Source organism: Pandoraea terrae (genome assembly GCF_902459695.1).
Lineage (GTDB): Bacteria > Pseudomonadota > Gammaproteobacteria > Burkholderiales > Burkholderiaceae > Pandoraea > Pandoraea terrae.
This window is the reverse complement of sequence record NZ_CABPRZ010000001.1, coordinates 402417-456896: the sequence shown is the minus strand read 5'-3', so window position 1 is coordinate 456896 and position 54480 is coordinate 402417. Positions and strand designations below refer to the sequence as shown.

General features: G+C 64.7%; 50 protein-coding genes and 2 pseudogenes (1 of these 52 cut by a window edge). 20 read left to right on the top strand and 32 right to left on the bottom strand.

Annotated elements, in window-relative coordinates:
- Positions 1-364 precede the first annotated feature (364 nt).
- A complete protein-coding gene (locus tag PTE30175_RS02055) occupies positions 365-1210 on the bottom strand; it encodes an EamA family transporter (RefSeq protein ID WP_150695370.1) in 846 nt (281 codons plus the stop codon).
- A 563-nt stretch (positions 1211-1773) separates the two neighbouring features.
- Here PTE30175_RS02055 and PTE30175_RS02050 point away from each other — a divergent pair.
- Entirely contained in the window at positions 1774-2919 is a 1146-nt protein-coding gene (locus tag PTE30175_RS02050) for a helix-turn-helix transcriptional regulator (protein WP_150695369.1), read from the top strand.
- Position 2920: 1 nt separating this feature from the next.
- Here the strand turns inward: PTE30175_RS02050 and PTE30175_RS02045 are convergent, their stop codons facing one another.
- Both PTE30175_RS02045 and PTE30175_RS28115 read right to left on the bottom strand, forming a co-directional pair.
- Positions 2921-3373, bottom strand: a complete 453-nt coding sequence (locus PTE30175_RS02045; RefSeq protein ID WP_150695368.1) for a hypothetical protein — start codon at positions 3371-3373, stop codon at positions 2921-2923.
- A gap of 152 nt (positions 3374-3525) precedes the next feature.
- Complete coding sequence (locus PTE30175_RS28115) at positions 3526-5058, bottom strand: ShlB/FhaC/HecB family hemolysin secretion/activation protein (protein ID WP_191628771.1); 1533 nt, start codon at positions 5056-5058, stop codon at positions 3526-3528.
- A 328-nt stretch (positions 5059-5386) separates the two neighbouring features.
- On the opposite strand from PTE30175_RS28115, the gene PTE30175_RS02030 reads away from it, so the two are divergent.
- On the top strand, positions 5387-6727 hold the full coding sequence (locus tag PTE30175_RS02030) for an MATE family efflux transporter (protein WP_150695366.1): 1341 nt from the start codon (positions 5387-5389) through the stop codon (positions 6725-6727).
- A gap of 10 nt (positions 6728-6737) precedes the next feature.
- On the opposite strand, the gene hisN is transcribed toward PTE30175_RS02030, so the two are convergent.
- A complete protein-coding gene (gene hisN / locus PTE30175_RS02025) occupies positions 6738-7565 on the bottom strand; it encodes a histidinol-phosphatase (RefSeq protein ID WP_150695365.1) in 828 nt (275 codons plus the stop codon).
- 142 nt (positions 7566-7707) lie between these two features.
- Between hisN and rarD the strand changes: the two genes are divergently transcribed.
- From rarD to PTE30175_RS02010, 3 genes are all read left to right on the top strand, one after another.
- A complete protein-coding gene (rarD, locus tag PTE30175_RS02020; protein WP_150695364.1) occupies positions 7708-8601 on the top strand; it encodes an EamA family transporter RarD in 894 nt (297 codons plus the stop codon).
- A 151-nt stretch (positions 8602-8752) separates the two neighbouring features.
- On the top strand, positions 8753-9007 hold the full coding sequence (locus PTE30175_RS02015; protein ID WP_150695363.1) for a hypothetical protein: 255 nt from the start codon (positions 8753-8755) through the stop codon (positions 9005-9007).
- 131 nt (positions 9008-9138) lie between these two features.
- A complete protein-coding gene (locus tag PTE30175_RS02010; RefSeq protein WP_191628769.1) occupies positions 9139-9600 on the top strand; it encodes a universal stress protein in 462 nt (153 codons plus the stop codon).
- A gap of 72 nt (positions 9601-9672) precedes the next feature.
- On the opposite strand, the gene PTE30175_RS02005 is transcribed toward PTE30175_RS02010, so the two are convergent.
- The 11 genes from PTE30175_RS02005 to PTE30175_RS01955 form a co-directional block, all read right to left on the bottom strand.
- Positions 9673-10539, bottom strand: a complete 867-nt coding sequence (locus PTE30175_RS02005) for an alpha/beta hydrolase (RefSeq protein WP_150695361.1) — start codon at positions 10537-10539, stop codon at positions 9673-9675.
- 9 nt (positions 10540-10548) lie between these two features.
- Positions 10549-11412, bottom strand: a complete 864-nt coding sequence (locus PTE30175_RS02000) for a DUF4118 domain-containing protein (protein ID WP_191628767.1) — start codon at positions 11410-11412, stop codon at positions 10549-10551.
- A gap of 173 nt (positions 11413-11585) precedes the next feature.
- Positions 11586-12404 carry a M55 family metallopeptidase gene (locus PTE30175_RS01995; protein WP_150695359.1) on the bottom strand — a complete coding sequence of 273 codons (819 nt, stop codon included), beginning with the start codon at positions 12402-12404 and terminating at the stop codon, positions 11586-11588.
- 58 nt (positions 12405-12462) lie between these two features.
- Positions 12463-13509, bottom strand: coding sequence for a DmpA family aminopeptidase (locus tag PTE30175_RS01990; protein ID WP_150695358.1), 1047 nt, complete (start codon positions 13507-13509; stop codon positions 12463-12465).
- Entirely contained in the window at positions 13506-14420 is a 915-nt protein-coding gene (gene gsiD / locus PTE30175_RS01985; protein ID WP_150695357.1) for a glutathione ABC transporter permease GsiD, read from the bottom strand. Before gsiD ends, PTE30175_RS01990 begins: the two co-directional genes overlap by 4 nt.
- 10 nt (positions 14421-14430) lie before the next feature.
- Positions 14431-15351 carry a glutathione ABC transporter permease GsiC gene (gene gsiC, locus PTE30175_RS01980; protein WP_150695356.1) on the bottom strand — a complete coding sequence of 307 codons (921 nt, stop codon included), beginning with the start codon at positions 15349-15351 and terminating at the stop codon, positions 14431-14433.
- A 124-nt stretch (positions 15352-15475) separates the two neighbouring features.
- Positions 15476-17035, bottom strand: coding sequence for a glutathione ABC transporter substrate-binding protein GsiB (gsiB, locus tag PTE30175_RS01975; RefSeq protein WP_150695355.1), 1560 nt, complete (start codon positions 17033-17035; stop codon positions 15476-15478).
- Positions 17036-17103: 68 nt separating this feature from the next.
- Positions 17104-18990, bottom strand: a complete 1887-nt coding sequence (locus PTE30175_RS01970; protein ID WP_150695354.1) for a dipeptide ABC transporter ATP-binding protein — start codon at positions 18988-18990, stop codon at positions 17104-17106.
- 110 nt (positions 18991-19100) lie between these two features.
- The gene (locus tag PTE30175_RS01965; protein ID WP_150695353.1) at positions 19101-20072 is read right to left on the bottom strand and encodes an isoaspartyl peptidase/L-asparaginase family protein; all 972 of its coding nucleotides are present in this window, start codon (positions 20070-20072) and stop codon (positions 19101-19103) included.
- Positions 20069-21043: a MurR/RpiR family transcriptional regulator gene (locus PTE30175_RS01960; protein WP_150695352.1), complete on the bottom strand. Its 975-nt coding sequence runs from the start codon at positions 21041-21043 to the stop codon at positions 20069-20071. Before PTE30175_RS01960 ends, PTE30175_RS01965 begins: the two co-directional genes overlap by 4 nt.
- A 690-nt stretch (positions 21044-21733) precedes the next feature.
- Positions 21734-22810, bottom strand: coding sequence for a GGDEF domain-containing protein (locus tag PTE30175_RS01955; protein WP_150695351.1), 1077 nt, complete (start codon positions 22808-22810; stop codon positions 21734-21736).
- A 432-nt stretch (positions 22811-23242) separates the two neighbouring features.
- Here PTE30175_RS01955 and PTE30175_RS01950 point away from each other — a divergent pair, with 432 nt between their 5' ends.
- Positions 23243-23536: a hypothetical protein gene (locus tag PTE30175_RS01950; protein WP_150695350.1), complete on the top strand. Its 294-nt coding sequence runs from the start codon at positions 23243-23245 to the stop codon at positions 23534-23536.
- Here the strand turns inward: PTE30175_RS01950 and PTE30175_RS01945 are convergent.
- The 6 genes from PTE30175_RS01945 to PTE30175_RS01920 are packed head-to-tail and all read right to left on the bottom strand — an operon-like array spanning position 23510 to position 29695.
- Positions 23510-24067 (bottom strand): YggT family protein, encoded by a 558-nt coding sequence (locus PTE30175_RS01945; RefSeq protein WP_150695349.1) that lies wholly within the window; start codon positions 24065-24067, stop codon positions 23510-23512. The two genes, PTE30175_RS01950 and PTE30175_RS01945, sit on opposite strands and share 27 nt — an antisense overlap.
- 58 nt (positions 24068-24125) lie before the next feature.
- Entirely contained in the window at positions 24126-25253 is a 1128-nt protein-coding gene (locus PTE30175_RS01940; RefSeq protein WP_150695348.1) for an enoyl-CoA hydratase/isomerase family protein, read from the bottom strand.
- 20 nt (positions 25254-25273) lie between these two features.
- The gene (locus PTE30175_RS01935) at positions 25274-26044 is read right to left on the bottom strand and encodes an enoyl-CoA hydratase (RefSeq protein WP_150695347.1); all 771 of its coding nucleotides are present in this window, start codon (positions 26042-26044) and stop codon (positions 25274-25276) included.
- Positions 26045-26056: 12 nt separating this feature from the next.
- Complete coding sequence (gene mmsB / locus PTE30175_RS01930; protein ID WP_150695346.1) at positions 26057-26959, bottom strand: 3-hydroxyisobutyrate dehydrogenase; 903 nt, start codon at positions 26957-26959, stop codon at positions 26057-26059.
- Positions 26960-26972: 13 nt separating this feature from the next.
- Positions 26973-28502, bottom strand: coding sequence for a CoA-acylating methylmalonate-semialdehyde dehydrogenase (locus PTE30175_RS01925; protein ID WP_150695345.1), 1530 nt, complete (start codon positions 28500-28502; stop codon positions 26973-26975).
- Positions 28503-28561: 59 nt separating this feature from the next.
- The gene (locus PTE30175_RS01920) at positions 28562-29695 is read right to left on the bottom strand and encodes an acyl-CoA dehydrogenase family protein (RefSeq protein ID WP_263596270.1); all 1134 of its coding nucleotides are present in this window, start codon (positions 29693-29695) and stop codon (positions 28562-28564) included.
- A 255-nt stretch (positions 29696-29950) separates the two neighbouring features.
- On the opposite strand from PTE30175_RS01920, the gene PTE30175_RS01915 reads away from it, so the two are divergent.
- The 3 genes from PTE30175_RS01915 to PTE30175_RS01905 all read left to right on the top strand — a co-directional run bounded on the left by PTE30175_RS01915 (position 29951) and on the right by PTE30175_RS01905 (position 33493).
- Positions 29951-31615, top strand: coding sequence for an AMP-binding protein (locus PTE30175_RS01915; RefSeq protein ID WP_150695344.1), 1665 nt, complete (start codon positions 29951-29953; stop codon positions 31613-31615).
- 32 nt (positions 31616-31647) lie between these two features.
- The gene (locus PTE30175_RS01910; RefSeq protein WP_150695343.1) at positions 31648-32415 is read left to right on the top strand and encodes a 3-hydroxyacyl-CoA dehydrogenase; all 768 of its coding nucleotides are present in this window, start codon (positions 31648-31650) and stop codon (positions 32413-32415) included.
- Between the two features lie 67 nt (positions 32416-32482).
- Positions 32483-33493: an AraC family transcriptional regulator gene (locus PTE30175_RS01905; RefSeq protein ID WP_150695342.1), complete on the top strand. Its 1011-nt coding sequence runs from the start codon at positions 32483-32485 to the stop codon at positions 33491-33493.
- A 50-nt stretch (positions 33494-33543) separates the two neighbouring features.
- Here PTE30175_RS01905 and PTE30175_RS01900 read toward each other — a convergent pair whose 3' ends face one another.
- Positions 33544-34371 carry an IclR family transcriptional regulator gene (locus PTE30175_RS01900; protein WP_150695341.1) on the bottom strand — a complete coding sequence of 276 codons (828 nt, stop codon included), beginning with the start codon at positions 34369-34371 and terminating at the stop codon, positions 33544-33546.
- 727 nt (positions 34372-35098) lie between these two features.
- Here PTE30175_RS01900 and PTE30175_RS01895 point away from each other — a divergent pair.
- Together PTE30175_RS01895 and PTE30175_RS29080 are read left to right on the top strand one after the other, a co-directional pair.
- Positions 35099-35494 (top strand): transposase, encoded by a 396-nt coding sequence (locus tag PTE30175_RS01895; protein WP_150695340.1) that lies wholly within the window; start codon positions 35099-35101, stop codon positions 35492-35494.
- 951 nt (positions 35495-36445) lie between these two features.
- A pseudogene (locus PTE30175_RS29080) lies at positions 36446-36535 on the top strand (RidA family protein); the annotation flags it as partial.
- A 53-nt stretch (positions 36536-36588) separates the two neighbouring features.
- Here the strand turns inward: PTE30175_RS29080 and PTE30175_RS01885 are convergent.
- On the bottom strand, positions 36589-37818 hold the full coding sequence (locus PTE30175_RS01885; RefSeq protein ID WP_150695339.1) for an RNA-guided endonuclease InsQ/TnpB family protein: 1230 nt from the start codon (positions 37816-37818) through the stop codon (positions 36589-36591).
- A 75-nt stretch (positions 37819-37893) separates the two neighbouring features.
- On the opposite strand from PTE30175_RS01885, the pseudogene PTE30175_RS01880 reads away from it, so the two are divergent.
- Positions 37894-37989, top strand: a pseudogene (locus PTE30175_RS01880) (IS200/IS605 family transposase); the annotation flags it as partial.
- 266 nt (positions 37990-38255) lie between these two features.
- Here PTE30175_RS01880 and PTE30175_RS01875 read toward each other — a convergent pair.
- The 5 genes from PTE30175_RS01875 to PTE30175_RS01855 form a co-directional block, all read right to left on the bottom strand.
- Positions 38256-39359 (bottom strand): NAD(P)/FAD-dependent oxidoreductase, encoded by a 1104-nt coding sequence (locus PTE30175_RS01875; protein ID WP_150695338.1) that lies wholly within the window; start codon positions 39357-39359, stop codon positions 38256-38258.
- A gap of 75 nt (positions 39360-39434) precedes the next feature.
- On the bottom strand, positions 39435-40664 hold the full coding sequence (locus PTE30175_RS01870; protein WP_150695337.1) for an MFS transporter: 1230 nt from the start codon (positions 40662-40664) through the stop codon (positions 39435-39437).
- A gap of 33 nt (positions 40665-40697) precedes the next feature.
- On the bottom strand, positions 40698-42110 hold the full coding sequence (locus tag PTE30175_RS01865) for an FAD-binding oxidoreductase (protein ID WP_150695336.1): 1413 nt from the start codon (positions 42108-42110) through the stop codon (positions 40698-40700).
- Entirely contained in the window at positions 42107-42844 is a 738-nt protein-coding gene (locus PTE30175_RS01860) for a FadR/GntR family transcriptional regulator (protein ID WP_150695335.1), read from the bottom strand. The genes PTE30175_RS01865 and PTE30175_RS01860 overlap by 4 nt, the downstream gene beginning before the upstream one ends.
- Positions 42845-43056: 212 nt before the next feature.
- Positions 43057-43356, bottom strand: a complete 300-nt coding sequence (locus PTE30175_RS01855; protein WP_150695334.1) for an antibiotic biosynthesis monooxygenase family protein — start codon at positions 43354-43356, stop codon at positions 43057-43059.
- A gap of 301 nt (positions 43357-43657) precedes the next feature.
- Between PTE30175_RS01855 and PTE30175_RS01850 the strand changes: the two genes are divergently transcribed.
- Positions 43658-44860 (top strand): ammonium transporter, encoded by a 1203-nt coding sequence (locus tag PTE30175_RS01850; protein WP_150695333.1) that lies wholly within the window; start codon positions 43658-43660, stop codon positions 44858-44860.
- 75 nt (positions 44861-44935) lie between these two features.
- Here the strand turns inward: PTE30175_RS01850 and PTE30175_RS01845 are convergent, their stop codons facing one another.
- A complete protein-coding gene (locus tag PTE30175_RS01845; RefSeq protein WP_191628765.1) occupies positions 44936-46345 on the bottom strand; it encodes a hypothetical protein in 1410 nt (469 codons plus the stop codon).
- A gap of 136 nt (positions 46346-46481) precedes the next feature.
- On the opposite strand from PTE30175_RS01845, the gene PTE30175_RS28110 reads away from it, so the two are divergent.
- From PTE30175_RS28110 to PTE30175_RS01835, 3 genes are all read left to right on the top strand, one after another.
- Positions 46482-46826 (top strand): hypothetical protein, encoded by a 345-nt coding sequence (locus tag PTE30175_RS28110; protein WP_191628763.1) that lies wholly within the window; start codon positions 46482-46484, stop codon positions 46824-46826.
- A gap of 35 nt (positions 46827-46861) precedes the next feature.
- Positions 46862-47848: a flagellar brake protein gene (locus PTE30175_RS01840; protein WP_191628761.1), complete on the top strand. Its 987-nt coding sequence runs from the start codon at positions 46862-46864 to the stop codon at positions 47846-47848.
- Between the two features lie 108 nt (positions 47849-47956).
- Complete coding sequence (locus PTE30175_RS01835; protein WP_150695330.1) at positions 47957-48742, top strand: IclR family transcriptional regulator; 786 nt, start codon at positions 47957-47959, stop codon at positions 48740-48742.
- 16 nt (positions 48743-48758) lie between these two features.
- Here the strand turns inward: PTE30175_RS01835 and dmpG are convergent, their stop codons facing one another.
- Positions 48759-49778 (bottom strand): 4-hydroxy-2-oxovalerate aldolase, encoded by a 1020-nt coding sequence (dmpG, locus tag PTE30175_RS01830; RefSeq protein ID WP_150695329.1) that lies wholly within the window; start codon positions 49776-49778, stop codon positions 48759-48761.
- A 22-nt stretch (positions 49779-49800) separates the two neighbouring features.
- Complete coding sequence (locus PTE30175_RS01825) at positions 49801-50772, bottom strand: acetaldehyde dehydrogenase (acetylating) (protein WP_150695328.1); 972 nt, start codon at positions 50770-50772, stop codon at positions 49801-49803.
- Positions 50773-51422: 650 nt separating this feature from the next.
- Here PTE30175_RS01825 and pagP point away from each other — a divergent pair.
- Positions 51423-52091: a lipid IV(A) palmitoyltransferase PagP gene (gene pagP / locus PTE30175_RS01820; protein ID WP_150695327.1), complete on the top strand. Its 669-nt coding sequence runs from the start codon at positions 51423-51425 to the stop codon at positions 52089-52091.
- Between the two features lie 13 nt (positions 52092-52104).
- Here the strand turns inward: pagP and PTE30175_RS01815 are convergent, their stop codons facing one another.
- On the bottom strand, positions 52105-52458 hold the full coding sequence (locus PTE30175_RS01815) for a winged helix-turn-helix domain-containing protein (protein WP_150695326.1): 354 nt from the start codon (positions 52456-52458) through the stop codon (positions 52105-52107).
- Between the two features lie 118 nt (positions 52459-52576).
- On the opposite strand from PTE30175_RS01815, the gene PTE30175_RS01810 reads away from it, so the two are divergent.
- The 3 genes from PTE30175_RS01810 to PTE30175_RS01800 form a co-directional block, all read left to right on the top strand.
- Positions 52577-53149, top strand: a complete 573-nt coding sequence (locus PTE30175_RS01810; RefSeq protein ID WP_150695325.1) for a hypothetical protein — start codon at positions 52577-52579, stop codon at positions 53147-53149.
- A 229-nt stretch (positions 53150-53378) separates the two neighbouring features.
- Positions 53379-53798, top strand: a complete 420-nt coding sequence (locus tag PTE30175_RS01805) for an HU family DNA-binding protein (protein ID WP_150695324.1) — start codon at positions 53379-53381, stop codon at positions 53796-53798.
- 289 nt (positions 53799-54087) lie between these two features.
- Positions 54088-54480, top strand: the beginning of a protein-coding gene (locus tag PTE30175_RS01800; protein WP_150695403.1) for a LacI family DNA-binding transcriptional regulator. The gene runs 714 nt beyond the window's last position; the window shows 393 of its 1107 coding nt (coding positions 1-393); its start codon is at positions 54088-54090; its stop codon lies off the right edge, out of view.

The window sequence follows — 54480 nt, the reverse complement described above, 5'->3', positions numbered from 1 at the left end:
CGAGCGTTCATGCCGATCTCGGTTCATGGCGCGGCTGCTACATGTCAGAGCCAACCGCGCGGGGAAACGGACGGCCGTCGGGGGGCACGGCTGCAGGAAAATGGGGGTATCAAACGGTGCGTGCACGATCACGCCAGGCCATCAGAATGTGGCTACGAACCGAATGGAAAACGGCGGGGATTGTGACAGAACGCGCAAGCGTTGTTAGCCGGTAATTCGGTCAACGCCAGATATTTCGGAATTATCTGTATCGAAAACGGAATTTTCCTATTGGAAACGAACACGCGTCCGTTAAGAGTCCGTTCGGTTCATGGCATCTCCGCGCGTTGCGGATGACAAGTCGATAGGGGAACTGCCAAGCGCGTCAGCCACCTAGCTTAATGAGCATGGCGCCCGCCACGACCAGCAGTCCGGACACCACGCGTCGCGGCGTCAACGGCTCGCGCAGGAACAGCCAGCCGAGCACTACGGCGAAGATGGCGCTCGATTCGCGCAGCGCCGAAACGACGCCCATCGGCAGGAATTGCAGCGCGAATACGACCATGCCGTAGGCCGTCAGCGCCACGATGCCCGCGCCGATGGCCTCGGCCACGCGTCGCGGCGGTGCGAGGAACATGCCGCGCAGGCCGCCGCGACGCAGGTACACCGTACCCACCAGCGGCACGCTGGCGGCAAGATAGACCCACGCAATGTAAGCGAAGCCATTGCCGGAGGTCCGTACGCCGAAGCCGTCGATGATCGTATACGCGGCGATGAACACGCCGGTCATCAGCGCCGCCGGGACGCTGTCGACGGAAAAATGCCGGCCGCGCAGCGCCAGCGACAGGATGCCCACACAGATGAGCACAATCGCCGCAGCTGCCAGCCACCCCGGGCGCTCCCCGGCCAGGACGAGCGCCGCCAGCGCGATCAGCGCCGGCGAAATGCCGCGTGCAATGGGATAGATCTGACCGAAATCGCCCGCTCGGTACGCGCGGATGAGCGACGCCGTGTAACCGACCTGTGCAATCGCCGACAGGATCACGAGCGGCCATGCCGATGGCGCCGGCAATGGCAGCCAACACGCCGCCACCGCCGCCACGACGAGTTGCGGCACCGCCATCATGCCGACCTGCCACAGCCGGTCCGGACTCGCATGCAGAAAGGCATTCCACGTCGCATGCATGAGCGCGGAGAACAACACGAGCAGGACAATCGAGGTCTGGGTCATGAAAACGGTCGGGGCACGAAGATTCGCGCGGCGGTGTGCGAATCATTCGCGTACCAAACCGTCGCAATCCGACATTGTCGCAGCATGGCGTAGCGCCTGACAGAGCCAGCCGGCAGCGTTTTGAAGGAGCCAGCGCCGCGCCGGTTCGCCACGGCGCCCGACACGGCAGCGCCAAACGCCTGCGTCGTACGCCCAATCATTCCGTGCGGCAAGCCCGGAGACGCCCGACACCAAAACCGATTACCGGACGTTATCCACAGCCCTTGTGGATAACCCACTGGATAAGTCGACCCCGAACGCCCATAAAGGCCACGGGACAAGGCTGTCAAGATCATTGCTCAATTCATGATCACGGAAAGCGCAAATTTCAAGCTTGACGGATTGCCCGCCGCCTGCGTGATCGTGCCCGGTCGCGCGCCGCCGCGCGCGTTACACAAATTCACGCAATTCGCGTAGCATCTTCGGAAAAATGCCCCGTGCGGGACGGCGAAGCCGCCGGCACGGCAGATGTGCGGCGTGAACTTGCCGCGCGGGGAACGTCTGAGGTCAGTTCGGGGGCCGACATGGCACTAACGTCGTCCAGGTTGTCGCTCGATGCCGTCATCCAGAGCATTTACGAGACCACGCTCGACGTGTCTCAGTGGGGCACGGTGCTCGAGCAGGTGTCGCAAGCCGCCGGCGCGATAGGCGGACATTTCTTTTATTGGGACGACATCACCAAGCAAGCGGGCGACGGTCACGTGTCGTTTGCGTTTGACGAAGCCCAGTCGTATGTGTACGCCACACACTATGCCCACATCGATCCGCGCCGTGCATGGGTGATGAGCCAGGGCGTTGGCGAGTGGCGTGCGTGCCATCATCGCTTCGACCAGCGTTTCGTTGCTCACGATCCCTGCTACAACGAATTCCTGATGCCGAACGGCATCCGCTACACGGCCGGCGCCGTGCTCTCGGACAACGACCACCAGTCGGGTGTCATTGGCCTGTTCCGTGCGCCGGGGCAAGATCCCTACGACGCCGACGCCCTCGACGTCCTGCAGCAGCTCAAACCGCATTTGATGCGTGCAAGCCGCTTGGGCACGCAACTGCGAAACTTGCAGGGCCAGGCCCTTCTCGGTGAATCCGCACTCGACAACGTGGACTTCATGATCATGGTGACCGATGGCGACGGACGGCTTCGTCACGCGAATCGCCATGGCGAAATGGCACTGACGCGCGACGGCTTTCCCTTGACGGTGCGCGACGGACGCTTGCGAGCGAGACAAACGCACGAGCAGCAAGCGCTCGAACACGCGCTCACGCTCGCCTGCGGCCACCCGCGCATGGCGCACCCGATCGCGCTGTCGGACGGCCCCGACCGGTTGCCCGTGACTTGCGTGCCGCTGACGCCGTCGCACCCGCTCGCGAGTCTCGACACGGTGCCGCTTGCGATGCTGCTCGCGCGCGCGGGCCCGGCCCAGCCGGCCGCCCGGGCGCAACTGCTCGCACATCTCTTCGGGTTGGGGGCTGCGGAAACGGATATTGGGCTGGCGCTGAGCGCCGGCCTGTCGCTCGACGAAATCGCGGCGCAACGGCGCAGCTCCATCCACACGGTGCGCTCGCAGTTGCGCTCCATCATGGCGAAAACCGGCGCCCGCCGGCAATCCGAACTTGTCAGCCTGCTGCACCGCGTGCCCGGCGTGCGCGTCGACCGCCCATGGGACGAATGACTTATTTGGCCGCGCGCAGCGCGGCAATGACCTCGCTGTGCCCCAGCACGGCGTCGGGCGCGTGCTGCAACGCCAGACGATAACGCTCCCCGAATTCCTTCGACGCCTCGCCCTGAAACAGCCCGACAGCGGTCTCGACGAGATCGCGCCCCGGCTCGGCCAAGGGCGGCGACTGTTCGAACCATTCGTCAAGCGCGACGATCAGCCGCGATAGCGGATCGAGCCAGCGAAACCATGGGTCTTCCGTCAACACTTGCACGAAGCGGCCCGTCGGTACCGGGCCAAAGACGTTTTCGTATTGCTGCCGATCATGCGTGATCAGGATCTTGTGCTGATGCAGGAGCGCCGTGCGCAGCGCGCGCAGCGACACCTGGGCCGCCGCATCGGCGGGAGGGCCGGCCGGTTTGGCGCCGGATTCGTCGTCGGCGGGCGGAACGGCAGTCGAGTCGGTCATGGCGGCACTCTCTGGGAATTTAGGACTTTGCCCATAGCCAGCGGGCGACATCATGACGATACTACATCCGTCCCGAGAATCGACGGGACCAGGCCTTCAACTTCCCCGTGGGGGGTCTGCTTCCTCACCCGCCCTCGTGGCGGGTTTTTTTGTCAGAACGGCACGGAGAGTTTCGCGTCGACTGACCGGAAGCGGTACGACCATCCCGGCGGACCGCTCGACGACGGCATCCACGGCGCGGCGAAGCGTTGCATCACCGACAGGTCCAGTTTGCTCCGGCCAAAATAGTGCTGATGGCTAAGGCCAACCTCGGCGAATGTGTCGTACGAGCGCTGTGCCGACGCATCCTCGTAACGATTGCGGTTGTAGCGCAGCTCGACCCCGGTGGTCCCGTTCGCGGTGATGTCGAACGCCCGGCGCACCCGCCATTGCAGGCTCTGCCCTTGGCTCGTGCTTGACGCCATCTGGTCTGTCGACGCCTTCGCCGATCCCTGCAAGCCCACCGTCCAGTCGGCGTCGATCGGCAACGTGTAGCTGGCGGTCAGGTCCCGATTGGTCGAATCGCGGCGTGCGTTCTGCAAGTCCTGGCTCAGCGTGGAGTTCAACCGGCCGCCCATCCCGAGGGGATTGTTCAGGAGCAGATTGGCGGTGCCCTGCATCTTGCCGGTCGTGGTCATCCCGGCATTGTTCATGGCGACGTTGAACGTGTACGGCGCTTCGTTAAGCACCTGAAATCCGACGGCGCCCTCGCCCCGCGTCTTGCTGCGCGAGGCAGTCAGCGGCAGATTCTCGCGCTGCACGTAAAGCCCCTGGCGCATCAACACCCGGATATTGCGCGTGGCGAAGCTTTCGGTCGGCGCGATGCCCCGCAAGCACGCGCCCCGGGCGATGAACGCGTTCGGCTTCGCCACGTCCTGCGGCAGCGGCGCCGTCGCGGGATCAGCATACAGGGCGGCGGTCGCCGCCGCCGCGGCCTCGGCTGCGGCAACGGCCGCCGGATCGGGGGCCTCGGGCGCACCTTTGCCGGTCGCGCTCAACGCGTTGGCCGCATCATCTGCATTGGCCTGCGCCATCGCCGCGACGCCCTCGGCGTTCTGGCTCGCGGCCGTCGCCGAAGCGTCAGACGCGGCAGACGCGGCAGACGCGGTTGACGCGGTTGACGCGGCAGACGCGGTTGACGAGGTAGATGGGGGCGTTGCGGCAGATGCGGCGCTTGGTTCAGACGCGACAGATGTCGCAGGCGTTGCAGATGCCGCAGATGCCGGCAGCTCGCCGGCCGAATCGCGAGCCGAATCGCGAGCCGAATCGCGAGCCGAATCGCCAGCCGCAGCCGTTGCGGCGTCGCCGTCTCGCGCAGGCAGCGCGTTTCCGTTGTCCGTCGCCGCGCGCTGCGCCGCCTCGCGGTCGATGGCGGCAGCAACCGCCGCCGGATCGGCGCCGGCGAACAGCGCAATCGGATCCCGGCTTGCCTCCGGATCAGGAGGCGGCGGTTCCGGCATCACAAAGTATTCAGGCGCAAGCCCGCGCTCCCACAAACCGTAGGCCAGCGCATTCTGCTCTGTGAAGCAAGGCGGATTGGCAGCCGCCCATCCCGATTGTGCGTGCGCGCCGGATGCCCAAAGGCTCACGGCCACGGCGACCAGCGAGGTCATCCGGCCTTGGCGCACCGCCATTTTTACCGTCATACGAAAACCCGTGGCACGCCCCTTGGCAGGCCGCGCCGACAGGCGCCGGAAGACGCGCTGACATCGAGCGGAGGGGGGGCGGGCGATTGCGAAAACACGCTTATTTTACGGCGATTGCCCACCCGGCTCCAATCAATTTACCTCGCGAAATTCCGGGAACTCTTGCCTCATATTCCGCTCATAACGCATGACTTCCCCTGTAGTGACTTTCTGCCCGCCTCGTGCGGGCATTTTTATTGGCGCAGACGCCCGCGCACGCGATCGTATAATGCGCCTCTCGATCTCACCAGAACGGCGCCGCCATGAACGGCCGCCACGCCCCGCATTCATGAACCCTGCGCCCGCCGGCCACCGGCAACTCTTGCGCCTTGCCATCCCGATCGTGCTGGCCAACCTGACGCAACCGCTGCTGTCGGCCGTCGACACGGCTGTCGCCGGCCACCTCCCGGGCCCGGCCTATCTTGGTGGCGTCGCGCTGGGCGGACTGTTCTTCAATCTCGTGTTCTGGGGGTTCTCGTTCCTGCGCATGGGCACCACCGGCCTTGCCGCGCAGGCGTTCGGCGCGAACGACGCCGTGCGGTTGCGCGACACGCTCTGGCGCGCGCTGGCGCTTGCCGGTGTCATCGGCGCGGTACTGGTCCTCGCCCGCGCACCGCTGATCGCGCTGGCGCTCGACTGGCTCGGCGGCAGTGCCGACGTCCGGCGGCTCGCCACGCAATACTGCGAGATCCGCATCTTTGCCGCACCGCTAGCGCTCGCCAACTATGTCGTGCTCGGTTACCTGCTCGCTTGCCAGCGAGTGCGCCGGGGGTTGTTCGTGCAGGTGTTCATCAACGTGGTCAACATGATCGCGGTGCTGGCTTTCGTACGCGTTCTCGGCTGGGGCGTGTCCGGCATCGCCGCCGCCACGGCGCTCGCCGACACGCTCGGCTTCATGTTCGGGGCATGGCTGCTATGGGCGGCCCGCACACCGCATCTGCCGCCGCCGCGCCTATCGGCGCTACTGGCGCGCGCGGCACTGTGGCGTCTGTTCCGCCTCAATCTGGATATCTTCCTGCGGACGCTTTTCCTGCAACTGGCGTTCGCCTGGTTCGCGCGCGTCGGCGCACGCCTGGGCGACCTCACGCTCGCGGCAAACGCGCTGCTGCTCAATTTCCAGACGTTCATGGCGTACGGAATCGATGGCTTCGCACACGCTGCCGAGGCGCTCGTCGGCGCGTACATCGGTGCGCGCCAGCGCGCGCCGCTGTTGCGCGCAATCCGGCTGTCAACGGGCTGGGCCTTCGGCTGCGCGTTGGGCTTCGCCGTCGTCTACGCGCTATGCGGGCCGGCCATCATCGATACCTTGACAGACCAGCCGGCGTTACGCGAGGCGGCGCGCCGCTTCCTGCCGTGGGCGATCGTCTCGCCGCTCGTGGCCGTGTGGTGCTTCCAGCTCGACGGCGTGTTCATTGGCGCGACACGCACGCGCGAGCTGTTGAGTTCATCGCTGATTGCACTGATCGTCTTCGCCGCGTTGCTGCCGTGGGTTCAGGACGCCTGGGGCAATCATGGCCTGTGGGCCGCGTTGATGGTGTTCATGGCGGTGCGCGGCGTTGTCCTTGGCGTGCTGTTGCCGCGCGTGTGGCGCGGACTGCCGGCACTACCGGCCGGCACGTCCGCACACTAACCCCCCCGCCCTATACCGTCACGCGGCCGATCAACGCCAACGCCTGACGGTGCAACGCCGGATTGGCGGCGGCGAGCACGCGGCCCTGCGAGGCCAACGTCAGCGGCTGGCCGTCCCAGTCGGTGATGATGCCGCCGGCGGCCTCGATCACGGGCGCCAGCGCCAGATAGTCGTAGGTCTGCAACCCGGCTTCCATCACCAGTTCCACATGACCGCTCGCAAGCAGTCCATACGCATAGCAATCGCCGCCGTACCGCCGGTGGCGGGTCGCGGCGGACACGCGCCCGAACGCAGCGAATTCCGTCTCACTGAAAATGTCGGGCGACGTCGCGTAGACGGTCGCGTCGGCCAGCGCCGCGACCGGGCTTGTCGCGCATGGCGCCCCATTGAAACGGGCGCCGCCGCCGTCGCCCTGCATGCCGACCCAACGCTCGCCGGTCGCCGGAATGTCAATCACGCCAAGCACCGGGCGGCCGTTGCGCAACAGGGCCAGCAACGTGCCCCACAGGGGATGCCCGGTAATGAAGCTGCGGGTGCCGTCGATCGGATCCACGGACCAGACAAACTCCGCGTCCGGCCGCGTCTTGCCGAACTCCTCACCCCAAATGCCGTGCGCCGGGTACGTTTGCATGATGCGCGCGCGCAACGCCGTCTCGACCTCGCGGTCGGCGATGGTCACGGGACTCTCGTCTGCCTTGGCTTCGATGTCGAGCCGGCGGCGGAACCAGCCGAGTGACAACGGACGGACGGCGTCGGCCATGGCTTCAGCGAAAGCGGCATATTCCGCGTAGGCGGCGTGGGCGGCAAACCCGGTGGAAACGGCACGATGGTGCGACATGCAAGGCTCCTCAATGAACGATGGCGACAATTGCCACGAATCGCCCATTATCGCCAATTCTCGTGACGTTGTTACGTCCGCGTACGGAAGCCGCGGAATTTGTTATGCTCGCGGCCTGAACGATTCTTCCTTTTCCCATTTCATGCTCTCCGGCCGCGGTGTGATGCTTTCGGTCTCGGCTTCGGTCATGTTCTCGGTCATGCCCGCCATCGTGGCGCAGCTGGCGCCGTTGACCGGACTCGACGTGTTCGCCTGGCGCATCCTGCTCACCTTGCCCGGCACGCTGGTGCTGCTCACGGTGCTGGGCCGCTGGCCGGTGTTCGCCCGCGTGCTGGCCCGGGTGCTGCGCGCCCCGAAGCTGATGGCCGGCGTGCTCGCCTGCGCGGCATTGCTCAGCGCCCAACTGTGGCTGTTCGTTTGGGCGCCGCTGCAACAGCGCGTGCTCGACGTTTCGCTTGGCTACTTCCTGTTGCCGCTGTCGATGGTGCTCGTCGGCCGTTTCGTCTACGGGGAACGCCTTCACGCACTGCAATGGAGTGCACTGGCCATCGCGGCGATCGGCGTCGCGCATGAACTTTGGCTGACCCGCGCGATATCGTGGGTCACGGCGCTGATCGTACTCGGTTATCCGCCCTACTTCATGCTGCGGCGCTGGCTGCGCTTCGACGCGCTGGCCGGTTTCGTGCTGGAACTGATCTGCATTGCGCCGTTCGCCATCTGGGCGCTGTGGGGCGGCCCGGGCGCCGATCCGGCGCTGCTCGCGCAGCCGCGCTTCTGGCTGTGGCTACCGGTGCTCGGCCTGCTGAGCGCGACCGCGATCGCCGGCAACCTCGGCGCGAGTCGGCTGCTGCCGCTTGGCCTGTTCGGCATCTTCGGCTATGTCGAACCCGTCTTGCTGTTCGCCGTGTCGATCGTGGTGCTGGGCGAACCGTTCAGTGCGCAGGGATTATGGACGCATGGCCCGATCTGGGTGGCAGTGGCGCTGGTCGTCAGCGACAGCCTGCTCACGTTGCGCCGGCAGGCCATGCTGCGCTGAGGCCCGCGCGATTCGGGTGACATCCCAAGCGCAGGGGCGGTCCCGCGCGGTATACTGCTTCGGCATACTGGCCGGGCATCGCTCACGCCCCGGGGACTTCACGGATAGGGCCGAGCGGTGTCGTCTTCTTCGCGAGCATTCCAAAAAATTCATGAAAAAGCTTGTCCTGATCGGCACGCTGTTGTTGAGCGCGTGCGGCACCAACGCCCCGCTATTTACGTCCGACGGACGCCCCACGCAGCAAATCCAGTGCGCTGCGGCGGCAAACCAGCGCGACAGCCAGGCGTCGCTCGACTGCGACGCACGGGCGCGCAGCCTGTGCGGGGGCGGCGACTACGAAACGCTACGCCGGACGCCGGAATACGGCGCGCTCACGGTGCTGTTCGCCTGCTCGCGCGGTTCGTAATACGATCGAATTGCCGGTAAGCGCGCGGAGCCCTTGCGCGAGATCGGGCACGGCGTCCCGCATCGGGTGACATGCCGGAGCGCAGGTGGGAGAATGAAATCACGGGATTCTCCCCGCGTGAGGACACCATCATGTATGAACGCATTCTGGTCTCGATCGACGGCAGCAACCCCTCGAACCGCGCCATCGACGAAGCCGTCAAGCTGGTGGGTTTGAGCCACGGCCGTATCCGCCTGGTTTCCGTCGTGCCATCGCTCGCGAATGTTTATGCCGCAGGCGCGTATAGCGGGTTCGTGCCGGTCGAAAGCGAGGGCACCTTCGAGCAGGAAACGAATGAAATTCTCGCCAGGGCGCAGGCCGATCTGAAGCAGCGCGGTATCGAAGCGGAGACGAAACTGATCTCGCTTGACTCGGGCACCCACGAGATCGCCGATGTCGTGCTGCACGAGGCGCAGGACTGGGGCGCCGACGTCATCGTGCTCGGCACGCATGGCCGCCGCGGCGTCACGCGCCTGCTGCTCGGCAGCGTCGCCGAAACCCTGCTGCGCATCACGACCGTGCCGCTTCTGCTGGTCAAGGCCGGGGACACGTAAGCCGCCGGCGCAAACGCGATTCGTGCCGCCGGCTCGCTCGACGGACCCCGGCGCAGACACGCCGCGACGCACTCAGGCGCCGCGCTGACGATTTGCGCGCAGCAGCGCCTTCGAGATGATGCGGGCTTCCGGCGCCGCGCCGCCGTGCTGCCGCTGAATGCTGTCGCGGAAAAAGCGGCGCGTTTCGTCGGCGACCACTTCCCGCTCGTTGTCCATCGTCACAATGTGATAGCTCTCGGCCAGCAGGTACTTCTGCTTGTGTGCCGAGGACACGCCTTCATGCACGATGCGTGCGTTGTGCGGACTCGACGTATCGTCGTCCACGGCATGGATGACAAGACAATCGGCCGTCACGCGATGCAGGTTGCGCCGCACGTGCGACGCCAGGCGGCGTGCGTGGTACAGATGCGGCAACGGCAGCGCCGCCGCGCCGATCTCCGAGGCTGCATGCTGCGACATCGATTTCTCGATGCGCGCACGCAGCGATTCATTTTTCAGTCCGAACGGACTCGTTTCCTTGTATTTGTAGATGTGCCGCAGCGGCGTGTGATAGCCGAAATCGATCAGCGGGTAATACCACGGGATCGTCCAGCCGTCGTACATCAACGTGACGGACAGCAGGGACAGCGACGTTACGGACGGCTCTTCCTGCGCGATCGCCAGACACAGCGTCGCGCCGATGCACAGTCCGCACAACGACACCGTCGCGTGTGTCTGCTTCAGCTTGAGGTACTCGGCGCGCGCTGCCTTGATCCACGCACGCCAGTCAGTGCACGGGGTGCCGAGACCGTAGCCTGCAATGTAGGGCACGGACACGGTATAGCCGTCACGCTGCAATGCCTTGGCGACGTAACGCATTTCCAGCGGCGTGCTGCAAAGGCCGGGCAACAGCAGCACCGCGTTCGGGCCGCCCTGGTAATGAATGTCGGTCTGGAACACGTTGCGCCCTCAGTTGGTCGCGCGCGCCGCGCGCTTTGGCGATGCGTCGGCAGTGACGGACGCGGGCGCGGACGTCGTGGCGGGCGGCAGCGAACGCCGGCGCAGGATCGTGAAGGTGCCGAGGGCGGCATGGAAGAACTCCAGCTCACACGTCAGCAGGTCATAACCGCCGCGAGCGTTGCGCACACGCAGCGTGTAGGCGCCGCGCGCCGGCATCGGCAAAGACGCATCGAACAATCCCGCCATGCGCGCCGCGTCATCGGGGTGCAACTGACCGCGCAGGCCACTGCGCTGCAACTCTTCCGGCGCAGCGCCGCTGTACCGGCGGAACCGTTCATCGAGATACTCGTAACGTAGCGCGGGGTTGGCAATGTAGAACACGGCGTCGAGATGGCGCGTCAGATAGGTCATCAAGGCGTTCCCGAGCTTGACAGAATCCGCCAGCACCAGACGCTCGTTGTCGGCGCGCAGCAGCATTTCATAGCGCGTCTGCGACACCTCGGCAAGCAACTCGGCGCGATATTGTGCGCGGCGCAGCCATTCGATCAGCGCGACGGCCAGCGGCGCGATCAACAGGAAGCCGATAACGATCAGCACGTCGCGCCGGTCGAGCGTCGTCACGTCCCGAAACGGCGGCACGAAAAAAAAGTCGAAAATCGGGATGCTGATGAACATCGCCAGGATCGCCGGCCCGAGTCCCCACAGGAACTCGACGATAATCGCCGCGCATACGAACATGACGCCCGGCATTGCGCGATCGAGTATTGGATGCAGCAGGCTACGCACCAGGAAGGCGGCGAACACCACCATCAGTGCCCCGACATACCGTCGAGCCCCGGGTTCCGCCCAGCGACGGGCGTTTCTGATTTCCATTTTTCTTGGCCGGCGCGAGTGCCGGCGGCGGTGCGAACAAAAGCAGATCATTCCCGCAACGGGAATTATTACAAATGATTATCGCACGACCGCACCCTCCGCGGGCAAGCCGTCCGACCGGTTGACTGACAGTGCGGGACGCGCCGCCCTCGCCCCGACGGCCCCGCACGGGCTCAGCGCAGCATGAACGACATGGCGGAGAGCGAGTTCAGGATGCGCACGGCCGCCTCGACCGTCTGGGCCGTGAATTTCAGCGTCACGCCATCGACACGTTCGAGCGACGGCCACTGGCAGAACAGATCGGCCAAGGCCGTCGTCTGCGCCTGCAGACGGACGTCGACCGGCACCGCCACCCGCCGGGGCTGCCAATTGCCCGGCGCCGCCAGGACCTCGCGCGCTGCCGCCGAGATGGCCTCGCGCGCCGCCTGCGGGCTCAGCGTCATCCCCGTGCCCTGCCCGTGCGCGCGTTTCACCTCGACGAAGCGCGCATGGGGGAAGAGCGACTGCGTTTCCTCGCAGAAAACGTCGTCGCCGCTGCCCAGCACGACCGGCACACCGCGCTCGCCCGCGAGTGCGCCATACAACCCCGCCTCGCCGACCTCTTCGCCGGCGAGCCAGACGCGCGCGAAAGCGAAGCTGTTAATGGTGTGCGCGAGCACGCTCCGGCTTTGCGAGCGTCCGTGATAGCCGATCAGGAACACCGCGTCGCAGCCGCATTCGAGTCCGGCCATCATGCCCAGATAGCGCGGCTTGCCGAGCACAAGCTTCACGCGCGAATCGAGTTCGTCGGGCAGCAGATTGCGAAAGCCGCCGTGCGAGTCGTTGACGATCACTTCCGTCGCACCGCCCGCAAACGCGCCTTGCACGGCCGCGTTCGCTTCCAGCGTCATCCAGCGTCGCGCGCGTTCGTATTCGCCATTGCCCGCGCGTGTCTGCTCGGCGTGAAAAACGCCGGCGACGCCTTCGATGTCGGCAGAAATCAGGATACGCATGTGTCAGTCCAGTTCAGTGACGCCCGACTGCGCCGGTCCGGCGGATCGGGCAAAATACTCAGGGCGCAGCCTCCAGCGCGGTCCAGTCGGGCGCCTGCTGCGTGAATCCGTGACGCACATGGCCGTCGCGGCCCGTCACCGTTTCCGCGGCGAACAGCGCATGCAGGATCGCCTGTTCGATCGCGTCGGCCGCCGCCTGGAACAAGGGGTCGAGCGTCGCATCGGGCAACAGCGGCGGGGTCTGCGCCGGCACCGCCGCATCGTGGGGCACGGTATAGGCAGTGGAGAACGCCAAGGCGATATCGCCGCTGCCGTGGCCGTAAACGGACCCCGTGCGCGCCAGGCCCGCCCCGGCGCGCTTTGCCAGCCGGCGCAACTGACGCGCGTCGAGCGGCGCATCAGTCGCCAGCAGCAAGATGATGGAGCCGCGCTCAGGGGTGCCGGCGTCACTCGGCAGACGGGCCGCGAGCGCCGCACCGACACGCCTTCCGGCGATTGTCATCTGCGCGAGCTTGCCGAAATTCGAGAGCACCAGCGCACCGACCGTGCACGTGCGCCCCGCCGTTGCCACGACACGTGAGGACGAGCCGATGCCGCCCTTCATCTCGAAACAGGACATCCCGCGACCGGCCCCGACGGCGCCCTGCGCAAACACCGGCGACGCGGCGGCGCACGCCTCGGCGTAATGCGACTCGGCGACGGCGAACGCCTGCATGTCGTTCAGGAAGCCGTCATTGCACTCGAACACCAGCGGGTTGACGGACGGCCACGCCCGGCCGATCTCGGGGTTTGCCGCGACGGCCCGACGAATCTGCGCCGTCGCGACCGTGCCTACGGAGAAGGTGTTCGTCAGCGCGATCGGCGTCTCGAGCACGCCGAGTTCGTCGACCTGCACCAGGCCAACGCTCTTGCCGAAACCGTTGATGACGGCCACCCCCGCCGGGACTTTCTCCCGAAACGGATCGCCTGCGTGGGGATGGACGACCGTCACGCCCGTTTGCACGGGCCCATTCGCCAGCGTCGCGTGACCCACGGTCACGCCGGCCACGTCGGTGATGGCGTCGCGCGCGCCTGCCGGCAGCAAACCGACATGCGGCGCGTTCATTGCCGGTCCAGCTTCGGATCGAGCGCGTCGCGCAGACCGTCGCCGAGCAGGTTGAAGGCGAGCACCGTCAGGAAAATGGCGAGGCTGGGGAACAGGGCGATGTGCGGTGCATTGACCATGTCGGCACGCGCTTCGTTGAGCATCGCGCCCCACTCCGGCGTCGGCGGCTGCGCGCCGAGTCCGAGGAACGACAAGCTCGCGGCGGTGATGATCGACGTACCGATGCGCATCGAGAAATAGACGATGATCGACGAGACCGTGCCCGGCAGGATATGGCGCATGATGATCGTCCAGTCCGAGGCGCCGATGCTGCGCGCCGCTTCGATATACGTCAGATGCTTGAGCACCAGCGTATTGCCGCGCACGAGGCGCGCGAACGCCGGGATCGAGAAGATCGCCACGGCCACGATCACATTGATCATGCCGCTGCCCAGCACCGCGACCACGCCGATGGCGAGCAGGATCCCCGGGAAGGCGAACAGCACGTCGGAGATCCGCATCACGATACGGTCCCACCAGCCCTCGTAATAGCCGGCGAGCAGGCCGAGCACCGTGCCGATGACTGCGCCGAGCGCGACCGAGCCGAAACCGGCGGCCAGCGAAATGCTCGAGCCGGCCAGCACGCGGCTGAAAATATCGCGGCCCAGCGAATCGACGCCGAACCAATGCTTGAGCGACGGGCCGGCGTTCAGCGCGTCATAGTCGAAGAAATTCTCCGGGTCGAACGGCACGATGTGCGGCGCGAGGATCGCGACGATCACCAGCAGCAGCACGAACGCGCCTGCGACAAGCGCGATATGCTGTTTGCGGAACTTGCGCCAGAATTCGCGCCACGGCGTGCGTACGCGGGCGGGCGCGGCGGCTGCGGCGGTTTGGCCGGCGCCGGCTTCGATGGGGTTGCTCGTTGTCATGGCGCGCGCCTCACTTGTAGCGGATGGTCGGGTTGATGACGGCGTACAGCACATCGACCACGAGGTTGATCAGGATGAACTCGAGCGAGAACAGCAGCACCTCGGCCTGGATCACCGGGTAGTCGCGCATCTCGACCGAATCGACCAGCAAACGTCCCAGCCCCGGCCAGTTGAACACGACTTCCACGACGATCGAGCCGCCGAGCAGAAAGCCGAACTGCAGCCCCATCATCGTGACGACCGGGATCATCGCGTTGCGCAAACCATGCTTGAACACCACACTGCGCTCATTGAGCCCCTTGGCGCGCGCGGTGCGGATAAAATCTTCATGCAGCACCTCGACGAACGCGGCCCGCGTAAAGCGCGCCATCACGGCCGCCACGGCGGCGCCGAGCGTGATCGAGGGCAGGATATAGCTCTTCCATGTATCGGCGCCCATCGTGGGCAGCCACCCCAATTGCACCGAGAACACCTCCATCAACAGCATGCCCAGTGCGAAAGCGGGAAATGAAATGCCCGAAACCGCCAGCGTCATGCCGAGGCGGTCCGGCCACTTGTTGCGCCAGACGGCCGAGGCCACGCCGATGCCCATCCCGAAGATGACCGACCAGATCATCGATAGCAGCGTGAGCCACAGTGTCGGCATGAACCGCATCGCGATTTCCTCGCTCACGGGTTGCTTGCTGCGCATGGACAGGCCAAATTCGCCGCGCACCGCGTTCGTGATGAAGTGTGTGAATTGCGTGAGCAGGGGTCGATCGAGGCCAAGATCCTGGCGCACCAGCGCCACGGTGGCTTCGTCGGCCTGCGGACCCGCTGCCAGACGCGCGGGATCGCCGGGCAGCATATGCACGAAGGCGAACACCAGCACCGCCACGATCAGCAGCGTCGGGATCAGGCCAAGCAGGCGTTTGAGGAAATAATTAAACATCGCGGTCGGGGGCCCGTCAAAAATTCGTTGCGCAGGGCCGCGGCGGTGGATCTAGCGATCCCGCCGCCACGGCCGTGCGATACCACGTCTACAACACGAGTCCTGCAATAGCGCGCCTTGCGGCTTACTTCATCGAGATATCGGTGAAGTTGAACGAACCATCAGGCATCGTATACACGCCCGACAGATTCTTGTTGCGCGCGTACAGCAGCTTCTCGGTCGCGAGGAAGACCCACGGCGCGTCGGCCCAGATCTTGTCCTGCGCGTCCTTGTACAGCTTGGCCTTCTCGGCGCGGTCCGTCGTCAGCAGCGCTTTGCTGATATCCGCATCCACGGCGTCGTTCTTGTAATACGCCGTGTTGAACAGCTTCGGCGGGAACGATTCCGATGCCAGCAGCGGACGCAGCGCCCAGTCCGATTCGCCGGTCGACGACGACCAGCCGACGTAGTACATCCGCACCGGCGCCGTTGCCGGATCCTGCGCGCTCTCCACGCGTTCGACGCGCTGACCGGCTTCGAGCGCCTGCACCTGCGCCTTGATCCCGACTTGCGCCAGTTGTTGCTGCACGAACTGGATCACCTTCTGCGCCGTCGTGAACGTGTAGGCCGACCACAGCACCGTCTCGAAACCGTTCGGATAACCGGCCTCCTTGAGCAGTTCCTTCGCCTTGGCGGGGTTGTACGGCCACGGGCCTGTCTTCTCCGCGTAGTCGACGCCCTTCGGCACGACGCCTTCGGCCGGGATGGCGTAGCCCGAGAACGCGACCTTCACGAGCGCTTCCTTGTTGATCGCGTAATTGAGCGCCTGGCGCACCTTCGGATTGTCGAACGGCTTTTGCTTCGTGTTCAGGCTGATGTAACGCTGGATGATCGACGGGCCGGCGATGACGTCGACCTTGCCGCCGGTCTTCAGGCCGTCAGCCTGCTCGTACGGCACCGGATACGCGAAACCTGCCTCGCCCGTCTGCATGACGGCTGCACGCGTATTGTTGTCGACGACCGGTTTAAACGTGATCGTGTCGACTTTCGGATAGCCCTTCTTCCAGTAGCCGTCGAACTTCTTCACCTTCACGTGATCCGTGCGGTTCCATTCGACGAACTCGAACGGGCCCGTGCCGACGGGATGCGAGGCGATGTCCTTGCCGTACTTCTTCAGCGCTTCGGGCGAGATGATCACGGCTGACGGGTGCGCCAGCGTATTGATGAACGGCGAGAACGGCTCCTTGAGCGTGAACTTGACCGTGGTCGCGTCCACGGCATCCGTCTTCGCGATTTCCTTGTACAAGTTGTAGCGCTTGAGCTTGCTGTCGGGGTTCGTCACGCGGTCGAAGTTGGCCTTGACGGCGGCGGCGTTGAATTCCGTGCCGTCCTGGAACTTCACGCCCTTCTTCAGCTTGATCGTGTACACCAGGCCGTCCGGCGAGACCGTGTAGCTGTCGGCGAGGACATTGATCATCTTCATGTCCTTGTCGAAGCCGAACAGGCCTTCGTAGAACGACTTCGCAACGGCTTGCGACAGCGTGTCGTTGGCGTCGTACGGGTCCATCGTCGTAAACGTCGACTGGACGGCCATCACGACGTCCTTCGCGGCGAACGCCGGCGCGGCGGACAACGTGGCACCGGCCACCATGGCGGCCGCGAGCGCCGTCTTCAGACGTAGGCTCAGCAAAACGGTTTTCGACATCTGACTCTCCTTCTGGTCTGACAAAATCCCGCCGGACGCTGCGGCCCGGACGGACGGGTTTTCCTGCTTCAATACGCCCCGGCGACGCGATGACGCGCGACGAAGTGATTCGGCCCGACTTCCACGAGCGGCACAACGACCGGCTCGTCGCCGACGGCACGGATCGGGCTGGGAATTTCCTCGGTGAGCAGATCGCGCTTCAGGTGACGACGCGACGGATCCGCGATCGGCACCGCAGCCATCAGCTTCTTCGTATAGGGATGCTGTGGATTCTCAAAAATGGCGCGGCGCGGGCCGATCTCCACAATTTGTCCGAGGTACATCACCGCCACGCGGTGACTGATGCGCTCGACCACCGCCATGTCATGCGAGATGAACAGGAACGCGATGCCGAATTCCTTTTGCAGATCCAGCATCAGGTTGATGATCTGCGCCTGCACGGACACGTCGAGCGCCGACACCGACTCATCGGCGACGACCACCTTCGGATTGAGCGCCAGCGCGCGCGCAATTGCAATCCGCTGGCGCTGGCCGCCCGAGAACTCGTGCGGATACCGTTGCGCATAATCGGCGGGCAGTCCAACGCGTTCGAGCAGCGACGCCACGCGCGCTTCCGCTTCCGCTCCCTTGGCGACACCGTGCACCAGCAGCGGCTCCATGATCGAGAACCCGACCGTCACGCGCGGATCGAGCGACGCGAACGGGTCCTGGAAAATGAACTGGATATCGCGGCGCAGGTGTTGCAGCGAGCGCCCCGCGAGCGCTTCGATCTTCTGCCCTGCGAACTCGATCGAGCCGCCCTGGCTGGCCACGAGCCGAAGCAGCGCGCGGCCTGTCGTCGACTTGCCGCAGCCCGACTCCCCGACCAGGCCGAGCGTTTCGCCCGGACGCAGATCGAAGCTGACCCGCTCGACCGCATGCACGCGGCGCGTGACACGTCCGAACAGACCGGTGGGAACATCGAAACGCGCGATCAGATCGCGCACCCGCAGGATCGGCGCCGCGTCGGGCGCGACCGTCGCTTGCGGCGTTTCGGCGGCCGGCTTCGTCCCGGCGGGCGCATCGTAGCGCAGCAGCGGAAAATGCGCGGGCAGATCCGTGCCGGCCATCGATCCCAGACGCGGCACCGCCGACAGCAGCGCCTGCGTATACCGTTCGCGGGGGGCGGCGAAGACCGCGTCCGTCGTGCCCTCTTCCACCTTGTCGCCGCGATGCATGACCAGCACGCGATCGGCCACTTCTGCGACCACGCCCATGTCATGCGTGATGAACACCACGCCCATGTGCATTTCTTCCTGCAGCGCGCGGATCAACTGGAGGATCTGCGCCTGGATCGTGACATCCAGCGCCGTGGTCGGCTCGTCGGCGACGAGCAGTCCGGGCTTGCACGACAGCGCCATCGCGATCATCACCCGCTGCCGCATGCCGCCCGAGAGCTGATGCGGAAAACGCCCCAGCACCCGCTTCGCTTCCGGAATGCGCACGAGTTCGAGCATGCGCAACGCTTCCGCGCGCGCTGCGGCCGCGTCCTTGCGCTGGTGCAGCCGGATCGATTCCGCGATTTGCTCCCCGACCGGGAAGACCGGATTGAGCGACGTCATCGGCTCCTGGAAAATCATCGCCATGTCTGCGCCGCGAATCGAGCGCATCAGGCTGCCGCCGGCGCGCGTCAGGTCGACGAGCTGTCCGTTGCGGCGGCGCAGCGTCATATTGCCACTGACGATACGGCCACCGCCGTTCTCGACCAGCCGCATCGCCGCGAGCGACGTGACCGACTTGCCGGAGCCCGACTCGCCGACGATCGCGAGCGTTTCACCGCGGTCGACGTGAAACGAAAGATCGCGCACGGCCGTCACCGCGCGCTCGGACGTCGCGAACTGTACCGTCAGGCCCTCGACGGCGATCACACGCTCCGGGGGCAACGAAATCGTTGGGGTTGTCTTGCGATCTGCCACGCGCTACCTCGCTCTTGCTGGCCCTGCGATACCGGCGCGAGCTCGCCCGGCACCTGTTACGAACAGTCCCGCCAAGGACCGTCCCTCGTTGATGCTTACCTACCGACGCATTACGCGTGAATCGCCGTCATGGGCGCTTCACCCACGCGAGCCACGCCGCGATACATCCCTTCCGTGTTGAACGGCAGGCACACATTGCCGTGCGCATCGACGGCGATGAGACCGCCTCGGCCGCCGACGCTGGCGAGCTTCTCGCTGACCACGCGCGTCGCGGCGTCTTCGAGCGACAGCCCTGCGTACATCATGAGCGCGCCGACGTCATACGCGGCGACCGTTCGCATGAACGCTTCGCCCGTCCCCGTGGCCGACACGGCCGCGCTGGCATTATTGGCATAGCAGCCGGCGCCGATGATGGGCGAATCCCCGACGCGGCCGACGGCCTTGTTGGTCATCCCCCCGGTCGAGGTCGCTGCGGCGACGCGGCCATCCAGGTCGCAAGCGACGGCGCCGACTGTGCCCAACTTCGAATCCGGATCGATCGGTTCGTCACCGCCGTTGACCTTCAGCGGCATATCGTGATCCAGTTGCACGGCGGCAGCGGCGAGCGCGCGTTGCCACTGCGCGTAGCGGGCTTGCGTAAAGTAATAATCGGGCGTGACCGACGCGATGCCGTGCGCGTCGGCGAACGCTTCCGCGCCCTTGCCGACCAGCAACACGTGTTCACTTTTCTCGAGCACGGCACGCGCCGCGAGAATTGGATTACGGATCTGGTGGACGCACGCGATCGCACCGGCGTCGAGCGTCGTGCCGTCCATGATCGCCGCGTCGAGCTCGTGCGTGCCCGCGTGAGTAAACACAGCCCCGCGGCCTGCGTTGAAGCGCGGGCAGTCCTCGAGCAGGCGCACCGCTTCGGTGACCGCGTCGAGCGCACTGCCGCCGCTGGCGAGAATCGTTTGTCCGGCGCGCAGAATATCTGCGAGCGCATCGTGATAGGCCTTCACCTCGATGGCGGGCGTATCGCGGCTGATCGTGCCGGCGCCGCCATGAATGGCGATGACCGCGCGAGCGGGGGATTGCGTCATATCGCGGAGTCCTTCTTGACTTTGGCCGGCGGATTCGGCTTATCGTCCGTCGCGGCACGATTGCCGGGGCCGGGTTTGGCGGCGGCTGCGGTGGTCACATCGAGCCACGGCAGCAGGAAATCGGTCAATTCCGTGGTGCGTTCCACTGAGTGCTGCGCTTGCTGCGCCACCGCTTCGCACAGTGCGTCGATCATGGCGAGCACGCTGCTTTCCGAATTGCTGCCGATGCGGCGCGTCGCGCGCACGAACAGCGTGATGGCGCCGAGCGGCGCGAGTGGCGACGTCGGGCTATCGGTGATCACCAGCATCGGCACATTGCGTGCGCGCAGGCGGCGGCACAGCGTAACCGTGTCGATGACATAGCGGGGAAAGCCGAGTGCGATGACGAGATCGTCCTCCCGCAGCTTGAACAATTGACGGGCGGCGTGCGTGGAGCCGCCGGCGCCGACGACCGCCTGTACATTCTCGCAATAGGGATCGAGCCCGTGATGCAGCAAACCGGCGAGGTACCCGCTCGCGCCGAGCCCGAGAATATAGATACGGCGGGCCCCGAGAATCGCTTCGACGGCACGCTCGCAGGTTCCGGCGTCGAGTGCGCGGCGGGTCCACTCAAGATTCTGAATGGCCTGCGTAAGCGAATTGGCGATCAAATCACCGACGGAGGTGACCTGCGCCTTGCTGCTGCGCAGATTCTCGATCGGCGCGAGCGTGGCTTCGAAACCGCGCACCATGGCGGCGCGGCATTGCGGATAACCGTCGAAGCCGAGCGCGCGGGAGAAGCGATTCACGGTGGCGATGGACACACCGACGGCTTCGGCGAATTCGTCGATACGCATCGTGGCGGCCCGAAACGTATTGTCGAGCACGAACGCAGCCATGCGCTGTTGGGCACGGGTGAGTTCGGGCATGGCGCGCGCGATCCGCTCGGTCAGCGGCAAATCAGCGTCGGGGGCCGGAGAGACAATCTTCATCGGGACGGGGGAAACTCGATGTCAACGGGATGAAGAAAGTATATTTACATCCACAACCCTTCAAAAGAAAAAAAATAAGGCAAAACGGGGACGAGACATGTTCCCAAGACGTGTCAAACGCGGACAAGTCTTTGTTATCAAATGGTTTTTCGGATGAAAATCGAGGGTGCTTCGGGGCACCTAGGACATACCCGTATGGCGGTTCCTCGACAATGCATAAAACACCGTCTCAATTTGCCGGGCGTGCGCCCTCTCCAGCGCCCGGGGCCGCCAACGGAGCTACTTTTGCTGCGCAAAACCAGCGCCATTGCCGTCGTCGTGCATCGAGGGGAGCACCCGCGAGGCAAGCCATGCTGACAGTGATTGCGATGCTGCCCCCGGGCCGATGAACGACTGGGTCTCACGACACTTTGGCTGTAGGGACCGTCGCTGGGAGTGCCGCACTGGCGGCGGTTACGGAGGGCAAAGTGTCGCGTGGGGGAGTGTGAAGCGGGTCTTCGACGGACCGGGAATCAAAGGCACGGTAACGTCGGTGCCGTTTTATTGACCCTCCTGCAGCGGACGTGTGCTCCGGGAGCGGAAGGAGGGTCGATAAAGCGGCTGGCGCGAGCGCAGAAAGCGGGTCCTGCCTCGGATAAAGCGGCTGTCGCGAGCGTGAAAAGCGGGTCCCTACTCGGAAAAAGCCCCCCACTACGCCACACTGCGCACCACGCGATTACGCCCGCCGTCCTTGGCGCTGATGAGCGCCACGTCCGCTTCGGCCAACAACCTGCCGAGATCGCCATCCGCCCGCAATTGCGCAACGCCGATACTCACACACAAATCGTCTGTCAGCACCGGCACGGACGACATCGCCGCCCGCACCCGCTCCGCCACCTTCGAAGCCACCGCCAACGTTGCCCCCGGCAGTACGACCGCGAACTCGTCGCCGCCAAGCCGCCCCATGATGTCGCACGGACGCACATTCCCGCGCAGCACGTGCGCCACCATCGAAAGCGCCCGGTCGCCAGTGGCGTGACCGTACGTATCGTTGATTGCCTTGAACCGGTCGACATCCAGATACAACGCACACACCGGCGCTTCATGCGCGCGTGCCCGCGCAATTGCCTCCGTCGCCAGATGGGTGAAATGACGCCGCGTCCAGACACCGGTCAACGCATCGGTGTGCGCCTGCGCCCGCAACTCCATTTCCAGCGCGAAGTGCGCCCGCAAAATGCGCACGAAGTACGCATGGATCACGAACGCCGCCGATACCCCGATCCCGAGAAACAGCACCCCGCGCACCGTCAGATCGTACGAGCTCGGCACCAGCGCGAACAACAACGCCGGATAAAGTACCGCGCTGGCCATTGCCGCAGCGAACGTGCGCGGCGACGTCCAGACCGGACTGGTCGCCACCGGCAGCAGCCCGAACACCGGCACCGCCCACTCCAGACTCGCGCCGCCCGCAGCAACGAACAATACGACGCCCGCTTCGATGCTGAGCAAATGCATGAAACTCAGAATCAGGCCCGAACGATAACTGTGCTCGCGCCAGGCCACGAGCGCGATGCCCGTCAGCCACAACGAAACCATTGCGAGCCAGGACAGCCCGCCCACCAGAACGCCGGCCTGCCAGCCGATCACCACCGCGACGACAAACGCCCCCGTGCCGCACCCTGACAGTGCGCGCATGAGCGGCGTCAAATGGATAAGCTGGTAATGCGCGAAGGCTTCGGCATCCGCCGGCGGGGCAAGACGCAATACGGTAAGCAGTCGGTAGGACACTAGCGGGATCCGGTAAACGGCGGGCCCCCGCCGTTTCACTCGGCAGCAACCCGGCGCACCGCCTCGCGGCGGCGCCAATCGATATGGAGAACTGGGGAAACCTGGGACTGCAGCCGTTGCGGCAAGGCCCCCCCTGTCGAACGAGGCCCGATTCTACCCGCTTCTCACCCCGGGAAAAATATCGAGAACCGAATTCGTTCCCCATGGTCGAACGACGCATGCGGGGCCCAGAGGTCCAATGCGGCATAGCGACGCGGGCATCCGCCGCGCGCACGTCCGCCCCGGTAATCTGTACTGCAAGAGATTCGGTCGCACCGTCACCCGCCGGCATCCACCGCCGTAACGGCCGGTAACAAACCCGTAGCGGCATGCTTACATTCGCCCGCTATGCTGAGTTGCCCCTGCAGCAAAACGCACGTCAAGGAGCCCGTCATGTTGAGTCCGCACGAAATCGCCACACTGCTGCTCGCGGCCGCGTCGCTCGGCCCCGCTGATCTCGACGCGATCGATCCACCGGATCTCGCCGCACTGGAACAACAACGGCTCGTGGTACAAATCAGTTCCGCCGCCGGCGAGCCCCGCGTCGTCGTCACCGCCAACGGTCGCGAATTGCTGCGCCGGCTCGGTCTGCAAACGCCGCCGCCGGCGCGCACGTGCGCGACCGGCGGCGGCGCAAGCCTCGCCGGCGCGGCGCACGCCTCACAGCATCGCGAAGAACAGGCTTAAGCGCGACAGCACGATCACCGCAATCTGCATCAGCAGGAACAGCACCAGCGGCGACAGATCGAAGCCGCCGATCAACGGCATCACCCGGCGAATCGGCCGCAACATCGGATCGAGCAGATGCTGGAGAATCGGCATCGCCACCGAACGCGGATTGACCCACGACAGCACCGCCATCAAGAGCGTCAGCCACATCACCAGATTGACGCCCCACTTCAGCACCAATACCGCCGCCACGGCAAGACCGCGAGGAAAAACCGCCAGCGGCATGCCGCCCGCGACGCTGGTCATCAGTACGAGATAAATGATCGCGCAAAGCCACGCGCCGATCAGACACGCCCAATCGACGCCGCCCACGCCCGGTATCACACGGCGCAACGGCAAGACGAGCCAGTTCGTGACCTGAAACACACCCTGCGACATGGGATTGCGCGGCGGCAGGCGCGAAGCCTGCGACCAGGCGCGCAATATCAGCAAGGCGCCGAATAGGGAAAAAACGAGGTCAAGCAGCAGACGTGCGATGTCGACGAGCATCGGGACTCCAACGGTTGTGCGGCGGTCCGCAAAACCGGCATTGTCGCATGAGCCGATGTCAGGAATCCGCCGATTTCCCGAGATCGGCCAACGGATGCGATGCGGATGCCCATGGCGAGGTGAAAAATGCCTCGATCCGCGCCGGCGTCACCTGCGCCAAAGCGGCCGGACGCCAGCGCGGCTGCTTGTCCTTGTCAACGAGCAACGCGCGCACCCCTTCCATGAAATCGCCGTCCTCAAACGCGCGGTAACCCAGCCCCAGCTCGAGCCTGAAACAATCGGCCAGGTCCAGGCGGCGGCCCAACGCCAATTGCCGGTCCGTCACGCACATCATCAGCGGCGAGCGCGATTGCAACAGCATGAGGGTATCGCGCGCCCACGCCGAATCCGCATCAGCGGCCAACGAAGCCACAATCCCCGCGACGTCCGGCGCGCTGAAGTGACGGTCGACGGACACCCGCTCTCGCGCCAACGGCGGATCCTCGGCCCACGTGCGTCCCAGCGGCGCCAATGCATCGCGCAACTGGGCAAGCGGATCCGCCGTATTGCCCGCGTCCCAGTCGAGCGACCAGAGTCGCTCACGCACGTGGGTCGGCGCATCGCCCGGCAACCAGAGATCGGCCAGGCCGGCATAAAGCGCGTCCGCCGCGCCGATCGTTACGCCGGCAATCCCGAGATAGCGCGACAGCGTGACGGCGACCCGCCCCATGAACCAGCTCGCACCGACATCCGGGAACAGGCCAATGCCGGTCTCGGGCATGGCCAACCGCGTCTTGTCCGTCACCAGGCGCAGCGCAGCGCCCTGCGACAGGCCCATGCCGCCCCCCATCACTATGCCGTCGAGCAACGCCAGATACGGCTTCGGATAGCGGTGCGTCAAATAGTTGAGACGGTACTCGTCGACGAAGAATTCGTGGTGCAACGTGCCGCCCGTGAGGCGGCTGTCGTACAAGGCCCGAACGTCGCCGCCGGCACAAAACGCCTTATCGCCTGCGCCTTCGACGAGCACCGCCTTCACATCGTCGTCCGTGGCCCACGCGGTCATTTGCGCCGAGATCGCACGAATCATGCCGTGCGACAACGCGTTCAGTGCGCGCGGGCGATTCAGTGTCACCACGCCGATGCAGTTGACCACTTCGAACAGGACTTCATCTTGCGCCGCCACGGCGCCGTCATACAGGTTCACGCTGTCGTCTCCCGATGTCCTCAACGGTCCTGCCAGACCGGCGCGCGCTTCTCCAGGAATGCGTTGACGCCCTCCTGCTGGTCGGGCCCGTCGAACAAATCGACGAAACGCTCGCGCTCCAGCGCCAGCGCCGCGCGGCGCGGCACACCTTCGCGCGCCGCATGGATCAATTGCTTGCTGGCGGCTGTCGCGGCCGGACTCAACGCAACCGCGCGCCGCGCCATCGTCATTGCCGCTTCATACGCGCCGCCGGCCGGGGTCAATTCCTCGACCAGTCCAATGCGCAGCGCCGTCGCGGCGTCCACGCGCTCCCCCGTCAGGATCATCCGCTTGGCCCAACCTTCGCCGACCAGCCACGGCAGCGTCTGCGTGCCGCAACCGCAGGGCAGCAAACCCACCGCCGGTTCGGGCAGTGCCATTTGCGCCTGCGATTCGGCCACGCGGATGTCGCATGCCAGCGCGCACTCCAGTCCCCCCCCCATCGCATAACCGTTGATCGCGGCAATCGTGACGAAGCGCGCCTGCTGCAATGCCTCGAACGCCGCGCCGAAGCGTTGCGACATCAGGCGGGCGCGCGCACGGTCGCCATCGGCAAAGCTTTTCAGGTCGGCGCCGGCCGAGAAGAACTTCTGACCGTCGCCGGTGATGACCGCAGCGCACACCGAGCGGTTGGCGTCGAGTTCATGCACCAGTTGCGTCAGCTGCTCGAGACTCTCGGCGGTAAAGGTATTCGCGGGCGGGTTGCGCAACGTGAGCGTCGCGATGCCGCCGTCAATTTGGCAATCGATCATGGACGACTCCTGTCAGGCGTTGCCGGACTCGCCGGCACGGTAGAGGTTGACGATGGCCGAGAAGTCGAGCCCGCCATGGCCTTGCGTCGAGAACAACTGATAAAGCTGCTGCGCCAGCGCACCCATCAATACCGGCTGTTTCGCGGCCTTGCCCGCTTCGTTCGCGAGCCCGAGATCCTTGAGCATGAGATCGCTGCCGAAACCGCCCGTGTAGCCGCGTCCCGCCGGAGCGGTCTCGATCACTCCCGGCCAGGGGTTGTACGTGTCCGAGCTCCAGCAACGGCCCGTCGAGGTATTCAGCACCCCTGCCAGAACCTTCGCGTCAATGCCCAGCTTGTCGCCCAACGCCATCGCCTCGGCCACGCCGATCATCGAAATGCCGAGTACGAGGTTGTTGCAGATCTTCGCGACCTGGCCGTTGCCCGGGCCGCCGCAATGGACGATATTGCGCCCCATGCCGGCAAGCACCGGCTTGATACGCTCGAACAGTGCGTCGTCGGCGCCGACCATGAACGTCAGCGTGCCGGCCTGCGCGCCGCCTGTGCCGCCGGAGACCGGCGCATCGGCCATCTGGCAGCCCTTGGCATGGGCCGCCGCAATCACGTCGCGCGCCGTCTGCGGGTCGATCGTGCTCGAATCGATCAGAATCGTCTCCGGCTTCACGCCTGCCAGCACGCCCGTGTCGCCGAGATACACGGCGCGCACATGCACGGACGCCGGCAGCATCGTGATGACGATCCCGCAGCGCTCGGCGACCTCGCGCGGCGAGGCTGCGGTCTGCGCGCCCGCCGCCTCGAGCTCGGCCACCGCGCGCGGGTTGACGTCGCACACCACGACGTCGTGACCGGCACGGCGCAGATTGTGCGCCATCGGCGCGCCCATATTGCCCAGTCCGATGAATCCGATGGTCGTCATGAGGGCGCTCCGCTTACTTGAGGCTGATGGTCGTGTTGACGCCGGTGTCGGGCTCGTCGTCGAACCAGCGAGATGTCACGGTCTTCGTCTGCGTGTAGAACTGCACGACCTGCTTGCCGTAAGGTCCCAGATCCCCGAGCTTCGAGCCGCGCGAACCGGTAAAGCTGAAGTACGGCACCGGCACCGGAATCGGAATGTTGATGCCGACCTGGCCCACGTCGATCTCGCTCTGGAACTTGCGCGCCACCGCGCCGCTCTGCGTGAAGATGCCCGTGCCGTTGCCGAACGGATTCGCATTGACGAGTGCAATCGCCTCGTCCAGCGTGTCGACCTCCAGCGTCACCAGCACCGGCCCGAAGATTTCATCGGTGTAGATCGACATGTCGGTACGCACTTTCGCGAACACCGTCGGTCCGATGAAATTGCCGTCGGGGAATCCGTCGACCTTGACATCCCGGCCGTCCAGCAACAGCTCGGCGCCCTGCTTCTCGCCGGCCTCGATAAGACTCAGCACGCGCGCCTTCGCCGCGCGGGACACGACCGGGCCGACGTCGACACCGGGTGTCTGGCCCGAGCCGACCTTGAGCGTCTTGGCCTTCTCGACCATCGCCGGCAGCCATTCGCGCGACTTGCCGACCAGCACTGCGACCGACGTCGCCATGCAGCGCTGGCCCGCCGCGCCGAAAGCGGCGCCGAGCAAGGCGTTGATCGTCTGCGTACGATTGGCGTCGGGCATTACCACGGCGTGGTTCTTCGCGCCCATCATCGACTGCACGCGCTTGCCGTGTTCACTGGCCAGCCGGTAGACGTGCGTGCCGACGGCAGTCGAGCCGACGAACGAGATCGCCTTGACGTCCGGATGCACGCACAGCGCATCGACGGCTTCACGCCCGCCGTGAATCACGTTGAGCACGCCCGGCGGCACACCGGCTTCGAGGGCGAGTTCAACCAGTTCGACGGTTGACAACGGATCCTGCTCCGACGGCTTCAACACGAATGTGTTGCCGCAGACGATCGCCATCGGGAACATCCACAGCGGGATCATGGCCGGGAAGTTGAACGGTGTGATCCCCGCGCACACGCCGATCGGCTGGCGCAGCGTGTAGGTGTCGACGCCGCCGGCAACGTTCTCGGCAAATTCGCCGAGCTGCAAGGTGCCGATCGAACAGGCGTGCTCCACGACTTCCAGCCCGCGGATGATGTCGCCTTCGGCGTCGGGCAACGTCTTGCCCTGCTCGGCCGACAACGTGGCGGCGATGCGTCCGATATTGGCACGGATCAGCGCCTGGAACTTGAGCATGATGCGGTAGCGCGCGCCGATCGGCGTGGTCTTCCACGTCGCGAACGCGGCCTGTGCCGCAGCCACGGCGGCGCCGACTTCGTCCGCGTTGGCCAACGGTACACGGGCGAGTACGGCTTGCGTGGCCGGATTGACGATATCTCGCCATTCGCTCGCACGTGACTCGACCCATGCACCGTTGATCAGATGTTTGACGGTGGGCACAGCCTTGCCCGCCGATGCGCTCGCTGCTGTCATGTTCATCTCCTGAAATTGTTGTGGATCGCCGCGCCGCAGCCTTCGCCGCGACATTGGCCAAATCGTCAGCCGAGTTCGCGGGCGATCACCTGCCGCTGGATTTCACTGGTGCCTTCGTAAATCTGCGTGATGCGGGCGTCGCGGTAATAGCGCTCCACCGGATAGTCTTCGAGGTAGCCGTAGCCGCCGTGAATCTGGATCGCTTTCGAACTGACCCATTCGGCCAGCTCCGATGCGTACAACTTCGCCTGGGAAGCTTCGGAAAGACACGGCATCCCGTTCGTGCGCAGGTGGGCCGCATGGTGGATCAGGAAGCGCGCCGCATTGATGCGCGTGGTCATGTCGGCGAGAACGTTCGCGATGCTCTGATGCTCGCGGATCGGCTTGCCGAACTGATTGCGCTCGCCGGCATAGGCCAGCGCCGCCTCAAACGCCGCGCGCGCCACGCCGAGCGACAGCGCGGCGATGCCGATGCGGCCGCCCTCGAGATTCGACAGCGCGATGCGCAAGCCCTGCCCCGGTTCGCCCAGCAGCGCGTCGTCGCCGACCTCGCAGTCGGCCAGCGTAATCGGGCACGTGTCGGACGCACGGATGCCGAGCTTGTGCTCCGGATTGCCGACCTGAAAGCCGGGCGTATCCGTGGGCACGATGAACGCCGAGATGCCGCGTTTGCCCGCGGCCGGCTCCGTGACGGCGAAGACGATCGCCATCTTCGCGCGCCGTCCGTTCGTCACGAACTGCTTGCTGCCGTTAAGGACCCAGCGGCCGTCGCGGCGTTCGGCCCGCGTACGCAGATTGTGCGCCTCGGACCCGGCTTGGGGCTCTGTCAGGCAGAACGCGCCGATCTTTCGGCCTGCCGCGAGATCGGGCAGCCATGCGCCCTGCTGTTCATCCGTGCCGAACCGCAGGATGGGGCCGCAGCCCACGGAACTGTGAACGGACATCATGGTCGCCGTCGAGGCGCAACCGGCGGCAATTTCCTCGATGGCCAGCGCATACGCGGTGTAGTCGGTGTACGAACCGCCCCAGCGGTCCGGCACCATCATGCCGAGCAGGCCGAGTTCGCCCATCTGCGCCACGACGTCGTCGGGCAGATACCGCTCGCGGTCCCAGCGCGCGGCATTCGGTGCCAGCTGCTCACGCGAGAAATCGCGAGCCATGTCGCGAATCATGCGCTGTTCTTCGGTATGCAATTCCACTGCTGTCTCCTTGCCTGCTGCATTTGATGGCCAGTGTAGGCAACCCGGCGCGGCATCGCGATAGCGAAAACCGGCAAATTGCGTGAACGAAATTGTCATGACCGGATGGCTGGCGACTGGAAAAAACGGTCAATCGGTATGCGCGCTTTGGTCATTGCCGTATACGTCAATCAGCCCGTAGGATGGATTGACCGCCATCCCGCAGCAGACGGGCGGCGGGTGATCCAGGACAAGGCAATGACGGAGGAGCACCGCATGACTGCCACGACTGTTGACTACGCCGGCGCGTACCGCGATTTCGATTTCGACGCGGTCGTCCGCGCCACGCTGGACGGCGATCTCGATGCCATGAACGCATGCGTCGAATGCTGCGACCGGCACGCGCTGCCGGGCCGCATCGCACTCTTCTGTGAGGGCCGCGACGGCACCAGCCAGACTTACACGTTCAGCCAGTTGCAGGCGCTCTCCGCGCGCTTCGCCAACTTCCTCAAGTCGCAGGGCGTGCAGCCCGGCGACCGAGTTTCAGCGCTGTTGCCGCGCACCCCGGAGTTGCTCGTCACGATCCTCGGCACGTGGCGTGCCGGCGCTGTGTATCAGCCGCTGTTCACCGCCTTCGGCCCCAAGGCCGTCGAGCATCGCGTGCAAAGCGCGAAGAGCCGATTGGTGGTGACGGACGCGGCGAACCGGTCCAAGCTCGACGAAGTCGACCATTGCCCGACGGTCGTGACTGTCGGCGGGCCGCGCGGACAAGGCATTCAACGAGGCGATTTCAGCTTCTGGCACGAGGTCGAGCGGCAGCCCGCCGAGTTCGCGCCGGTGATGCGCCGCGGCGACGATCCCTTCCTGATGATGTTTACGTCGGGGACCACCGGCGCGGCCAAGCCGGTGATGGTGCCGCTGCGTGCGATCGTGGCGTTCGTCGGCTACATGCGCGACGCCGTGGATCTGCGCCAGACCGACATGTTCTGGAACATCGCCGATCCGGGCTGGGCCTATGGCCTGTACTACGCGGTGACGGGGCCGCTCGCGATGGGGATGCCCACCACGTTCTACGATGGCCCGTTCACCGTCGAGAGCACCTACAAGGTCATCAGAAAGCTCGGCATCACGAACCTTGCGGGTTCGCCGACGGCGTTTCGTCTGCTGATCGCCGGCGGCGCCGATGCCGCGTCCCCGGTCAAGGGACAATTACGCGCCGTGAGCAGCGCGGGCGAACCGCTCAATCCGGAGGTGATCCGTTGGTTCGGGGAGCATCTCGACACGGTGATCCACGATCATTACGGGCAGACCGAACTGGGCATGGTGGTGTGCAACCACCATGCGCTGGGTCACCCCGTGCAGGCGGGCTCGGCCGGATTCGCGTCGCCCGGACACCGCGTCGTGGTACTCGATGACGAGGGCAAGGAGTGCGCCGTGGGGCAACCCGGGGTGCTCGCGCTGGACCGCAAGCGATCCCCGCTCATGTGGTTCGGCGGGTATTTCGAGCGCGAGACGCCGGCCTTCCAGGGCGACTATTACCTGTCGGGCGACACCGTCGAGCGCAACGAAGACGGCAGCGTCAGCTTTGTCGGCCGCAACGATGACGTGATCACCTCGTCGGGTTATCGCATCGGACCGTTCGACGTGGAGAGCGCATTGATTGAACACGCGGCGGTCATCGAAACAGCCGTCGTCGGCAAACCCGATCCGGAACGCACCGAGATCGTGAAGGCCTTTGTCGTGCTACATCCGCATCACGCCGCAACGCCTGAACTTGCACGCGAGTTGCAGGCGCATGTCAGGCATCGCCTGTCGACGCATGCCTATCCGCGCGAGATCGAATTCGTCGGGGAATTGCCGAAGACCCCGAGCGGCAAGCTGCAGCGCTTCATCCTGCGCAATCAGGAAGTTGCCAAGGCGCAAGCCGCGCAGACGTCCTGAGCCTCACTCATCACAATCGCAGGAGTTTTCCCGTGCAAATCAAGGACCGCACCTTTCTCGTGACCGGCGCATCGAGCGGCCTGGGCGCCGCTACGGCGCGCATGTTCGTCGATGCCGGCGCTAACGTCGTGCTCGCCGACATCAATGCCGATGCCGGCGCAAAACAGACCGACGCGCTTGGCCGCACCGCGCGCTTCGTGAAGACGGACATCACCTCGGAGGACGATGTCGTGCGCTTCGTCGACACGGCCCGCGCCGAGTTCGGCGGCGTGCATGGCGTCGTCAACTGCGCCGGGCTGGTGACCGGCGAACGTATCGTCGGCAAGCAAGGGGCTCACCGGCTTGACGTCTTTGCGCGCATCGTCAACGTCAACCTGATCGGCACGTTCAACGTGCTGCGCATCGCCGCCAATGCCATGGCCGAGGGGGAACCGGATGCCGAGGGCGAGCGCGGCGTGATCGTCAATACTGCATCGGTGGCGGCCTTCGACGGCCAGATCGGCCAGGCCGCCTATGCTGCGTCGAAAGGGGGCGTCGCAGCGCTCACCTTGCCTGCGGCGCGCGAGCTTGCCCGCTATGGCGTGCGTGTCGTCACCATCGCGCCGGGGATTTTCGAGACACCGATGATGGCCGGCATGACACCTGAAGTGCAGGCCGCACTGGGGGCATCGGTTCCGTTCCCGCCGCGCCTCGGCCGTCCATCCGAGTATGCGGGGTTGGTGCGGCACATCGTCGAGAACACCATGCTCAATGGCGAAGTCATCCGTCTCGACGGCGCACTGCGCATGGCGCCGAAGTAACGCGGCCACTGCTAGAATCCCTGCGTTCGCTTGATTCTCGGGAATGTCCCGAACGCATGGATACGGCATGGAAAAAGGCAGCATCTCGATTCACTTCGTGATCAACGCGTTGCAACGCGTGCCCGCGCTGGGCGGCGATGTCAATGCATTGCTGGACGCCGCGGGCATCGCACCTGCCCTGCTCGCGCATCCCCAGGCGCGCGTGTCCGCCGACCATTACTCGGCCTTGTGGCGCCTGATCAACGAAGCGCTCGACGACGAATTCTTCGGCCAGGACTCGCGCCGCATGAAAGTCGGCAGCTTTGCGATGATGTGCCATGCCGCCATCGCCTGCAAGACGCTCGAGCAGGCGTTGTCGCGCAGCACGCGTTTCATCGGCTTGCTGCTCGACGACTTCGGCATCGAACTGGAAACGGACGGCACGCACGCGCGGCTCGTGGTCCATGAACGTCAGGCGCCGGAGGCGCCGCGCGTCTTTGGCCACGAAACCCTGCTGATCATCTTTTACGCGCTGGTGTGCTGGCTGATTGGCCGCCGCGTGCCGTTGACGACGGCGTACTTCGCCTACCCGGAGCCGGTGTACAGCGTCGAGTACCGCACCATGTATTCGCCTCGGCTTGTCTTCGGCGCGGATCATACGGCGCTTGAATTCGACGCCGGATATCTCGCGCTGCCGGTGGTGCAGGACGAGCGCAGCGTGAAGGAATTCCTGCGTGCCGCCCCGGGCAGCGTCATCCTGAAGTACAAGAATACGAAGGGAATGGTCGCACGGGTCCGCCGCCGCCTGAAGACGTTGCCGACGGACGGGTGGCCGCCGTTCGAAACTTTGGCGGCGGAGTTCCACACGACGCCGTCGACATTACGCCGCAGGCTGGAGGACGAAGGCCAGTCGTATCAGTCGATCAAGGATCAGTTGCGGCGCGATTTCGCGATTCACGCCTTGTGCCACACGGGAAAGCCGATGCTGGATATCGCGCTGGAACTGGGATTCTCGGACCCGAGCGCGTTCTTCCGCGCATTCCGGAAATGGACCGGCGCACGGCCCGGCGATTATCGCCGCCAGGCCGGCGCGGAATAAGCGAAAGCGGACCCTGCGCGAGGGGCGGCCTCACGTCATGAATGCTGCCCTTATCGCGCGGTGGAAGCCGCAGGAGAAGCCGAAGACGAACGCGGATTCGCGCGGTAGTTGAGCTTGTGCGAGAGTTCGTCGGCGGCGTTCACAACCGTCTCGACGAGACCGCTCGCCAGCAGATCGGCCTCGACCCGGGCCTGCGGGATCGTCACGCTGATGACGGCGGCGATTTCGCCGAGATGGTTGCGCACTGGCGCGGCGATCGTCGAGATATTCTGCTCGAAGAACGCCTGGCTCATGCTGTAGCCGCGAGCAACGTCTTCCTGCACGACCTTGTAGAGCGCCTCGACCGTCGTCGGGGTATATGTCGTGAAGGCATCGAGCTTCCGTTCCGGATACAGCTTGCGCAGGGCGTCGAGCGAATAATCGCCCAGCAGCATATGGCCGACGGCCGTTGCGTGCGCGGGCAGACGCGTGCCGACCCGCACGCTGCCGAACACCAGTTCGCGGCTGGCGGCCTTGGCGACGAAAACGGCATCGCGCTGATCAAGGATCAGGATATGACTCGAAAACCCGGTCTGATCGCGCAGTTTTTCGATGACCGGCGTGCCGAGATCTGTGAGTTCGAGCGAATTGAGGTATTCGAAGCCGAGCCGCAGAACCGCGACGCCCAGACGGTAATTCCGCTCGTCGCCGGCTTTTTCAATGAACCCTTCCGACTCGAGCGTCTGCAGCAGGCGAAATACCGTCGAGCGCGGAATGTCGAGCCGACGCGCCAGATCCGCGCCGTTGAGCACCGGCTCTCGCGCCGAAAAGGCCATGAGGATCCTCAGGCCGCGTTCGAGCCCGGGGACCGAATACTTGTTATCGTTGTCGTTGCTCATGCCGTCTACACGGTGCTGCGCCGAACCGGCGGCGCCTGCGTGAAAGTCGCCATGCCGGGCCCGCGACGCGTTCCAGGGAAGGCGGTCATTATAGGCCACCGGTCCGCGCGGCGTGTATCTGGCAGCCCCGATTCCGTCAGGCGCCCTTGCGCGCGCGGGGCTTGCGCCCGTTCCACCGGCGTCATTGCCCCAGGGCGGCGCAACGCGCGCCCTCATCTTGGGCACGGAAGTGTAACTGCAATGCGGGAAACCCCGAAGCGCGCTGCGGCCACATTTTTGTCATTATCCCGGGTGCAAGCTTGACGAGCTGGCGCATGTGGAGCGAGACATTCCGGGGTTGGCGCGATTTCAGGCAAACCCGAACCGGAGCCGAGAACAACAAACAGTCCGGCCCGGTCGAAAACTGGACGTATTCCTTTATCTCCTGACGCATTTGCGATTGCCTATCCCAATTGCCACCCAGGAGCTGCGCCCACCTGCCAAGTGGGCGTTTTTTTGCTGGCCTCTCGCCCATTGGCTGCGTGGTTCGACCCGCCTACGGCGGTCCTCCAAAAGGGGGCCCTCGACGATCTGGCATGCTTGTTGCTTGTATCTCCAACATCGGGGATCGACGCCGCCTTGCGCGCCGTTTCAATGACATTCCGCACCAGACTGAACCGGGGCGGACCCTCGTTGGAACACGCGCTCGCCCCCTGCGGCGCCTCCGTTTGTTTTGGGTCGAGGTGTTATGTTTACTGAACTGAACGACGTCGAATGGCATGCCCTGCGGGATCTGATCTGCGACCGTCCGGTCCGTACGGAGCGTCGCGGGCGCCCTCAAGTCGAGCAGCGCACGCTGACCAATGCCGTGCTGTGGGTGCTATTCACTGGCGAAAGCTGGTCGAAGCTGCCCATGCAGTATCCGTCGGTGCCAACGTGCCGGCGCAAACTGAATGAATGGCGCGAGTCCGGCATGCTCGACACGATCCTGAAGCGCCTGCAGCAAGCCGGCCGCGACACCAGTGCGTGCGCGGGCCAGGTCAGCAAGCCGGCGCGCAGCACGCCGTGCGGCGACACCGATCGCCTGCGCGGGGTGTTCTGGACGAATCCGGCTTCGTGGAAGCCCCCGGTCGCAATGCGTTGATGGCCCGCAGGCTGCCGTAGCGCCTCGGCCATTGAGGCGTACGGTTGACGCGGCCCCTGGTCCCTGCCCATATGCGGGCGGTCATCCAGGTAGCCAAGGTTGCATTATGCGCGTTTGCGCAAATGCAAGCGTCCGAGCAGGTCGAGCAATGCCTCGGCACTGCGCAGTAGCGGCCGCGACGCTTCCGCGATCGCACAGAAGCCGATTTGGTATGACGGTGTCAATGAAAAGCGGATTGCATTCGGCAATCGTCTTCGCAGCATGCCGCCTGCGCACGACCACGGTGCCCCTGCACGCCGCACGCCCCTTCAAATGATGCTCAATAAGTTCGACGACGCCTGCGTCGGTTGTACCCATTGACTAGGCTCGACATTACGCTCATCGGCACGAAGACGCCCGCGAAGATCCACGGCCACCCCTCGCTGAAATCCCAAGTGGAGCCGTTAGTCGAGCGAGTCGATGTCGCCCACCAAATCGCGGCGAGGCTTCCACACATTACTGATATCGTCAGCGACCTGATAAATGGGCGTCGCGCTCCGGATGTTGCTCCCCCCACAAGGAGACCAACAACAAAAGGTAGTGTGATGATGACTGCGATCGTGTCCATGTCGTGTTGTCCAAATTCACAAGGGTCGCTCGACGATATTCAGCGTTTGAAGAAATCGATTCCGACTTTCATAAGAAAACACTCCGACACAATAAAGCGGGACTTCAGATCTGCGGTCGCATCGGGAGCGTCTGAATCGCGCCGGGGGGGCAATGCACCAACGACTCAACGACGACCGCTCATCGCGCCACCGCTCTCCTCGAATCGTCAGGACTGAGGACGATATCAACGCCCCGGCACAAGCGTCTATGGGCAAAGGCCCAAACAGGGAATTGGATGAAATATTTGGCCGGCAGGAATTTGAGATTTTTCCCGGCTGCCACTCCAACGGGCGCGCCGGGATGAAACGCGCAATGGCGAACGTCGCGATGCTGCTGTCCGAAGCCAGTAGCAAGCTCGAAGACATTTGCAAGATCACGATCTATCAGATCGACGTGATTGCCTTGACATCCTCGCCCGCCTGAAGGCGCAGGGGAGTCCTACGGAGCTACGCGATGATCTGCGCAGTCTCTTCGGTGGGTTCCTGCTTCGCCAAGCGGCCTGACTGCGCCGAATCTCCACAGGCTACAACGCGGTGTCCCGGCGCTAAAACGTTGATCGCGCCGACGACATCGGCATGGTTTTCGTATCCACACGCCACACACTTGAAACGCGCCCGAGTCTGCCGGTTCACTGCCGCAACGTGCCCACAAGCCGGACATTCCCGGCTAGTGTTCTGCGGTTGCACCGCGATAAGCGAGCCGCCACGCCATGCCAGCTTGTATGCCAACTGGCGGCGGAACTCGAACCAGCCTTGGTCGAGGATGGACTTGTTCAGGCCGGACTTGGCCCGAACGTGTTTACCCGGTGCATCGATACTGCCTGCTGCCGACCTGACCATGTTCCGTACTTGCAAGTCCTCGATACACACCATCGCGTGGTTGTTGCTGATCGTGGTCGTGGCCTTGTGCAGATAGTCGCGGCGGGCGTTGCCGATGCGGGCGTGAATGCGCTGGACGCGGGCTTTCGCCTTCTTCCAGTTGTTGCTGAACCTGATCTTGCGGCTCATGGCGCGCTGATAGCGGCGCAAACGAACTTCGTGATTCTTGAAACTGTTGAGCGGTGCGAGGAATGTGCTGTCGCTGAACGTGGCGAAACGGGCAACACCCACGTCGATGCCAATTGCACTGGTGGCCTGCGGTACCGGTTGCTCAACCTCACGCTCAGTCTGGATCGACACAAACCACTTGCCACCCGAGAGGCTGACCGTGGCATTTCTCACCGCCCCAGGCGCATCGCGGCTGTTGCGATAGCGCAGCCAGCCCAGCTTGGGCAAAAAGATGCGGCGGTTGCCCTGATCGAGTTTGATCTGCTTCGGGTCGGGATAGCGCAAGCTGTCACGCAGGCCCTTCTTCTTGAAGCGCGGGAAGTCGGCACGCTTGGCGAAGAAGTTGGTGTAGGCACGCTCCAGGTCCTTGAGCGTCTGCTGTAACGGGTGTGTTGGTGCATCCTTAAGCCAGGGCGTTTCGGTGCCGTTGCGCCATTGCGTGAGCAGCCTGCATAGCCCAGCGTAGCCGAGCTTCTTCTCGCCTTGCGCGTAGCGCGCCTTCTGTAACGACAACGCCTGGTTGAAAACGAACCGGCATGCACCAGCGAAGCGGCGCATGTCGCGCTGCTGCTCGCCGGTCGGCATCAGTTCGTATTTGAAGGCCTGAAGACGTTTCGTGACGTCAATCATACGTGGGGCTATGACGACCCACAACGAAATACGGCCTGGCAGACATGGCGTTTTTTCTGATTTTTTTTGAGGAAGGCGCTGTGGTCGCCACCGTGTTTCGCCGGAAGCGGTAGCGGCGCGCCCATCGAAATCATTCGCCAGTACATCGAACAGCAGCAGCCCCCACACTGACCGCCCAAAGGACGCCTACGGCGTCCGCGCTACGCCCCGAAGGAAGTGGGGCCTTGGGCCATCCTCCCCGGCCTGAAGACCGAGGCTTGCGGCGCACCGGGTCAAGCCGCAACGCTGAAGGCGCGCTGCTTCGCCTCGGCAACCGGGCTTATCCACAGAAAATGTTCACAAGCCTGTTGATAATCCCGGACCAAATCAGCCAAGCCATTGATCGGACAGCAGAATTTTCACGCGCACGCATTCGGGCGCTGTGGCGGCCGGGCTGCTTATATAAGCGTCAGCACGTGGTCGGCGATCGCCATCGACGCCGTCAGTCCCGGCGATTCGATGCCGAAGAGATTCACCAGCCCCGGCACACCGTGCGTGGCCGGCCCGTCGATCCGAAAATCCGCCGCAGGCTCACCCGGCCCGCTGATCTTCGGGCGAATTCCGGCATAGCCCGCGTGCAGCGCGCCGTCGGCCAACGCCGGCCAATAGCGGCGCACTGCGGCATAGAATGCGTTGCCATCCGACGGATTGACCGAGTAGTCGATCTCGTCGATCCACTGTACGTTCGGGCCGAAACGCGCCTGCCCCCCCAGATCGAGCGTGAGATGCACGCCCAGCCCGCCCGGTTCGGGCACGGGGTAGACCAGATGCGAAAACGGCGCGCGCTGCGCGCATGTGAAATAACTGCCCTTGGCGTAGTAGCGCTGCGGGATGTGCCCCGCGGCGAGTCCGTCGATCGCTCTGGCGATATCGACTGCGCACAACCCCGCGCTGTTGACGACGGCAGAAGCACGCAATGTCGAGACAGTGCCTTCCGTCATCACGTCGAGTTCGATACCGTCGGCGTCGCCGGCGCGCCCGCCGACGACGCGCGCGTCGAATGCCAACATCGCGCCCGCCGTTTCCGCGTCGCCTTGCAACGCCAGCATCAAGCCATGACTGTCGATGATGCCGGTCGATGGCGAGAGCAACGCGCCGTGGCATGACAACGCCGGCTCAAGCGCGGCGACGTCGGCTTGCGACAACCAGCGCAGGTCATCGACACCGCTCGCGCGGGCATTGCGTTCAATCGCTTCCAGCTCCCCGACTTGCGCGGCGCTCGTGGCCACGATCAGCTTGCCGCAACGGCGATGCTCGACGCCATGCGTGGCGCAGAATTCATAGAGCCGGCGTTTGCCTTCCACGCACAGCCGCGCCTTGAGCGATCCGGGCGGATAGTAAATGCCGCCATGAATGACTTCGCTGTTGCGCGAACTCGTACCGGTGCCGATGGCGCGCTCGGACTCGAGGATGACGACCTCGCGCCCCGCCAATGCCAGCGCGCGCGCAACCGCCAATCCCACCACGCCCGCGCCGATCACGACGCAATCGACTTGTTCCATTTCAGCTTATTCCTCAAACCGTCACTCACATCGCATGGCCGCATGGCCGAGGCCGTGCGGCCGTCACCCACGCGCTCAATGGATCTCGCGGCCTTTCGTTTCAGGCAACAGGAACGCGGTCAGAAGCACCAGGAGATAAGCGCCGCCGGCGAACATGCCGATGGCTGCGCCCAGACCGCTCGTCTTGGCGAGATAGCCCACGAGGCTCGGAAACAACGCGCCGATGCCGCGGCCGAAGTTGTACGCGAAGCCCTGCCCGTTTGCGCGCACGGGCGAGGGAAACAGTTCCGTCAAATAGGCGCCCATGCCGCTGAAGATGCCGGACGCGGCGAATCCAAGCGGGAAGCCCAGCACCAGCATCTGTTCGTTCGTCAATGACAACTGCGTGTAGACGTAGATGCTCGCCCCCGAAAGCAGCGCGAAAACCAGCAGATTCCCGCGGCGGCCCAGGCGGTCCGTCAGGTACGCGCCGACCAGATAGCCGATGAACGAACCGAGAATGATCACCAGCAAATAGCCGCCCGTGCCGATCACCGACAAATGGCGCTCGGTCTTGAGGAACGTCGGCAGCCAGGTCGTGACGGCATAGTAACCGCCTTGCGCGCCCGTGCAGAGCAAGGCCGCCAAGCCCGTCGTCTTGATCAGCGCCGGCGAGAAGATCGCCAGCGGCGAGGTCCGGTGCGCGCTGGTCTCTTCGCTTTTTTGCGTGCGCTGGAACAACTCGGGTTCCGGCACATGCTTGCGGATGTACAGCACAAGCAGGGCCGGGATCACGCCGATCCAGAACAGCGCGCGCCACGCGTAGACTTCCGGCAACCAGCTGAACGCGCCCGTATAGCACAGGGCGGCCACGGCCCAGCCGACGGCCCAGCCGCTTTGCACCGTGCCGACGGCGCGGCCGCGATGCTCGGTACGGACAATCTCGCCCATGAGCACCGAACCGACCGCCCATTCGCCGCCGAAACCCAGGCCTTGCAGCGCACGCAGGAGGAAGATCTGCTCGAAATTTTGCGCGAAGCCGATCAGCACCGTGCACACCGAGAACCACAGGATCGTGCCCTGCAACACGCGTACGCGTCCGTACCTGTCGGCGAGCATGCCGGCCAGCCAGCCGCCGATTGCCGAGAACAGCAGCGTGACCGTCGCGAGCAAACCGGCCTGTGCCTTGTCGATGGAGAACACCGTGATCAACGTCGTGATCACGAAGGTGAAGACCATGAAGTCGAGCGCGTCGAGCGCCCAGCCGCCGAACGCGGCGATGAAAGTCCGCCGCTCGGTGGTGTTCATCTGGCGATACCAGTTCATCTTCGTGTCTCCTCGTTTGTTCGAATCGGGCGTTCAGAGCAACTTGCCCGGATTCATGATGCCGGCGGGATCGAAGACCTGCTTGATCTCGCGCATCAGCCGCAACTCGAGCGGTGCTTTGTACTTCGCAAAATAGTCGCGCTTGAGCTGGCCGATGCCGTGCTCCGCGCTGATGCTGCCGCCATACTGCGCGACCTCGTCGAGCACTTCGGCCGTCAGCGGCTCGCCGTGCTGCGCCATAAAGTCGTTCGGCGCACCGGCCGGACGCGACAGGTTGTAATGCAGATTGCCGTCGCCGAAATGCCCGAATATGAAAGGGCGCACGTCGGGACACACGCGGCGGATGCGGGCCTCGGCGCTCACCATGAAATCGGGAATCGCCTCGATCGGCAGTGAAACGTCATGCTTGAGGTGCAGTCCGTCCGCGCGTTGCGCTTCCGAGATTTCTTCACGCAGCTTCCACATGGCCTCGATCTGCGCGAGCGACGACGACACCACCGCATCCGCGCACAAGTCGCGCTCAATGGCCTGTTCGATCACGCGTTCGAGCAACGCGTTCAGGCCCGCCTCGTCCGCCGTGTCGGCCAGCTCGACCAACACGTAGGCGGGATGTCGGCCGGCGAACGGCGAACGTACGCCCTCGACATTCGCGGCGACGAGATCGACACATTCGCCCGTGAAGAATTCGAACGCCTGCATGCGCGGACCGCACTCCGCGAACAGCAGTTCGTACAACGCGAGCGCCTGGCGCGGCGAAGCGACCGCGGCGATCACGACCTGGCGCACCGGCGTCGGCGCGTACAGACGCAGCGCGGCGGCGGTGATCACGCCGAGCGTGCCTTCCGAGCCAATCAGCAACTGCTTGAGGTCGTAGCCCGTGTTGTCCTTGCGCAGCGTGCGCAGGCCGTGCCAGATCTCGCCGCCAGGCAGCACCGCTTCGAGACCGAGCACCAGTTCGCGCGCCATTCCGTAGCGCACGACATTCACGCCGCCCGCGTTCGTCGCGAGATTGCCGCCGAGCTGGCAGGAATCCTCGGCGGCCAGACTGAGCGGCAGCAAGCGATTCACTTCGGCGGCCGCGCGCTGGAGGTCGCCGAGAATGCAGCCGGCTTCCGCCACGAGCGTATTGGCGATCGTGTCGATGCCGCGAATCGCGTTCATGCGATCGAGGCTCAAGACCAGATTGTTCGACGCACCGTCCGGCGTCGCGCCGCCGCACAAGCCGGTGTTCCCGCCCCGCGGCACGACGGGCACGCGGGCGTCCTGGCACAAAGCAAGCACGCGCGAGACGGCCTCGGTCGTACGTGGCCGCACAACGGCTTGCGCATGGCCGCGATAAAGGCCACGCCAATCCGTGAGCCACGGCGCAATGTCGTCGGGCGTTGTAAAAACACTGTCGTCGCCGATGGCATCGCGCAGACGTTGGATAAAGTTCACTGAATTCATGAGACGGAAGACGCGATCGCGCCGGTGATGATGTCGCGGCCGGGCAGCGTCAGCCCGAGACGGGCCGAGGCGCGCAGCAGGTGGGAGAGCGCCGCCGCACGCGCGAGCAACGGGTCGCGCGCCTTGATGGCGTTGAACACGGCAACGTGTTCCTCGTATACCTGCTCCGCGAGACCGGAATGCCGCAGCGTGTTCGTTCGCGCGGTCTGAACGGCTTGCCGGATCTGCAGATTCAGGTATTGCAGCAATTCCGCGTAGTACGGGTTATGTGTCGCCTGCGCGATCGTGGCATGGAACGCGGTGTCGTCTTCCACGCCACTGTCGGCGTGGAAGAGATTGGCCTTCAGACGTGTGAGGATGTCGGCAAGCCGCTCGATATCGGCAGGGGTGTGGCGCACCGCGGCCAACGCGGCGGCGGTGCTTTCGAGATCGAGCCGAAGTTCGTACACACTGGCGAGGTCGATACGGCTTTGCTCATGCGCGCCCGGCACCTGGAAGCCACTCGACGGCGTGCGGGACTTGACCGTCACGCCAGCACCCTGGCGGCTGTCGATCAGCCCCTGTGCGCGCAAGCGCTCGGTCACTTCACGAATCACCGCCTGGCTGACGCCGTACGTCTCGGCCAGCACCTTGCCCGTCGGCAACTTCGTGCCGACCGGGTATTCGCCCTGGCGGATCGCCTCGATCAACTGCTGGGCGACCTGCTCGGTCAACGTCCGGGGTTTTGTTGTCATCGTCTCCACTGCGCCAAATTTTTCCGGTTTGCATGTTATATGAAAAGTTATGACGCGATCCTGCGCGTTAACCCGTAGACAAACACTGTTTCACTGTCCGCACTGAAGGGGTGGCATCCCGTCCGGTTCGCGGCGGCACCTCCGTCCTTCCTGCGACGGCAGACCGGGCGGGCGCAGTAACTGTCGCCCTCCCGATCTCCGCCTGGCGCCGTTCAGAAGCCGACGAGCGCTTCCGTCACGTGGCCGACATTCGGCGGTGCGGCAAAGCAGCTGCCGACAAGACGGCGCCACTCCAGAAAGTCGTCCGACTCACGGAAATGCACCATGTGGTCCTCGAGCGTTTCCCACGTCACGACGAGGCTGTAATGCGCGGGCTGTTCGATCGACTTGAGCAGGCGCAGGCCATGGCAGCCACGTGCGCGTTTGAACAACGGGGTGGCGGCAACGACACCGCGTTCAAATTCGGCCTCGGTGCCGGGCTTGACTTCGATCTGGGCGATTTCAAAGATCATGGTGAGACGTATCCTCAGTGGTAACGCTGCGATGGAATCGGCGGCCCTGCACCCGCGCGCGTCTTGCGGCCGGCGTCAGGACGAACGAAACGATTCTACCGTGTGACTGCCCCATTCGCCCATCGCCCTGTCGAACCGCGCGCACCGCAACCTCGCACGAAAGCACCCAAAAAGTGCTTCTTCGCGTGCACCATCTCGCACCAGAAAAACAGGCATCCATAAAAATCAAATGCTTGGCGATTCTGGCACCGTCCTTGCTTATCATCATTCTTCATTCGACTTGCACCAAAATCGCACATTCATGCCCAATACCAATACACCTGGCGACGTGCTGTTCATCCTGATCGGCGCCGTCATGATTCTCGCCATGCACGCAGGCTTCGCCTTTCTCGAGCTCGGCACCGTCCGCAAGAAGAATCAGGTCAACGCCCTCGTGAAGATCCTGACCGACTTCGCCGTATCGGCGCTGGCCTATTTCTTCATCGGCTATCCGCTGGCTTACGGCGTCGATTTCTGGTCCAGCGCCCACACCCTGGCACAACACAACGGCTACGAACTCGTGCGGTTCTTCTTCCTCCTGACGTTCGCCGCTGCCATTCCGGCGATTGTCTCGGGCGGCATCGCCGAGCGCGCGAAGTTTCATCCGCAGTCGATCGCAACCTTTTTCCTCGTCGGCGTGCTCTACCCGTTCTTCGAGGGCATCGCCTGGAACAATCATCTCGGCATCCAGGACTGGCTCGGCCGCACATTCGGCGCCCCTTTCCATGACTTTGCCGGTTCCATCGTCGTGCATGCGGTTGGCGGCTGGATCGGGCTGGCGGCCGTACTGCATCTCGGCGCCCGCCGCGGCCGCTACAACGGGCAAGGCCAGGTGACCGCTCATCCCCCGTCGTCGATCCCCTTCCTTGCGCTGGGCGCCTGGATCCTCATCGTCGGCTGGTTCGGCTTCAACGTCATGAGCGCGCAGCGCCTAGGCGGCATCTCCGGACTTGTGGCCATCAACTCCCTCATGGCCATGGTCGGCGGCACCCTCGTCGCGATGTGGCTGGGCAAGGACGATCCCGGCTTTATCCATAACGGACCGCTCGCCGGGCTCGTTGCCGTTTGCGCCGGTTCGGACCTCATGCACCCGCTCGGCGCGCTCGTCGTCGGCGCCGTCGCCGGCGCGTTGTTCGTGTGGCTGTTCACCGTGACGCAAAACCGCCTGCGCATCGACGACGTCCTCGGCGTCTGGCCGCTGCACGGCGTGTGCGGCGTCTGGGGCGGCATCGCCGCCGGCGTATTCGGCCAATCTGCCCTCGGCGGCCTCGGCGGCGTGAGCCTTGCCTCGCAAGTCCTCGGCAGCGCGCTCGGTGTGCTGATTGCCTTCGCGGGCGGCTATGTCGTGTACGGCATCCTCAAACGCACCATGGGGCTGCGTCTCGACGAGGAACAGGAGTATTACGGCGCCGACCTGTCGATCCACAAGATCACCGCCACGCCCGAGCGGGAAAGCAACTGGTAATGCGCGGACCTGCGTCATGCCGGGCGGACGCGCCCGGCGGGCGCAACTCCGCACCGTCGCCCTTTGCCATTGGCTTCACAGCTTTGTCGCGGTGTCCGCCCGCAACAGGTACGCGGCTGAAGTTGCGGGCGTGACGGGCCCGGACCGCGGGGACCGCACGCCCGCAGCCTCGCGCACCGCCGCCCGCGATCGTTCGTGAAAGCGGTGCGCCACCCATTCCGGCAGCGCACTGCTGAAGTGCTGGTAGCTCAGCAGGAGCCGATAGGCGATCCGTACCCCGGTCGCACCCGCCCATCGCCACGCACCGTTGCGCCAACGCTTTCCCCAGGCGCTCTCCGCCGCCTGGCAGCACAGTCGCAAGCGGCCATCTGTGCGCTTCGGCGCGCACTGCACACCGTGCGCCTTGCACTGCGCCATGATGTCTTCGGCGGACAATTTCGCTGCGCCAAACAGCGCCTCGCGCAATACCTCATGGCGGTCGATGGCGGACAGCAGCGCCGTATCGCAACACTCAACCAGCGCCGCCACTTGTGCAAGACGCAAGGGCACACTCGCCGGCACGTTGGCATTGTCGTCCCCGGCCATCCGGACAAGTTCCATCAAGCGTCGTCGAACCGCCTGCGCATCGCACTTGAACAGCGCAGTGCGTGCCGCCGTACCCGCAAGACTCGTGATTGCACGCAAGCTGTCGAGCGACAAGCCCGCCAATCGCAACCAGCCGCGATGGAACTCGAAAGCCGCGCTGTGATGGCTCTCATGCCCGGCTGCGCCACCCGCATCCGTCCACTGCGAAATCCACAAGACAAGCCGCGCCGGCGGCACGCACGTGTTCGCCAACGTGAAGCCCGTCGCCACTTCGCGCAACCGCTCGCATGCCGCCAGCCACGCACGCCCCGACCCGCCAGCGCGCACGTCGCCCTGAGGCCGCATGGCCGCCTCCAATAGCCGTGTTCCTGCATCCAGACGCTTGATGTACTCGTCGACCGCATGGTGACGAATCAGCGTCGGGTAACCCAACATCTGCGTGATGCCCCCCTTCACGCCCTCAAGACTCAACAGCAACCAATCCGCCCACGGTGTACCGAATGGTGTGTTGGCCGTGCCGACATCCACGCACTCGCCGGCGGCATCGCGCAAGAACCGCTGGCCGATCATCGTCAGGATCGCCGCGTTGCCGACAAGCGACAACATGTCGCGCCCGAGGCGAAACCGCCACCCCGCATCGGCCGGGCCCTGCAACGCGCTCAGAAACGCATCGATTTCGGCGACCGCGTTGGCGGCGGCCGACATCTCGACGGCAGTGGTAAATGCGCCCAAGGCGTGCCGCGACGGCGTCCCCGCAGGCATCGCATCGCCCAGCGCCGGCTCGCGCCGTAACGCGCGCGCAAACTCCGGCGCGTAAAAATGCTGGCTCGTCGTCGTCGTCGCGGCGATCCCGCCAAGCACCGCGCCGAACACGGCGCACGCCGCAAAGTCCATTCGCATGTCACGCGCGGGCGCAAGGCCGTTGGATTGGCCCGTCCCCGCACCGCCGCGCGTGCGCGGCGCCGGCACTGGCGCCGTCCCCCCGACCGTAGCCAAATCGCCGGGCAATGACGCCGCGGATAACACCTGCATCCGCATGGCATCGTTCGACACAGCGCCAGCGCCGCCCCGGGTATTCACTCCCAATGCACCCATCATCACATCCCCCTTCGGTGTATTGATCCGACTGACCCCGGGGGACGATCTGCCGCACCAGACAAGACGACTCGCCGGCGGCGGCCGCCTCGTCGATGGCCGCTGCCGGCAAGGCGCCGACTATAGTGCAGATCGTCCGGCATCACGAACAGAAAATTCCTATAGCGATGAGGCCGCGATGCGTAAAGCCGGAATGATTGGTTCGTATTGCAAAATCATCGCGCAGGCCCACTACCGCTCGTCAATCGCATGGCGGCGCGCTACACTCACGCCATCCTCTACCTGACCTGAAACGGGTCGACCGGCATGCGGCGAACGCCGATGCACGGCGACGAACGCGCGATCACTGTTCTCATGCAAGCCTTGCCCCTGATCCCCTTGACGCCGGCCGACGTGCCGGTGAACGCGGCCTTGCCCTGGCCGATTTGCGATGCCAACGGCGACACATTGCTGCAAGCGCAGGAACACGTCCCTGACGCCGACGCGCTCGCGTGGCTCTTCACCACCTTCTCACCGCATCGTCCGCTATCGCTGTCTGCCGACGCCGATACGCCGGAAACGACCCTGCGCGACGCATCCGCCGAAAGCCCGGCGCCCGACGCCGCAAACGACATCGATCCGGCCGCCCCGGCGCGCACGAATGGCGCCGCCGGCGAACCGGCTTACGGATTGGCCGATCTCAACCTTCGTCCGGGGGATTGGCTGCAGATCCAGTTGCCGCCGGGCGCGGGATCGCAACGCGTGCGCACGCGCGTCATCGGCTACGCCCCGAATCAGATGCTGTTCCTCACAGCCCCCACGGGCCGGGCCGCGCCGATGACCCTGCAACCCAGCGAACGATTGGAACTGTGGACGTTTTCGGGCGAGGATATTTTTCATTTCGTCTGCACCGTCGAGCGTGTCGAACGGACGCCGTTTCCCTATGTCCTGCTCTCCCCGCCTGCGCAGATTCGCCGCAAGGTGCTGCGCCGTTCGCAACGCGCGCCGGCGCGCCTTGTGGCCACGGTGACGGGCGCCAGCCTGCCCGGGGCACGACTCGGCCTGCTTCAGGACGTCAGCGCCGAAGGGGTGTCGCTCCTCTCCCCCTCCCAGATCGGCTCGCCCGGCGACACCCTCGAGTTGGCGTTTCGCGTGCGCGTGGGCGACATCGACGTCCCACTGGCCGCCGAAGGCACGATCCGCAGCCTGCAAACCCTGGACGACGGCGGTCATCTGCATGGCATCGAGTTGCCCGCGCTCGAGCCTGCGCATTACGTCGCGCTCAAATGCTACGTCTACGAGAAACTGCTGGCGCTGGGCAATGCCTGACGGCAACCTGCAAAGGACGGGAAAGGCCGTCGGGAAACGCGAATTATGCCGGCGGCGAATGGCGTTTCACGGCAAAATAGACGTTTGCCTTTTCTCCATGCCGTCTCCATGACGAATGCTTCCGACCCCGAGCGCCCTCGCGCGCTCGCCAGCCAGACGCTGTTTCGCGGTCTCGACATCGTCGAGGCCGTCGCCGCAGGCATCGATACCGTGCCCGCCCTCGCCGCGCATACGGGCATCACCCTGTCGACCACGCACCGGCTCGCGTCCGCGCTGGTGCATGCCGGCTACTTGCGCTTCGAGCCGCGCCGGGGCTACCGTCTTGGCAACAAGCTGATCGAGCTGGGTTTCCTGGCGTACCGGCAAATCGACTTGCCGCGCGTCGCGCGTCCGGCGCTCGAGATCCTTGCGGATGAAACCCAGGACACCGTCCATCTCGCCGTCGCAGACGGCTGGGAAGTCATGTACCTCGACAAACTGCCGGGCAAGCGCGCCGTGGAAATCAGCTCGCGCATCGGCGGACGCAAACCGATCTGCATCACCGGCGTGGGCAAGGCCCTGCTGCTCGACAAACCCGAGTCGGCGTGGCGCGAGCAGTTGGAACACTTCAACGCGACGAGCCCCATGCGCACGCTCAACGAAGCGGCTTGGCTCAAGCGAATGAAGGAATATGCGGAAAAAGGCTACGCGTTCGATCTGGAAGACGACGAACCACAGATTCGCTGCGTCGCCGCGCCCATCTACGACGCAAGCATGAAGGTGGTGGCGGCCATCAGCGTGTCGAGCACGACCAAGTACATGGACCGCGAGCGCATGGAAGCGCTGGCGCCGCGCGTGACAGGCACGGCGGCGCAGATCAGCCGGCAGCTCGGTTGGGCCGGCACGCCGCGCTGATCATTTCAAACAGAGGTCAGGCAGCGCGGCGCTTGAGCAGATCAAGCGCGACGTCGACGATCATGTCTTCCTGGCCGCCGACCATGCGGCGCGTGCCCAGTTCGACCAGGATGTCGACCGTCTTCAGGTCATACTTCGCAGCCGCCGCTTCTGCGTGGCGCAGGAAGCTCGAATACACGCCCGCGTAGCCCAGTGCCAGCGTTTCGCGATCGACGCGCACCGGACGATCCTGCAGCGGACGCACGATGTCGTCGGCCGCATCCATCAGCGTGTACAGGTCGCAGCCGTGGTTCCAGCCCAGACGCTCAGCTGCCGCGATGAACACCTCCAGCGGCGCGTTGCCAGCGCCCGCACCCATGCCGGCGAGACTCGCATCAATACGGTCACAGCCTTCCTCGACCGCCACGATCGAATTCGCCACACCGAGGCTCAGGTTGTGGTGAGCGTGCATGCCGGTCAGCGTTTCGGGCTTGAGCACATCCTTGAATGCGCGGAAACGATCACGCACGTCGTTCATCGTGAGCGCGCCGCCCGAGTCCACCACGTAGATGCACGTCGCACCGTACTCCTCCATCAGCTTGGCCTGCGCGGCCAGCTTGTCCGGCGCGATCATGTGGCTCATCATCAGGAACCCGACGGTATCCATGCCCAGTTCACGCGCATAGGCGATGTGCTGGCGCGAGACGTCGGCTTCGGTGCAGTGCGTTGCCACGCGCACGACCCGGGCGCCGGCGTCATAGGCCGAACGCAGATCGTGCACGGTGCCCACGCCCGGCAGCAGCAGGGTCGCCACCTTGGCGTGCGTGACGGTTTCCGCAACGGCTTCGATCCACTCCAGATCGGTGTGCGCGCCGAAGCCATAGTTGAAGCTCGACCCCGACAGACCGTCGCCATGGGCGACTTCAATCGAATCGACCTTGGCGCGATCGAGCGCGCCGGCAATCGCCTTCACATTGGCGATGCTGTACTGGTGACGGATGGCGTGGCTGCCGTCGCGCAGCGTCACGTCCGAGATATAGAGTTTTTTCTGCGTCATGTTGAACGTCTCCAGGCGCCGCTCAGGCGGCAACGGCCAGGCGGGTGGCGGCCAGGCGCTCGGCGCAGGCAAGCGCGGCGCTGGTCATGATGTCGAGGTTGCCGGCATACGCAGGCAGGTAATGCGCGGCGCCTTCCACTTCGAGGAATACCGAAGTCTTCAGGCCGGTCAACTTGCCCAGACCCGGCACGTTGAGCGGGCGCGACGCGTCGAACACGTCGAATTGCACCTTCTGCTTGAGGCGGTAACCCGGCACGTAGGCATTGACCTTGGCGACCATCGCCTCGACGCTGGCCTCGATCGCGGCCTGGTCGGCCAGCTCGGACAGCACGAACACGGTGTCGCGCATGATCAGCGGCGGCTCGGCCGGGTTCATCACGATGATGGCCTTGCCGCGCTGGGCGCCGCCCAAGACTTCAATGGCCTTGGACGTCGTTTCGGTGAACTCGTCGATGTTCGCGCGCGTGCCCGGCCCCGCCGACTTGCTGGCGATCGACGCCACGATTTCGGCGTAATGCACCTTCGCCACCTGCGAGACAGCCGCAACCATGGGAATGGTCGCCTGGCCGCCACACGTCACCATATTGATGTTCGTCGAGTCCAGGTGTTCGTCGAGATTGATCGACGGAATCACGTACGGACCGATCGCCGCCGGGGTCAGGTCGATCACCTGCACGCCGCGCGCCTGCAGCAGCTTGTTGTGGTGCTCGTGCGCCTTCGCCGAGGTCGCATCGAATGCAATGGCGATCTCGTCGAAGCCGGGCATCGCCAGCAAACCGTCGATCCCGCCCGCCGTTACCGGCACCCCCAGGCGCTGCGCGCGGGCCAGGCCGTCCGAGGCGGGGTCGATGCCGACCATCGCGCCCATTTCCAGATACTTGCTGTTGCGCAAGACCTTGATCATGAGGTCGGTACCGATATTGCCCGAACCGATGATCGCCACCTTCTGTTTCCGTTGTTCCGTCACTGTCGTCTCCTGAACGTTCCGGGTCATGGCCGATCGCCGACCCCCTTGGGGCACCCGGCGAAAACTTGACTCGATCCTAATAAGACGCCTCATAAATGTCAATATGTAAATCTTGATCTCATATATTGAGATTTTATAGGCCGACCGAATTTTTATCGCCAGCCCTGTCCCGCGCGCCACCGTTATCCACAGATTGTGTTCACAAGCCCGTTGATAACTCGCGGACAAACATGCCAAGTGGTTGATTCGTCAGGGAGGTTTGCGGCCGCCCACAATGCAGGCCATGCGCCGCAAACGCAGGCATGGTGCGGGATTTCGGCACGCCGCTTATCCACAGAAAATGTTGGCAAGCCAGTTGATAACTCGCGAATAGGTGACCTAAGTGCTTGATGCCGCAGGGAAAGCAATGCAAGCGCAAACGCTGCGCCAACGGCGATCGCACGGCGCGGTGGAGAGCGGCAGCGAAGGCGCGATGCAGGCCGGGCGCAAGCGCCGCATGGGCGCCGCGGATCTTATCCACAGAAAATGTTCACAACACCGTGCATAACTCGCCCATATCTTGCACATCCATTTGATTACTAAGAATTTTCCCAAAATGACCGGAATGCGGCGCGATGCCGCAACTTCAGCAAAGCGCCAAGGTCTTTGGTGCATTGTCAATAGAACCGGAGTAACAGTTGACGCTTTTCCAGAATCACGTATGCCGAAGTGCCGCCATGCTGGGCACCGGTGTGTTATTGAACTCGGCCGCGTGGGCGCAGGCGTTCGGCAATGACAAGCAAGGGCGAGATGTCGGAACGATGGAAGCCGTCGGCACGTCCATTACGCATAGGGACGCGCAGGACACGCGCTCGCTGCCTGGCCGCTGGGCCGAAGCCGTTCGCCATGAGGTCAGCGACATCTGGACGCATGGCGCGGCCGATCTTTACGTGCCGCTGCACACGCACCATCTTCGTTTTGCGTATTCGCGCGAGAAGGTCGATCAGTACAACGAGCATCCGTGGGGCATCGGCTTCGGACGCGCCTTGCCCGATGGCAACGGCGGCACGCGTGTGCTCTACGCGATGGTGTTCAGGGACTCGCATAGCCATTGGTCGCCGATGGCCGGGTATGGACGCATCTGGCGGCTCGCCTCGGTCGGGCCGGTCGATCTCGGACTCGGCTACAGCGTATTCCTGATGTCACGCTCGGATACCATGAGCGGTGTGCCCTTTCCTGGCGCGCTACCGCTGGCGGCCGCGACGGTGGGGCGCTTTTCGCTGACCACCACATATGTGCCCGGCGGCAAGGGATACGGCAACATCCTCTTTCTGTTCGGACGCTACACGTTCGGCGACGTCCGGTAACAGGCGCAAGCGCTCAGACGTCGTTGACGGCCTCGACCAGACAGTGGGACAGCTTGTCGAAATGGCGCATTGCCGCAGGCGTCAGCTCCACCTGCTTGCGCCGCGCATCTTCGGTGTCCTGCAGCACGATCCAGCCTTTCTCTCGCATCGACTTGAGGCGGTTGTGAAGCATGGCTGGCGAGCCCAGTTCGCGCACGGCGATCATGTCGCGCACCGACAAGCGGCGCTTGGACTGATTGGCTTGCGCGACCAGCACCAGGATGCGCTCTTCGAGCGGGTCGAGCGAGGGCAGCGCCGGCAATCCGCGCACCGCCTCGGCAAGCTGGAGAAATCGAAGATAAATATCGGCGGGACGCGTCAACGGCATGCGCTCCTGACATTTCGTGCCGGCCCCGGAGAAGGCCAGGTGTTTTCTGGTGGGCCGGCGCAGACGATTGCGCTATCATGCGCCAGTCGTCCCCCGGTCTGCCCGCGATTCTAACTGAATGTCCCCGCTTCGCCTACACCTGTGCGCCATCGTCGGCTCGACCATTGCGTTCGTCGCCGCAACGATCGCGAGCGAGTGGATCTTCACCCATTCCGAATTCGTGCGCGGCGTGAACTGGGTCTACCTGCCCGCGGGCATGCGTCTGCTATGCACGCTGCTGTTCGGCGAGGCCGGCGCGATCGGGGTGATGGCCGGCTCCTGGCTCACCTGCTTTTTCTACTTTTTCCCCGACGACACCGTACGCGCATTCATCGGCGGCATCCTGTCCGCCACGGCGCCGTATCTCGTCTATCGTGCCGCCGTCAGGTATTACGGCTTGCGCACAACGCTGACGAATCTGACGGCGCGCAAGCTCATGGTGCTGATTGTCGCTACCTCGCTCGCGAGCCCGTTATTACACAATGCGTGGTTTCTTCTGCGCGGCGACACCGATCATTGGCTGGCGCGCCTGTGCATCATGATCATCGGCGATCTGTGCGGCACGCTGATCGTCGTGTACACGATGAAGGGTCTCCTGGCACTGTTGCCGCGGCGAGCGCCGCCCGAGGGCATGCCGGCCAGGCCGAATTGATCTTCGACGGCGTCGAACCAAACATCGCCGGCAGCGTCGAAGGGACGCTGACCGGCGACAATCGCCGCCCCTTTTGCCGCAAGGCGCTGCGGCGCACGCGCAACATTATTTCGGTACCCCTAGCAAGGCGCGATTTCTTAGGTAGAATCGACGGCGCAGCAACGATTTTCAACCAGGCGAAGCCGCTCTCGCAAGACGGCACTTTCTTATTTTCATCGATTGGATCGATATGGCAACGGCAAAGAAAGCAACGAAGACCACGAAGGCCCCTGCGGCCAAGAAGGCAACCAAGGCTGCTGCAGCGCCGAAAAGCGCTGCCGCTAATGGCGCCGTCAAACCCATCAAGGACTCGTTCACCAAGGCAGGCCTGGCGACGCACCTCGCTGAAGCCGCAGCTGTCGAAGTGAAGACGGTCAAGGCAGTCCTGGCCGCGCTCGAGAACACGATCCTCGGCGCCGTGCACAAGAAGGGCGCCGGTGAGTTCACGCTGCACGGCCTGCTCAAGATCGGCGCACAACAAGTGCCGGCCAAGAAGCGCCGCTTCGGCAAGGATCCGTTCACGGGCGAGGATCGCTGGTTCGAAGCGAAGCCGGCCAGCGTGCGCATCAAGGCGCGCGCCCTGAAGAAACTGAAGGACGCCGCGCTGTAAAACAGCGTTCCTTCCCAAACCCCTCGGGTTTGAAATGCGGCGCCGGAAACGGCGCCGCATTGCGTTTGCAGGCGTCATTTACCGGCTTGACTTACCGGCCTCCCCCGGGTTTATGCGGAGTGGACGCAACCCTCGTCCCGGCGCTAACATCGCGGTGAAATTTCCTGAAACTGGTTTCAAGGCCGGCCCGCCTTTGCCGCCGGCACAGTCCTCGATGCCCGCCAAAAAATCCGCCCAAGCGCCGCGTTCGCCGGCACGAAAGACCGCCGCCACACCCCGCGCGAACGGCATGACGGCCGCGCCGCCGCGCGCCACCATCGCGGACGTCGCGCGCGAAGCCGGCGTGTCCAAAGCCACGGTCTCACGCTTCTTCAATCACCGCGAAACGCTGCTGACGCCCGACATCGCAACGCGCGTCGAGAAGGCCGTCGCGGCGCTCGACTATTCGCCGAGCCGCATGGCGCGTGCGCTCAAGCGCGGTGGTACACGCCTGATCGGCCTGGTCGTGGCGGACGTCACCAACCCGTATTCGGTGGCGATGCTGCGCGGGGCAGAGAAGGCGTGCCAGGAAGCCGGCTACCTGCTGATGCTGTTCAACCTCGGCAATGACAGCGAGCGCGAGTGCGAAGCGATGGACGCCCTGTCTTCGTACCAGGTCGAGGGCTACATCCTGAATACGCTC

What these genes read in the sequence shown, in the direction of transcription:
- PTE30175_RS02055 (WP_150695370.1), bottom strand. Translation starts at nt 1,210, where the DNA reads ATGACCCAGACCTCGATTGTCCTGCTCGTGTTGTTCTCCGCGCTCATG.
- PTE30175_RS02050 (WP_150695369.1), top strand. Translation starts at nt 1,774, where the DNA reads ATGGCACTAACGTCGTCCAGGTTGTCGCTCGATGCCGTCATCCAGAGC.
- PTE30175_RS02045 (WP_150695368.1), bottom strand. Translation starts at nt 3,373, where the DNA reads ATGACCGACTCGACTGCCGTTCCGCCCGCCGACGACGAATCCGGCGCC.
- PTE30175_RS28115 (WP_191628771.1), bottom strand. Translation starts at nt 5,058, where the DNA reads ATGACGGTAAAAATGGCGGTGCGCCAAGGCCGGATGACCTCGCTGGTC.
- PTE30175_RS02030 (WP_150695366.1), top strand. Translation starts at nt 5,387, where the DNA reads ATGAACCCTGCGCCCGCCGGCCACCGGCAACTCTTGCGCCTTGCCATC.
- hisN (WP_150695365.1), bottom strand. Translation starts at nt 7,565, where the DNA reads ATGTCGCACCATCGTGCCGTTTCCACCGGGTTTGCCGCCCACGCCGCC.
- rarD (WP_150695364.1), top strand. Translation starts at nt 7,708, where the DNA reads ATGCTCTCCGGCCGCGGTGTGATGCTTTCGGTCTCGGCTTCGGTCATG.
- PTE30175_RS02015 (WP_150695363.1), top strand. Translation starts at nt 8,753, where the DNA reads ATGAAAAAGCTTGTCCTGATCGGCACGCTGTTGTTGAGCGCGTGCGGC.
- PTE30175_RS02010 (WP_191628769.1), top strand. Translation starts at nt 9,139, where the DNA reads ATGTATGAACGCATTCTGGTCTCGATCGACGGCAGCAACCCCTCGAAC.
- PTE30175_RS02000 (WP_191628767.1), bottom strand. Translation starts at nt 11,412, where the DNA reads ATGGAAATCAGAAACGCCCGTCGCTGGGCGGAACCCGGGGCTCGACGG.
- PTE30175_RS01995 (WP_150695359.1), bottom strand. Translation starts at nt 12,404, where the DNA reads ATGCGTATCCTGATTTCTGCCGACATCGAAGGCGTCGCCGGCGTTTTT.
- PTE30175_RS01990 (WP_150695358.1), bottom strand. Translation starts at nt 13,509, where the DNA reads ATGAACGCGCCGCATGTCGGTTTGCTGCCGGCAGGCGCGCGCGACGCC.
- gsiD (WP_150695357.1), bottom strand. Translation starts at nt 14,420, where the DNA reads ATGACAACGAGCAACCCCATCGAAGCCGGCGCCGGCCAAACCGCCGCA.
- gsiC (WP_150695356.1), bottom strand. Translation starts at nt 15,351, where the DNA reads ATGTTTAATTATTTCCTCAAACGCCTGCTTGGCCTGATCCCGACGCTG.
- gsiB (WP_150695355.1), bottom strand. Translation starts at nt 17,035, where the DNA reads ATGTCGAAAACCGTTTTGCTGAGCCTACGTCTGAAGACGGCGCTCGCG.
- PTE30175_RS01965 (WP_150695353.1), bottom strand. Translation starts at nt 20,072, where the DNA reads ATGACGCAATCCCCCGCTCGCGCGGTCATCGCCATTCATGGCGGCGCC.
- PTE30175_RS01960 (WP_150695352.1), bottom strand. Translation starts at nt 21,043, where the DNA reads ATGAAGATTGTCTCTCCGGCCCCCGACGCTGATTTGCCGCTGACCGAG.
- PTE30175_RS01950 (WP_150695350.1), top strand. Translation starts at nt 23,243, where the DNA reads ATGTTGAGTCCGCACGAAATCGCCACACTGCTGCTCGCGGCCGCGTCG.
- PTE30175_RS01945 (WP_150695349.1), bottom strand. Translation starts at nt 24,067, where the DNA reads ATGCTCGTCGACATCGCACGTCTGCTGCTTGACCTCGTTTTTTCCCTA.
- PTE30175_RS01935 (WP_150695347.1), bottom strand. Translation starts at nt 26,044, where the DNA reads ATGATCGATTGCCAAATTGACGGCGGCATCGCGACGCTCACGTTGCGC.
- mmsB (WP_150695346.1), bottom strand. Translation starts at nt 26,959, where the DNA reads ATGACGACCATCGGATTCATCGGACTGGGCAATATGGGCGCGCCGATG.
- PTE30175_RS01925 (WP_150695345.1), bottom strand. Translation starts at nt 28,502, where the DNA reads ATGAACATGACAGCAGCGAGCGCATCGGCGGGCAAGGCTGTGCCCACC.
- PTE30175_RS01915 (WP_150695344.1), top strand. Translation starts at nt 29,951, where the DNA reads ATGACTGCCACGACTGTTGACTACGCCGGCGCGTACCGCGATTTCGAT.
- PTE30175_RS01905 (WP_150695342.1), top strand. Translation starts at nt 32,483, where the DNA reads ATGGAAAAAGGCAGCATCTCGATTCACTTCGTGATCAACGCGTTGCAA.
- PTE30175_RS01900 (WP_150695341.1), bottom strand. Translation starts at nt 34,371, where the DNA reads ATGAGCAACGACAACGATAACAAGTATTCGGTCCCCGGGCTCGAACGC.
- PTE30175_RS01895 (WP_150695340.1), top strand. Translation starts at nt 35,099, where the DNA reads ATGTTTACTGAACTGAACGACGTCGAATGGCATGCCCTGCGGGATCTG.
- PTE30175_RS01885 (WP_150695339.1), bottom strand. Translation starts at nt 37,818, where the DNA reads ATGATTGACGTCACGAAACGTCTTCAGGCCTTCAAATACGAACTGATG.
- PTE30175_RS01875 (WP_150695338.1), bottom strand. Translation starts at nt 39,359, where the DNA reads ATGGAACAAGTCGATTGCGTCGTGATCGGCGCGGGCGTGGTGGGATTG.
- PTE30175_RS01870 (WP_150695337.1), bottom strand. Translation starts at nt 40,664, where the DNA reads ATGAACTGGTATCGCCAGATGAACACCACCGAGCGGCGGACTTTCATC.
- PTE30175_RS01865 (WP_150695336.1), bottom strand. Translation starts at nt 42,110, where the DNA reads ATGAATTCAGTGAACTTTATCCAACGTCTGCGCGATGCCATCGGCGAC.
- PTE30175_RS01860 (WP_150695335.1), bottom strand. Translation starts at nt 42,844, where the DNA reads ATGACAACAAAACCCCGGACGTTGACCGAGCAGGTCGCCCAGCAGTTG.
- PTE30175_RS01855 (WP_150695334.1), bottom strand. Translation starts at nt 43,356, where the DNA reads ATGATCTTTGAAATCGCCCAGATCGAAGTCAAGCCCGGCACCGAGGCC.
- PTE30175_RS01850 (WP_150695333.1), top strand. Translation starts at nt 43,658, where the DNA reads ATGCCCAATACCAATACACCTGGCGACGTGCTGTTCATCCTGATCGGC.
- PTE30175_RS01845 (WP_191628765.1), bottom strand. Translation starts at nt 46,345, where the DNA reads ATGCGAATGGACTTTGCGGCGTGCGCCGTGTTCGGCGCGGTGCTTGGC.
- PTE30175_RS28110 (WP_191628763.1), top strand. Translation starts at nt 46,482, where the DNA reads ATGGCATCGTTCGACACAGCGCCAGCGCCGCCCCGGGTATTCACTCCC.
- PTE30175_RS01840 (WP_191628761.1), top strand. Translation starts at nt 46,862, where the DNA reads ATGCACGGCGACGAACGCGCGATCACTGTTCTCATGCAAGCCTTGCCC.
- PTE30175_RS01835 (WP_150695330.1), top strand. Translation starts at nt 47,957, where the DNA reads ATGACGAATGCTTCCGACCCCGAGCGCCCTCGCGCGCTCGCCAGCCAG.
- dmpG (WP_150695329.1), bottom strand. Translation starts at nt 49,778, where the DNA reads ATGACGCAGAAAAAACTCTATATCTCGGACGTGACGCTGCGCGACGGC.
- PTE30175_RS01825 (WP_150695328.1), bottom strand. Translation starts at nt 50,772, where the DNA reads ATGACCCGGAACGTTCAGGAGACGACAGTGACGGAACAACGGAAACAG.
- PTE30175_RS01815 (WP_150695326.1), bottom strand. Translation starts at nt 52,458, where the DNA reads ATGCCGTTGACGCGTCCCGCCGATATTTATCTTCGATTTCTCCAGCTT.
- PTE30175_RS01810 (WP_150695325.1), top strand. Translation starts at nt 52,577, where the DNA reads ATGTCCCCGCTTCGCCTACACCTGTGCGCCATCGTCGGCTCGACCATT.
- PTE30175_RS01805 (WP_150695324.1), top strand. Translation starts at nt 53,379, where the DNA reads ATGGCAACGGCAAAGAAAGCAACGAAGACCACGAAGGCCCCTGCGGCC.